Below are 57355 nucleotides of genomic sequence, written 5' to 3'. Positions count from 1 at the left end.
CTGTCCGCCCGGCGGAGCTCGGCGGTACGCGGTCTTGTGGTCTAGGTAATGGGCATGTCAAATTCCTTCTCGGTACGTCCCCACACGTCACCCCAGAAGGAGCTCCCCCATGAGACGCAACTCCCGCGCGCGCCTGGGCGTTTCCCTGCTGCTCGTCGCCGGCGCCCTCGGCCTCGGCGCCGCCCCTTCCACCGCCGCCGACACCCCCGCCGCCGCCCCCTCGGCGATCCCCGCCCCGTCCGCGTACGCGCTCGACGCCGCCGTCGAACGCGAACTCGGGGCCGCCACCGCCGGCAGCTACCTGGACCGGGCGACCGGCGACCTCGTCGTCACCGTCACCACCGACCGGGCCGAGGAGCAGGCCCGCGCCGCCGGCGCCACGGTGCGCCGGGTGGCCCGCAGCGCCGCCCAGCTCGACGCCGTGATGGCGACCCTGGAGGCCGAGGCGAAGATCACCGGTACCTCCTGGGGTGTCGACCCGCGCACCAACCGGGTCGCCGTCGAGGCCGACTCCTCCGTCTCCGCGCGGGACCTGGCCCGCCTCGAAGCCGTCGCCGAACGGCTCGACGGCGCGGTCGACATCAAGCGCGTCCCCGGCGTCTTCCACCGCGAGGTGCTGGGCGGCGGAGCGATCTACGGCGGCGGCAGCCGCTGTTCGGCCGCCTTCAACGTCACCAAGGGCGGCGCCCGCTACTTCGTGACCGCCGGACACTGCACCAACATCTCCGCCAACTGGTCCGCCAGCTCGGGCGGTTCGGTCATCGGCGTCCGGGAGGGCACCAGCTTCCCGACCAACGACTACGGCATCGTCCGCTACACCGACGGCTCGTCGCCCGCCGGAACCGTCGACCTCTACAACGGCTCCAGCCGGGACATCACCTCGGCCGCCAACGCCGTCGTCGGCCAGGCGATCCAGAAGAGCGGATCCACGACGAAGGTGACCTCCGGCACGGTGACCGCCGTCAACGTCACCGTCAACTACGGCGACGGGCCCGTCTACAACATGGTCCGCACCACCGCCTGCTCGGCCGGCGGCGACAGCGGCGGCGCGCACTTCGCCGGCTCCGTCGCCCTCGGCATCCACTCCGGCAGCTCCGGCTGCTCGGGCACCGCGGGCTCGGCCATCCACCAGCCGGTCACCGAGGCGCTCTCCGCGTACGGCGTGACGGTGTACTGACCCGCTCCCACCGGCCCCGCCGCGAGCACCGCGCCCGCCCCGACCACCCGGTCCGGGCGGGCCTTCGCGTTCGGGCGGTAAAAACGGGGGAGGGGTGGGGAGGTGCCGGGGACGGGCCGCAGGCGGACCGCGTGCGGGCGGCCGTCTCAGATAGTAGGAAGTCCGAGTAACTGTGGAGACAGGACGGCTCGACTGTCCTAACTTGGTGGGAGCCGAACGAATCGCTCGATCGAGCGACTGTGGCGGTCGTGGGTGCACGCCCCGAAGCAGGTAACCCCCTGCGGCGTACGCTCCCCGCTCCTTCCGGCACCTCGAAATCCGATCCCGGCCCGGCCTCGGCGCCGCACCACGCTGTGCGGCCTGCCCCCGGCATCCATGCGATCTCAAGGAGTCGATCCATCATGGCCACCACCACCGCCCGTCGCGTCCGTCACGCTCCCCGCCAGTCCGAGTCGGACCGCAAGAACGCCGCCGCCGCTCTCCAGCGCGCCCTGGACCGCCGCGACAACGGCGGCTCGACCGGCCACTGAGCCGTCCGCGTACCACTCGACCCCACCCCGAACGCCCGAACACCCTTGCGTCCCGTCCGTATGGTGGACGCCGGATGTCATGGGGTGGGACGCACCGTTAGGCTTCCGGCATGTCTCGCAGCATCGATCTCGCAGTGATCCCCGGTGACGGAATCGGCCAGGAAGTCGTGGCCCAGGGCCTCAAGGTCCTCAACGCTGTCCTCCCGCAGGATGTGAAGCTGGAGACCAAGGAGTACGACCTCGGCGCCCAGCGCTGGCACCGCACCGGTGACACCCTCCCGGACGCGGAGCTGGAAGCCCTCAAGAACCACGACGCCATCCTCCTCGGCGCGATCGGTGACCCGTCCGTGCCGTCCGGCGTCCTGGAGCGCGGGCTGCTGCTGAAGCTGCGTTTCGCCTTCGACCACTTCATCAACCTGCGGCCCTCCAAGCTCTTCCCGAACACCGCGACCCCGCTCGCGGGCCGCCCCGACATCGACTTCGTCGTCGTCCGCGAGGGCACCGAGGGCCCGTACACCGGCAACGGCGGCTCGCTGCGCACCGGAACCCCCGCCGAGGTCGCCACCGAGGTCAGCCTCAACACGGCGTACGGCGTCGAGCGCGTGGTCCGGGACGCCTTCGAGCGTGCGGCCGCCCGCCCGCGCAAGAAGCTGACGCTGGTCCACAAGAACAACGTCCTCGTCTACGCCGGCCACCTCTGGAAGAACACCTTCGACCGGGTCGCCGCCGAATACCCGCAGGTCAGCACCGACTACCTGCACGTCGACGCCGCGACGATCTTCTTCGTCACCCAGCCGGAGCGCTTCGACGTCATCGTCACCGACAACCTCTTCGGCGACATCCTCACCGACCTCGCCGCCGCCGTCTCCGGCGGCATCGGCCTGGCCGCCTCCGGCAACATCAACCCGACGGGCACGTTCCCGTCGATGTTCGAGCCGGTCCACGGCTCCGCCCCCGACATCGCGGGGCAGGGCAAGGCCGACCCGACCGCCACGGTCCTCTCCGTCGCCCTCCTGCTGCGTCACCTCGGCTACGAGACCGAGGCCGCACGCATCGAGGACGCCGTCTCCGCCGACCTCGCGGAGCGCGACGGAGCCGCCACGCGGACGACCGACGAGATCGGCGACGCCCTCGCGGTACGCGTAGCGAGCTGACCCGACGACTCCACTTCGAAGCCGCCGGATCGCACTCAGCGCCCGGCGGCTTCACCTGTGCGGCCCCCGGGTGCCACTATCGACCTCTGGACCGCATTCACACCATTTCGTGCACGGCCCCCCGCAAGTGATAATCGAACGCGGGGCCGTGGCTTGCGGTAAAGCTCGGACGTCCTAGGACCTGACCGGAGAACGTCGGGCGGAGACGGTCGTGAGCGCGGTCCATCACACACAAGACCGGTGAAGGACACGCACTCATGACGACGCCCACGATCGAGCTCAAGCCCTCCTCGAACCCGCTGTCCGACGCGGAGCGCGAGGCGATCCTGGTCAGCCCCGGATTCGGCCGCCACTTCACCGACCACATGGTGACGATCCGCTGGACCGAGGGCCGGGGCTGGCACGACGCCGAGCTGGTCCCCTACGGCCCGCTGTCGCTGGACCCGGCCAATATGACCCTGCACTACGCGCAGGAGATCTTCGAGGGGCTGAAGGCCTACCGCCAGCCCGACGGCACGGTCGCCTCCTTCCGCCCCGACGCCAACGCCCGGCGCTTCCAGCGCTCGGCCGCCCGCCTCGCCATGCCCGAGCTGCCGGTCGAGACGTTCATCGCGGCCTGCGACGCGCTGGTGCAGCAGGACAAGGACTGGGTCCCGGCGCACGGCGGCGAGGAGTCGCTCTACCTGCGCCCGTTCATGATCGCCACCGAGGTCGGCCTCGGCGTGAAGCCGGCCAACGAGTACCTCTTCCTGGTCATCGCCTCGCCCGCCGGCGCCTACTTCCCCGGCGGCGTGAAGCCGGTCTCCATCTGGCTCTCCGAGAACCGCGTCCGCGCCGTCCCCGGCGGCATGGGCGACGCCAAGACCGGCGGCAACTACGCCGCCTCCCTCCTCGCCCAGGCCGAGGCCGCCGAGCACGGCTGCGCCCAGGTCGCCTACCTCGACGCGGTCGAGCACAAGTGGGTCGAGGAGCTCGGCGGCATGAACCTCTACTTCGTGTACGCCCAGGAGGACGGCTCGAAGAAGATCGTCACCCCGTCCCTCACCGGCTCGCTCCTGGCCGGCGTCACCCGTGACTCCCTCCTCAAGGTCGCCCGCGACCTCGGTTACGGCTCCGAGGAGGGGCGCGTCTCGATCGACCAGTGGCGCGAGGACACCGCCAAGGGCACCCTCGTCGAGGTCTTCGCCTGCGGCACCGCCGCCGTCATCACCCCCGTCGGCCTGGTGAAGTCCGAGGGCGGCGAGTGGACCCAGAGCGAGGGCGGGCCCGGCGAGGTCACCATGAAGCTGCGGGAGCGCCTTCTCGACATCCAGCGCGGTGTCGTCGAGGACACCCACGGCTGGATGCACCCGCTCGGCTAGGCGACGCCCCGCAGCGCCTTCCGGCTCCCGGATCAGGCCGCACCCCCCTCGCCGGTGCGGCCTTTTCCGTGCCCGGCAGTTGGAGCGCCGCTCGAAAGGAGCACGTACCGGAGTCGGGAGAGCTGTCCCCACCGCAGCCTCCCGGTTAGAGTGACGCTCTAAACGCCTCACCCAGGAGCCCCCATGTCAGCCACCCTCGCCCCCACCGCCTTCCGGATGCCCCCCGAGTGGGCCCCGCACGAGCGCACCTGGATGGCTTGGCCGGGGCCCAACCCCACCTTCGCCTCCGACGCCGAGCTGGCCGGGGCCCGCCGCGCCTGGGCCGCCGTCGCCCGGACCGTACGCCGCTTCGAGCCGGTCACCATGGTCGTCGGACCCGGTCAGCAGGAGGGGGCGGCGGCGCTGCTCGGGCCGGACGTCGAGCTGGTCGTGCGGCCGCTCGACGACGCCTGGATGCGGGACATCGGACCCACCTTCGTCACCGACGGCCGGACGCTCGCCGCCGTCGACTGGACGTTCAACGGCTGGGGCGCCCAGGGATGGGCCCGCTGGGAGCACGACCAGCACATCGCCCGAGCCGTCGCCGAGGTGACCGGCGTCCCCGTCCACAGCTCCCCGCTCGTCAACGAGGGCGGCGCGATCCACGTGGACGGCGAAGGCACCGTCCTGCTCACCGAGACCGTCCAGCTCGGCCGGGAGCGCAACCCCGGCTGGACCCGGGAGCGGGTCGAGGCGGAGATCCACGCCCGCCTCGGCACCGAGAAGGCCATCTGGCTGCCGCGCGGGCTGAGCGGCGACTACGGGACGTACGGCACGCTCGGCCATGTCGACATCGTCGCCGCCTTCGCCCGCCCGGGGACCGTCCTCGCCCACGTCCAGCCGGACCCGGCCCACCCCGACCACGAGGTCACCCGGGAGATCCTGGCGATCCTGCGGGCCGCCACCGACGCCCGGGGCCGTGCCCTGGAGGTCGTCGAGGTGCCCGCGCCCACCGTGCTGCGCGACGAGGACGGCGCGTGGGTCGACTACTCCTACATCAACCACTACCTCTGCAACGACGCCGTGATCCTCTGCGCCTTCGACGACCCGCGCGACGAGGCGGCCGCGGCGGTCTTCCGGGGCCTGTTCCCCGACCGTACGGTGAGCCTCGTCGACGCCCGTACGATCTTCGCCGGCGGTGGAGGCATCCACTGCATCACCCAGCAGCAGCCGAGGGTCTGAGCCACCGGCCCAGGACCCCCTTCCGAAAGTCCGGTCCCATGACCCCCGCCCCCCGCCGCACCCACCACGCCGCCCCGCCCCGCGAGGACGTCCTCGCCGCCGCCATGGCCACCGTCGCCGAGCGCGGGCTCGACGGGCTGACCATGGCCGGGCTCGGGCGGGAGGTGGGGATGAGCAGCGGGCACCTGCTCTACTACTTCCGCACCAAGGACGAACTGCTCCTCCAGACCCTGGAGTGGAGCGAGCGGCGGCTCGGGGCCGAGCGCGGCGCCCTGCTCGCCCGGCCGGGGACGGCCCGAGAGCGGCTGGAGGCGTACATCGACCTCTACCTGCCCGCCGGGCACCGGGACCCCCACTGGACGCTCTGGCTGGAGGTCTGGGGCCGCTCGCAGAACGCCGACGACGACGCCCGCGCCCGGCAGGCCGCCATCGAGGGGGTCTGGCACCGCGATCTGGTGGCGCTGCTCGCCGAGGGGATCTCGCGCGGCGAGTTCCGGCCGGTGGACGCCGACCGGTTCGCCGCCCGGCTGCGGGCGCTGCTCGACGGGTTCAGCGTCCATGTGACGGTGGGGATCCCGGGGACGGGCCGGGACCAGGTGCTGGACCAGGCGGCGGAATTCCTCGACGAGACGCTGACGCCGGGGACCCGGGGGAGCGATGCGACCAGCGTCACGACCGCATCCTGAGACGCCGGCGTCACGGGCGCGTCACTGTGCGAGACTTCTGCCGTGTCCTCGTTCGTCATGATTATTGGCAGCAGGCGCGCCGGTCCGCAGTGACCGCCCCGTACCACCCCGTACGGCGCGGCCATCGTGCCCCAGACCCGCGCGCAGACCTCTCGCACCCGCGAGGGGTTTTTTCGTTTTCCGGCCCTCACCAGGACCGGGGCGGCGCGCGCGAGATGATGGGGGCAAGTGGAAGCCGATCGTCCGGATCCACTCATCCGACAGGAGTCAGATCAGCATGACCACCAAGGCCAACGCCACCGACGACAGTTTCCATGTCTTCGACACCACACTGCGCGACGGTGCTCAGCGTGAGGGCATCAACCTGACGGTCGCCGACAAGCTGACCATCGCCCGTCATCTGGACACCTTCGGTGTGGGGTACATCGAGGGCGGCTGGCCGGGGGCCAACCCGCGCGACACGGAGTTCTTCGCCCGCGCCCAGCAGGAGATCACGTTCGAGAACGCCCAGCTCGTGGCGTTCGGCGCGACCCGCAGAGCCGGCGGCAGCGCGGCCGAGGACCCCCAGGTGAAGGCGCTCCTGAACTCCGGGGCCCCGGTGATCACGCTGGTCGCCAAGGCGCACGACCGCCATGTCGAGCTGGCGCTGCGCACCACCCTGGAGGAGAACCTGGAGATGGTCCGCGACACCGTCTCCCACCTGCGCGAACAGGGCCGCCGGGTCTTCGTGGACTGCGAGCACTTCTTCGACGGATACCGCGCCAACGCCGAGTACGCCAAGTCCGTGGTCCGCGCCGCGTACGAGGCGGGCGCCGAGGTCGTCGTCCTCTGCGACACCAACGGCGGCATGCTCCCCGCCCAGATCCAGGCCGTCGTCGCCACGGTCATCGCGGACACCGGCGCCCGGCTCGGCATCCACGCCCAGGACGACACCGGCTGCGCCGTCGCCAACACCCTGGCCGCCGTGGACGCCGGCGCCACCCACGTCCAGTGCACGGCCAACGGCTACGGCGAGCGGGTCGGCAACGCCAACCTCTTCCCCGTGGTCGCCGCCCTGGAGCTGAAGTACGGCATGAAGGTGCTGCCCGAGGGCGCGCTCGCCGAGATGACCCGGATCTCGCACGCCATCGCCGAGGTCGTCAACCTCACCCCCTCCACCCACCAGCCGTACGTGGGCGTCTCGGCCTTCGCCCACAAGGCCGGGCTGCACGCCTCCGCCATCAAGGTCGACCCCGACCTGTACCAGCACATCGACCCGGAGCTGGTCGGCAACACCATGCGGATGCTGGTCTCCGACATGGCGGGCCGCGCCTCCATCGAGCTGAAGGGCAAGGAGCTCGGCGTCGACCTCGGCGACGACCGCGCCCTGGTCGGCCGGGTCGTGGAGCGGGTCAAGGAGCGCGAACTCCAGGGCTACACCTACGAGGCGGCCGACGCCTCCTTCGAGCTGCTGCTGCGCGGCGAGGTCGAGGGCCGGGCCCGGCGCTACTTCCGCACGGAGTCCTGGCGGGCCATCGTCGAGGACCGCCCCGACGGCACCCACGCCAACGAGGCCACCGTGAAGCTCTGGGCCAAGGGCGAGCGGATCGTCGCCACCGCCGAGGGCAACGGCCCGGTCAACGCGCTGGACCGGGCCCTGCGCGTCGCCCTGGAGAGGATCTACCCGCAGCTCGCCAAGCTGGAGCTGGTCGACTACAAGGTCCGCATCCTGGAGGGCCGCACCGGTACCGAGTCCACCACCCGGGTGCTGATCACCACCGGCGACGGCACCGGCGACTGGGCGACCGTGGGGGTCGCCGAGAACGTCATCGCCGCCTCCTGGCAGGCGCTGGAGGACGCGTACACCTACGGACTGCTGCGCGCGGGCGTCGAGCCCACGGAGTAGTCCGGCCGGACCGCATCGCGCGAGAGCCGCCGCCCGTCACCGGGTGGCGGCTCTCGCGCGTTCAAGAGGTGAAGACACAACCCTCCCTGCCTGATGGGCGAATGGGTCCGGACCAATCTCGACGTGAAGTATTGACGGCCCCGTATCGGCGCGGTTAACTCCAGCCGCAACGCCGGTACCGGTTCCGGAACCGGTACCGAACGCGTCGGTCGACGTGTCACCGTTCTGCCCGCCGCACCGTCCCACCCTGCTCCCACCTGCTCGTCCTCGCCCCTGCCTGGTCCAACGGAGGCCCAGATGCGTGTCACCATCGCGGACGTCGCCCGTGAGGCCGGCGTCAGCAAGACGACCGTGTCGCGGGTCATCAACACCAAGGGCGAGGTGGACCGTTCCACGGCCGCCCGTGTTCGTGAAGTGATCGCACAGCTCGGCTATGTGCCCAGCTCCGGGGCGGTCGGCCTCGCCCGCGGATCCAGCCGTACGGTCGGCATGCTCGTGCCCTCGCTGACCTGGCCGTGGATGGGCGAACTGCTCCAGGGCGTCGTCGACACGGTCGAGGCCGCCGACTACGGGCTGCTGCTCTTCACCTGCAACCGCGGGGCCGAGTCCGTCCAGCGCTTCACCAGCCAGGTGTCCGCGCGCGCCTTCGACGGGCTCGTCGTCGTGGAGCCCGAGAACACCCTCGGCCACCTCACCGCACTGCACCGCGACGGCCTGCCGATCGTGCTCATCGACGATCGCGGCCACCACCCCGAATTCCCCTCCGTCGTGACCACCAACCACGAGGGAGGCGCATCCGCGGCCCGCCACCTGCAGGCCGCCGGACGCTCCCGGCCCCTGGTCCTCACCGGCCCCCAGAACTTCGGCTGCGTACGGGACCGGCTGAACGGCTTCCGTTCCGTCCTGCCCACTGATCTGGTCCTCGCGGGAGACTTCACCGAACGCGGCGGCCGGCTCGCCGTCGAGGAACTCCTCGCGCGAGGCGTGGCGTTCGACTCCGTCTTCGCCCACAACGACATCAGCGCCGCGGGCGTGCTCCGCGCCCTGCGGGCCGCCGGGCGCCGGGTCCCGGACGACATCGCCGTCGTCGGCTTCGACGACATCCCGATGGCCGAACACACCGAACCGCCCCTGACCACCGTGCGCCAGCCCACCCGCCGGATGGGCGAGACGGCGGCCCGGATGCTGCTCTCCCACCTCGGCGGCACGCCCGTACCGGACGGCCCGGCCGTGCTGCCCACCGAACTGGTCGTGCGCCACTCGGCGCCGTAACGGACCCGGCCGCACGGCCGCGCCCGCTCCCTTCCGCCCGCCGGATCGCCCCGAACCGGTAGCCCTTTCCTGGAGTCGCCATGTCCGCACGCCGTCGCACCACCCTCAGAGCGGTCGCCGCAGCCACCGTCGTGGTAGCGCTTGCCGCCGGTTGCTCGAACGCCAACTCGGGCGCCAACAAGGGGGGCGGCGCCGCCGGCGGCGTACTGACCCTGGGCAAGCCGGACGGGCCGCAGACGAACAACAGCAACCCGTTCCTCAACACCTCGGCGGGCGCGGTCCTCGGCTACCGCTACATGATCTACGAGCCGCTGGCCATGACGAACATGATCAAGCCCACCGAGAAGGCCGACCCCTGGCTCGCCACCGGATGGGAGTGGGAGGGCAACTTCACCAAGGTCACCTTCACGCTGGACGACCGGGCCAAGTGGGCCGACGGCAAGCCCCTGACGGCCGCCGACGTGGAGTTCACCTTCAAACTCCTGAAGAAGCACTCGGCGCTCAACGGGAACGGCATCCCCTTCGACGGGATCGCGGTCGAGGACGGCAAGGTCGTGCTGACCTTCAAGGAGTCCCAGTTCGTCAACCAGAACAAGATCATCCAGACCTTCATCGTGCCCAAGCACATCTGGGAGAAGATCGAGAACCCGGAGACCTGGCCCAACCGGACCCCGGTCGGCTCCGGCCCGTACAAGCTCAAGACGTTCACCCCGCAGACCACCACCCTGACCGCCACACCGAGCTACTGGAACGGCACCACCAAGGTCAAGGAGCTGCGCTACACCGCGTACAACGACAACAGCGCCGCCACCACCGCGCTGGCCACCGGCAAGGTCGAGTGGTCCTTCGTCTTCATGCCGAACCACAAGCAGCTGTTCATCGACAAGGACCCCAAGAACCACCAGCTCTGGTTCCCCTCCGGCCTCGGCATCCACGGCCTGTGGTTCAACACCGCCCGCAAGCCCTTCGACAACCCGGCGCTGCGCAAGGCGATGGCGATGGTCGTCGACCGCAAGGCCATCCACATCCAGGCCCAGGCCACGCTCTACCCGGAGATCACCAACCCGACCGGTATCCCGCTGCCCGCCGGTGAGCCCTTCCTCGCCCCCGAGTACCAGAACGCCACCACCAAGCCCGATGTCGCCGGAGCCAAGAAGGTGCTCGACGAGGCCGGGTTCACGCTCAGCGGCGGGGTGCTCAAGGACCCGTCCGGCAAGCCGGTGAAGCTGACCTTCACCGACCCGGCCGGCTGGAACGACTACATCACCGGGCTCGCGATCATCAAGGACAACATCAAGGAGCTCGGCATCGAGGCGAAGGTCAAGACGCAGACCGCCGAGGCCTGGGGCGCGGACGTCGCCAACGGCAACTTCGACGCCACCCTGCACTGGACCAACAGCGGCGCGACGCCCTACGACATGTACCAGAACATCATGGACGGGGCGATCCTCCAGCCCATCGGCAAGAGCTCCCAGACGGGCAACTTCGGGCGCTTCAAGAGCCCCGAGGCCACCGAGGCACTCAAGCAGTACGCCAACGCCTCCACGGACGCCGCCCGCACCGAGGCCCTGAACACCATCCAGAAGATCTTCGTCGAGGAGGCGCCCGTCATCCCGACGGCCGCCGCGCCCATCGGCGCCGAGTACTCCACGAAGAACTGGATCGGCTGGCCCACCGAGGCCAACCCCTACGCCCCGCCGCAGCACACCCAGCCCTCCGCGCTGGAGATCGTGCTCAACCTCAAGCCCTCCTCCAAGTAGGCCCGAGGAAGACGGGAAGAACCGGCCATGACCAGCGACCAGCCCGAGAGCGCGCGAACCGGCACCGAGGACGTGCGGACCGGCACCGAGCACGAGCCGACCGGCACCGACGTGGTGCTCGAAGCCCGCGGCGTCACCAAGCACTTCCTCCTGCGCCGCACCGCCCGCGACCTGCTCGCCCGCGACCGCCGTCGCGTCCACGCCGTCGACGACGTCTCGCTGCGGCTCAGACGCGGGACCGTCACGGCCCTGGTGGGGGAGTCCGGCTCGGGCAAGTCCACCGTCGCCCGCCTGCTGGCCCAGCTCTATCCGCTCACCTCGGGCGAGATACGGCTGGGCGGCACGCCGGTGGTGGCCGGTCGTGGCCGTTCCTTCCGCCGTTACGTACGCCGGGTCCAGCTGATCTTCCAGGACCCCTTCGCCTCGCTGAACCCGGTGCACACCGTGCGCTACCACCTGACCCGCGCCCTGAAGATCCACGGCCGGGCGGGCAGCGGTGAGGCGGAGCTGGAACAGAACCTGGCCGCTCTGCTGAACCGGGTCCAGCTCACGCCTCCCCACCAGTTCCTGGACAAGTTCCCGCACGAGCTGTCCGGCGGGCAGCGCCAGCGCGTCGCGATCGCGCGGGCGCTCGGCGCCGACCCGCAGGTCCTCCTCGCCGACGAACCCGTCTCGATGCTCGACGTGTCGATCCGGCTCGGCGTCCTCAACCTGCTGCGCGACCTCAAGGAACGCCTCCATCTGGCGATCCTCTACATCACCCACGACATCGCCTCGGCCCGCTACTTCGCCGACACCACCCTCGTGATGTACGCGGGCCGGATCGTCGAGGGCGGCGACAGCGAGCGCGTCACCCAGCACCCCGCCCACCCCTACACCCAGCTCCTGATCGCCTCGGCGCCCGACCCGGACCGGATCGTCGCCGAGGAGGAACAGGAGGAGACCGGCACCGGCGAGCCGCCCTCGCTGATCACCCCGCCCGCCGGCTGCCGCTTCCACCCCCGCTGCCCCAAGGCGATGGAGCGCTGCCGCACCGAACTGCCGCCGCGCTTCGACCTGCCCGAGGGCCAGTGGGCGGCCTGCTGGCTCTACGACGGCACGGCGACGAACGACGCGGCGGCGACCGGCACGGCGGCGACCGGCACGGCGGCGAACGACTCGGTCGCGAACGGCGCGGTCGCCGTATCGGGCCACACGGCCGCGAAGGAGAGCACCCGGTGAAGTACGTCCTCCAGCGCCTCGCCTTCTACGCCGTCACCGCGTGGGCCGCGATCACCATCAACTTCCTCATCCCCCGGCTCATGCCGGGCGACCCCGTCCAGGCCCTGCTCAGCCGCTATCAGGGGCAGCTCGACACCAAGGCCATCGACTCCCTCAAAGCCCTGTTCGGCCTCGACGAGCAGCAGTCGATGTGGCAGCAGTACACCGACTACTGGGCGCACCTCCTGGACGGCGACCTCGGTCTCTCCTTCACCTTCTTCCCCACCCCGGTCAGCGAGGTCATCGGCCAGTCGCTGCCCTGGACGCTCGCCCTGGTCGGCATGACCACCCTGATCAGCTTCGTGCTGGGCACCGGCATCGGCGTCTACAGCGGCTGGAAGCGCGGCTCCTGGCTGGACGGGCTGCTGCCGGTCACCACCTTCATCTCCTCCATCCCGTACTTCTGGCTGGGCCTCGTCGCCATCGCCCTGTTCGGCGAGAAGTGGTCGCTGTTCCCGAGCTCCGGCGGCTACGACAACGCGCTGGTCCCCGCCTTCGACTGGCCGTTCATCTCCAGCGCCCTCTACCACGCGGTCCTGCCCGGCGTGACGATCATCCTCAGCGCGGTGGCCGGCTGGATCCTCGGCATGCGGAACATGATGGTCACCGTCTCCTCCGAGGACTACGTGATGGTGGCGCAGGCCAAGGGCCTGTCCGAGCGGCGCGTGATGTTCGGCTACGCGGCCCGCAACGCGGTGCTCCCCAACATCTCCGGCTTCGCCCTCTCCCTCGGCTTCATCGTCGGCGGCACCCTGCTCGTCGAGATGGTCTTCACCTACCCGGGCATCGGCTTCCAGCTGCTCCAGGCGGTCGGCGGCAAGGACTACCCCCTGATGCAGGGCGTCTTCCTGGTCATCACGCTCTCCGTCCTCGCCGCGAACCTGCTGGCCGACCTCGTCTACGCCGCCCTGGACCCCCGCACCCGGAAGGAGGCGTAGACCGTGCCCGCCCCCGCAGTCCGCGCCGCCCGACCCCGCATCCGGAAGGCCTGAGGCCCCATGTCCGTCACCGCCACCGATGTCTCCGTCCTCGACGGCGCACCCCCGCCCGTGGCCCCCGCCCGCCGGGCCCGGCTCCGGTTCCTGCGCGGCGGGAAGACCCGTACGGGCCTGATCCTGCTGGCGTTCTTCGTCCTGCTGGCCATCGCGGGACCGTGGCTCGCCCCGTACGACCCCGACGCGATGAGCGACCAGCTGCTCCAGCCGCCCTCCGGCGACCACTGGTTCGGCACCACGCACACCGGGCAGGACGTCTTCTCGCAGATCCTCATCGGCACCCGGGGCGTCCTCGTCGTCGGACTCCTCGCCGCCGTCATCGCGACCGTCCTGTCCGTCCTGATCGGGGTCAGCGCCGGATTCATCGGCGGGGCCGTCGACGAGGTCCTCTCCGCGCTCTCCAACATCTTCCTGGTGCTGCCCGGACTCCCGCTGATCATCATCGTCGCGAGCTTCGTCCCCGACACCGGCGACATCGTCATCGCCGTCGCCATCGCCCTGACCTCCTGGGCCTGGGGATCGAGGATCCTGCGCGCCCAGACCCTGTCGCTGCGCCGCCGCGACTACGTGGAGGCCGCCCGCGCCACCGGCGAGTCGACCCCGCGCATCATCCTCTTCGAGATCCTGCCGAACCTCACCGCCGTCATCGCCTCCGGATTCGTCGGCACGGTCATCTTCGCGGTCCTCACCGAGATCACCCTCGCCTTCATCGGCGTCGCCGACATCTCCCACTGGAACTGGGGCACCGTGCTCTTCTGGGCCCAGTCCAACCAGGCCCTCGCCCAGGGAGCCTGGTGGTGGTTCGTCCCGGCCGGCCTCTGCATCGCCCTGCTGGGCACCGCGCTCGCCCTCATCAACTTCGGCATCGACGAGTTCGTCAACCCCCGCCTGCGCACCGCCACCGGATCCTCCCGGAAGGTCAAGATGCGCGTCGGCTTCACCCCCGTGGCACGCAAGCCCTCGGGCGACGGTCACCGCGAGCACAGCAGCAAGGAGCCGCGCACATGAGCGCCGAGCCGGTCCTGACCATCAGCGGACTCAACGTCGACTACGGCACCGACAAGGACGCCGTCCACGCCCTGCGCGACATCGACCTCACTCTCCACCGGGGTGAAGTCCTCGGCCTCGCGGGCGAGTCGGGCTCGGGCAAGTCCACCCTGGCCTACGCGGTGACCCGGCTGCTGTCCCCGCCCGGCGTCATCACCGGGGGAGAGGTCCACTACCACCGGCCCGGCGGCGACCGGGTCGACATCCTCTCCCTCGCCCCGCACCAGCTGCGCGCCTTCCGCTGGCAGGAGCTGTCCATCGTCTTCCAGGGGGCGATGAACTCCCTCAACCCGGTGCACACCGTCCACAGCCAGCTCACCGACGTCCTCGCCGCCCACCGCCCCGAGCTGAAGAAGCGCCAACGCACGGAGCGGGCCGAGGAGTTGCTCGGCCTGGTCGGCATCTCCGTCGACCGGCTCGCCGCCTACCCGCACCAGCTCTCCGGTGGGATGCGCCAGCGCGTGATGATCGCCATGGCGCTCGCCCTGGAACCCGAGATCGTCATCATGGACGAGCCGACCACCGCGCTCGACGTCGTCATGCAGCGGCAGATCCTGCGACGGCTCGTCCAGTTGAGGGAACGGCTGAACTTCTCGGTCGTGTTCATCACCCACGACATCTCCCTCCTGATCGAATTCTCGGACCGGATCGCGATCATGTACGGGGGCAGGATCGTGGAGGAGGCGGGCGCGGCGGAGATCTACCGCGACCCCCGCCACCCCTACAGCGACGGGCTCCTGCACTCCTTCCCCGCCCTGCACGGCCCCCGCCGCGAACTGACCGGCATCCCCGGCTCCCCGCCCCACCTGTCCGCGATGCCCACCGGCTGCGCCTTCCACCCGCGCTGCGGCAAGGCCTTCGAACCCTGCGCCGGGCAGGTCCCGGTGCTCGCCCCGCCCACCGACGGGCCGGGCCGCGCGGTCGCCTGCCACCTGCACACCGCCGGAGACGGAACGCCGCCACCGCGACAGCCGCCCGCCACCGCCCCCGGAGCGCCCCTGCCCGACCCGGCCCGCTGACCGCCCGCCGCGCCACGCACGCCCCCGCCCCGTGCCCACGTACGCCTCTACGCCTACGGAGACCGATGAACCTCGCCACCACCCCGCAGCGACTCCTCCGCCCGGCCCCGGTGCGAGGACTGCCGGCCGACTTCCGCTGGGGCGTCGCCACCTCCTCGTACCAGATCGAGGGAGCCGCGGCCGAGGACGGCCGCACCCCGTCCATCTGGGACACCTTCTGCCGGGTGCCCGGGGCCGTCGAGGGCGGCGAGCACGGCGATGTGGCCTGTGACCACTACCACCGGATGCCCCAGGACGTGGAGCTGATCGCGGGCCTCGGCGTCGACACGTACCGCTTCTCGCTCGCCTGGCCCCGCATCCAGCCGGGAGGCAGGGGCCCCGCCAACAGCAAGGGCCTCGACTTCTACAAGCGGCTGACCGACGAGCTCCGGGGCCGCGGCGTCACCCCGTGGATCACGCTCTACCACTGGGACCTGCCACAGGAGTTGGAGGACGCGGGCGGCTGGCCCGCGCGGGACACCGCCCTGCGCTTCGCGGAGTACGCGGCCCTCGCCTACGAGGCGCTGGGCGACCGGGTCGAGCACTGGACCACCCTGAACGAGCCCTGGTGCTCGGCGATGCTCGGCTACGCCTACGGGCTGCACGCCCCCGGCCGCCGCGACCTCGGCGACGCCATGGGCGCCGTCCACCATCTGCTCCTGGGCCACGGTCTGGCCGCCGGCGCGCTCCGCGACGCGGCCGGGAGCAACCCGCTGGAGCTCGGCATCACCCTCAACCTGGGCACCGCCACCCCGGAGACCGGCAGCGAGGCCGACCGCGAGGCGTGCCGCCGCGCCGACGGCATGGGCACCCGGCTCTACCTCGACCCGCTCGTCCACGGCCGCTACCCCGAGGACGTCGTCGCGGACCTGGCCGCCCAGCACATCGAACTCCCGGTCAGGGACGGCGACCTGGCCGCCATCGCCGCCCCGCTCGACGTCCTCGGCGTCAACTTCTACCGGGGCATGCAGTTCTCCGGCGTCACCGAGGACGGATCGCCGACCGACGCCGAGGGCCTGCCCGTCACCCGCGTGGTGGAGCGGGACCTGCCCCGTACCGCGATGGACTGGGAGATCACCCCGACCGCGCTGACGGACCTGCTGGTGCGGCTGGACCGTGACTACGGGCTGCCGACCGTCATCACGGAGAACGGCGCGGCCTTCGACGACACCGTCGCCGCGGACGGCTCCGTCCCCGACGCCGACCGCACGGCCTACCTCGCCGACCACCTGGCCGCCGTCGTCGCCGCCCGCGCCCAAGGGGCCGACGTCCGGGGCTACTTCGCCTGGTCCCTGATGGACAACTTCGAGTGGGCCTACGGCTACGACAAGCGGTTCGGCATCGTCCGGGTCGACTACGACACCCAGGTCCGCACGCTCAAGGACAGCGCCAAGTGGTACCGCGACACGATCCGCCTCACCCGCGACGACACCGCCTAGAAGAGAGCGCTCCCATGCCCCGCACACCGCACCCCCGCACCCGGCCCCGGAAGAGCGGAGCCAGACCCGTGACGGCCACCTTCGCCGCCGCGGCCGTGCTGGCCACCCTGCTCGCCGGCTCGGCCACCGGCCCCGCGGCGGCCGCCGACGAACCGGCCCCCGTCCTCGTCGACCGCTTCGAGGGCGAGGTGCCCCTCGGCAACAACCCGCCCGCCGACGCGATCTTCACCTGGGGCGGCGACGCGGACGACCACCCGCGGCTGAAGCTGGCCGAGCGCGCGGACGCCCCCGAGGGCGGACAGGTCCTCGAAGGCGCCTACGACATCAGCGCGTACGGCGGGTTCAGCCACGAGTTCGCCGTGGACGCCCCGCCGCGGAACTGGACCGCCCACCAGGGCATCCGCTTCTGGTGGTACGGCCAGAACACCGCGCCCCTGCCGCCCGGCTCCGGCAAGAAGGTCAACTTCGAGATCAAGGACGGCGGCGCGAACGGCGGCGCGTCCGAGCTGTGGACCACCTCCTTCACCGACGACTGGGAGGGCTGGCACCTGGTCGAGATCCCGTTCGCGGACTTCGTCTACCGTGCCGACTACCAGCCCGTCGGCGGCATCGACCAGGTCCTCGGCCTGAACGAGATGTGGGGCTACGCCCTCACCCTGCCCGGCGGCGGCCCCGGTGAATTCGCCCTGGACGCCGTCGAGCTGTACGGCAAGGCGGACCCCGCCCTCACCGCGAGCGTGGTCACCGACACGGCCGTCCGCCCGGTGAAGAACGGTGAGACGGCCCGGTTGGCGCTCTCGGTCGCCACCACCGGCTCCGTCCCGACCGAGGAGCCCGTCACCGTCACCTACGCCACGAAGGGGGGCAGCGCGGAGGCCGGCCAGGACTACACCCCGGTCACCGGCAGCCACACCTTCCCCGCGGGCACCGCCTCCGGCACCACCCACCAGGTCACCGTCCGCACGGCGAAGGCGTCGAAACCCGCCGGGGCGAAGACGATTCCCGTCGAGCTGACCGTCACCGGAGCGAAGGCCCCCCGGGAGAACCCGCAGGTCGTCATCGACGCCCACGGACTCCCGTACCAGAACGCCGGGTTGCCGGTGAAGCAGCGGGTCGCGGACCTGCTGGCCCGCCTCTCGCCCGCCGAGAAGGCCGGCCAGATGACCCAGGCCGAGCGCAACGCGCTCCGCACCCCGGGCGACATCGCCGCCTACGACCTCGGCTCGCTGCTCTCCGGCGGCGGCTCGGTCCCCACCCCCAACACGGCGGCCGCCTGGGCCAAGATGGTCGACGCCTACCAACTCCGCGCGCAGGCCACCCGCTTCCAGATCCCGCTGATCTACGGCGTGGACGCGGTGCACGGCCACAACAACGTCGTCGGCGCGACGATCATGCCGCACAACATCGGCATCGGCGCCGGCCGCGACCCGAAGAGCGCCGAGAGGACCGGCGCGATCACCGCGAAGGAAGTGCGCGCCACCGGCGTCCCGTGGGACTTCGCCCCCTGCGTCTGCGTCACCCGCGACGAACGCTGGGGCCGCTCGTACGAGGCCTTCGGCGAGGACCCGGCCCTGGTCGAGGCCATGGAGACGGTCATCCAGGGCATGCAGGGCAGCCCGTCCGGCAAGGACCTGCACCGCAACGACAAGGTCCTCGGCAGCGCCAAGCACTTCGTCGGCGACGGCGGCACCGAGTACGGCTCCTCCACCACCGGCTCGTACACGGTCGACCAGGGCGTCACCAAGGTCACCCGCGAGGAGCTGGAAGCGGTCCACCTCTCCCCGTTCGAGGAGTCGGTCAGGCGCGGGGTCGGCACGGTCATGCCCTCGTACTCCTCGCTGGACATCCTGGGCGACGACCAGGGCCCGGTGAAGATGCACGCCAACGCCGAGATGATCAACGGCGTCCTCAAGGACCGGATGGGCTTCGAGGGCTTCGTCATCAGCGACTGGCAGGCCATCGACCAGATCCCCGGCGACTACCCGAGCGACGTCCGTACGTCGATCAACGCCGGACTCGACATGATCATGGTCCCGACCGCGTACCAGGACTTCACCAAGACGCTGAAGGACGAGGTCGAGGCGGGCCGGATCAGCGAGGCCCGCATCGACGACGCGGTCGCCCGCATCCTCACCCAGAAGTTCCGCCTGGGCCTCTTCGAGAAGCCGTACGCCGACACCACCCATCTCGACAAGGTCGGCTCGGCCGAGCACCGCGCGGTGGCCCGCGAGGCGGCGGCCAAGTCCCAGGTGCTCCTGAAGAACGACGGGGCCGTCCTGCCGCTCGAGCCGGACCAGAAGGTGTACGTCGCCGGGTCCAACGCCGACGACATCGGCAACCAGGCCGGCGGCTGGACCATCAGCTGGCAGGGCTCCTCCGGGAAGACCACCACGGGCACGACGATCCTGGAGGGCATGAGGAAGGCGGCGAAGAGCCCGGACTCGGTGACCTACTCGCGCGACGCCTCCGCCGCCACGGACGGCTACGACGTCGGTGTGGTGGTCGTCGGCGAGACCCCGTACGCCGAAGGCATCGGCGACGTCGGCAACGGCCACGACCTGGAGCTGACGGCCGCCGACCAGGCAGCGGTCGACACCGTCTGCGCCGCCATGAAGTGCGCGGTCCTGATCGTCTCCGGCCGCCCCCAGCTCATCGGCGACCAGCTCGGGAAGATCAACGCGCTGGTGGCCTCCTGGCTGCCGGGCTCCGAGGGCGACGGCGTGGCCGACGTCCTCTACGGCAAGCGCGCCTTCACCGGGCAGCTCCCGGTGACCTGGCCGAAGTCGCAGGCCGAGCTCCCGATCAACGTGGGGGACGCGACGTACGACCCGCAGTTCCCCTACGGCTGGGGCCTGACCACCCTGAAGAAGCCCCCGGCCGGCGGTGAGCTCACCCTCGCGGCCCTCGCGCTCGCCGCCCAGGTCGCCGAGAAGGCGCACCTCGGCAGGACCCCGGCGGGCAAGGCGATCGTGGACCAGGCCCGGCTGCTGGTCCAGCGGAAGATCGGCGGGAGGTTCACCGAGGCGGTCTCCAAGCCCTTCGCGGAGGCGGACCATCTGCTGCTCACCGGTGACCTGACCGGAGCGGTGGCCAAGCTGCGCACGGCCTACCGCGCCGCGTAGGAACGCGGGCTCCGGACGGGCGACGGCGTTCGTCGCCCGTCTGGAGTAGCGTTAAGTATGAGGAAACGGCTCTTTCCCGCGCTGCTGGCGGGCCTGCTGCTCATCTTCGCAGCGGCGGCCCTCGCCCTGACCTCCCCCGCGTCGGCCGCGCCCGCCGCGACCATCCAGGACGCTGCCCAGGCCCTGCGCGAGGACCCGGTCCACGTGGACCCGGCTGCTCGCGATCAGCTCTCCGTCGCTGACGAGAAGGCCCTGGAGAACAAGATCACGGACGCCGACAAGCCGGTGTTCGTGGCCGTCCTCCCCGATACCCCGGCCTTCCCCGAGGAAGGCCTCCTCCAGACCCTGCGCAGTGACACCGGGATCACCGGCGTCTACGCGATCCGCCTCGGCGACGGTTTCGACGCGGGCGCGGACCCGCAGTTCATGCCCACCCGAGCGGTCGAGAACCTCACGGCCTCCGTCGAGAACCCCGCCACCGCCGGGGACGCGAACACCCAGCTCAACGCCTTCGTGGACCGCGCCGTGGAGCAGGCCCGGGGCAGCGCCCCCGCGTCCTGGTCCGGCGGCGGCGCGGCGGACGGGTCCGGGGCCCCGGTCGGCGGCCTGATCACGCTCGGCGCGCTGGTCGCGGCCGGCGGCGCGGGCGCGTACGCGATCTCCCGCCGCACCAAGCGCCGCAAGGAGGAAGAGGAGCGCGCCGCGCTCGACAAGCTCCGGGTCGTCGTCGACGAGGACATCACCGCGTACGGCGAAACGCTGGAGCGCCTGGACTTCCACCCCGCCGAACCGGGCGCGGACGACACCATGCGCGCCGACTACGAACGGGCGCTGGACTCCTACGAGAGCGCCAAGTCGAAGATGGACCGGGCCGGACACCCCTCGGACGTCCGCGGCGTCACCCAGTCCCTCGAGGACGGCCGCTACTCCCTCGCGGTCCTGGAGGCCCGCCGCACCGGCGGGGCGATCCCGGCCCGCCGCCCACCGTGCTTCTTCGACCCGCGCCACGGCCCCTCGGTCGCCGACGTGCTCTGGACCCCCTCCGGCGGCGCGTCCCGCGAGGTCCCGGTCTGCGGCGCGGACGAGGTCCGGCTCAGCCAGGGCGAGGACCCGATGGGCCGTACGGTCGACGTCGGCGACGGCAACCGCCGCCCGTACTGGGAAGCGGGCCCGGCGTACGGCCCCTGGGCCGGCGGCTACTTCGGCGGCGGCCTGCTCCCCGGCCTGCTGGTCGGCACCATGCTCGGCTCGATGCTCGCCACCCCGGCGTACGCCTCCGAGTACGGCGGCGGTGACTTCGGCGGCGGCGCGGGCGGCGACTGGGGCGGCGGCGACTTCTCCGGCTCCGACTTCGACTCCTCCGGCTTCGGCGGGGGCGGCTTCGGCGACGGCGGAGGCTTCGGGGGCGGCGGGTTCGACGGAGGCGGCTTCTGAGGGCCGTCGCGACCGAGCCCCCTATCCGAAGCCGACGGTCCACCAGGCGGCGACCCCGCCGAGAACGATCAGCACGCACATCACCGCGTTGCTCCGCCGGTAGTCCAGGAGCACCGCGGTGAACTCACGGATCGTCGCGTTCGGCCAGAAGTACGCGGCCGTGGGCGAGCCCACCACCTGCCCCCGGATCCGGACCCGCCGGGCGGTGAGGGCGGCGCGGAAGGCGTGGTAGTTGTTCGTGACGACGACGCACCGGTAGCCGGGTTCGGCCGCCTCCATGATCGCCTTGCTGAACCGCAGGTTCTCCTCCGTGTTCGTCGACCGGTCCTCCCGCTCGATGAGGTGGGCCGGAAAGCCCTCGGCCACCAGGTGGTCGGCCATCGCGTGGGACTCCGGCAGATCCTCGTCGGGCCCCTGCCCGCCCGAGGTGATGAGCACGGGGGACCCGCCGCGCCGGGAGAGCCGGGCGTGCACCTCCCGCCCGCGCTTCAGCCGGCTCGCGAGCAGCGGCGGCACGGTGGAGCCGCCGACGAGCCCCGAGCCCAGCACCACCACGAAGTCGGCCCTGCGGCGCACCCGCAGCCGCCCGTAGAGGAACGCGTAGCAGACGAAGCACAGGAACAGGAACGAGAAGTAGAGCGCGAGACCACCGGCCGCCGTCGCCGCCCCGATCAGCACCGGAGTCCGCAGCACGGCGGCGGTCACCAGCAGCGCGACGACGGCGAGGATCGCCAGGGCGGCCACCAGCGACAGCAGGTTGGACGGGCTCCTGCCCTCCTTGCGCAGCATGCGTACGCCGTTGAGGAACAGGAAGCACGTCAGCAGAAGGACCGCCACCGCCCCCAGGACCAGCAGCGACCACACCACGACCGGAGCCGAAGCGGAACGGGACTCGATCAGCCGGTACAGCAGTCCCGCCAGCCCGCAGAGCACGGCGAGGCCGAGGACCACGGCGTTGCTGAACTTCCGGCGCTCGCGCAGGACGCTCGCACAGAAGACGAGGAAGAGGAGCGCCGCCGGGGCGTAGACCACCATGCGCACAGCGTAGGCAGCGGACCCGGGGCGGTCGACGGCGAGGTGGGGGTCAGGACGACCGGCGGCGGAGTGCCACGACGATCCCGCATCGGTGCGTGCCCTTTGCGGGGTCCGAGCCGTTGAACCCGGCATGAAGAAGCGAAGCGTACTCGCCGCCGTCACCCTCGCCACCGGAGCGGTCATCGCCGCCATCTCCCCGCCCCCGGGAGGCGGGGACACCGCGCACGCCGCCGAGCCGCCCGTCAGCCTGGGCGCGCTGGACAACGTCGGCGAGCTCGGCACGCTGGTCGACGGCGCGGCGGGGGCCACCACCTCCACCGCCGGCACGGTCACCAGCACCGTGGAAGGCGCCCAGCTCAGCTGAACCGGCTGGGAACGGGGTTGGGGGCGGCCTTTCGGCCGCCCCCAACCCCGTTCCCGTTCCCGGCCGGCCGTGCGGCCCCCGGTCAGGCCAGAAAGTCGATCCGTGGACCGGAGCCCGCTCCGGCGGCGGCCCGGTAGACGGGCCAGGCCAGGGCGAGGTCCTGCCAGGGCAGACCGACGGGGGCGTAGACGGTGATCTGGTCGCTGCTCTCGCGCCCGGACCGCTCACCCCGGAGCACCTGCCCGAGCGAGCCGTGCGCGGCGCCCGCGTCCAGCCCGCTGTTGCCGAGAGCCCCCATGGCGACGGCGAGTTCGAGGTCGTCGACCACGGTCAGGGCGCGCAGCAGCGCGTCGGCGGCGAGTTCGACCTTCCCGGGCTCGTCGGCGCCGAGCGTGGTGACGTGCATGCCGGGGCGCAGATCGGAGGCGTCGAGCAGCGGGCTGCGGGACCAGGTCGCCAGGACGACGATGTCCCCGCGTGAAGCGGCGCGCCGTGGTTCGGCGACCGTCTCGACCGGGATGCCCAGCAGGCGTTCGTGTTCCGCGGCGAACGCGGCCGCCCGTGCGGGGTCGGTGTCGCACACGGTCAGCCCGGTCAGTCCACGCAGTCGGGCGAGACCCCGCAGCACCATCCGGGCCTGGGCGCCCGCACCGACGACGCTCACCGACCCGGCGTGATCGGCGGCGAGCGCGTGCGTCGCCAGCGCCGCGGCCAGCCCGGTGCGCCAGGCCGTGACCGTCGCCGAGTCGAGCACGGCCAGCAGTTCCCCGTCCGCCAGGTCGTGCAGACAGACGAGCCCGCGCAGCGCGGGAGTCGCGTCGGGGAACTTCGCGTTGACCTTCACCGTGTAGGCCGGAATCCCGTCGATCACGCCGGGCAGCAGCGCTGTCGCCGTGCCCGGCCCGGGAAGATCCGTCCGCACCCGCAACGGCCGGACGTCCGGATCGGCCGCGAGGAAGCCCGCGTGCAGTCCGGTCATCACGGTGTCGGGGTCGAGCAGCTCGGTGATCCGGGAACGCGTCAGCAGCAAGGTCACCCGGCCACCCTCGCCGGTCGACCGCGGACCTGGCAACTCCGCGGAAACCGCCGTACTCCGAGCCCGCGACGCAGGCCCTGGCGGCCGGCATCCGGCCGAACGCCGGAAGCAGCCGGCCGTCCGTGCCCGGACCGACCGATCCGGGCACGGACGGTCGGGTCCGGCAGGATGACCCTTCCCTACGGTGAACGAGCAAGGGAAGGAGCCAGGGTTGCTGGAACGACTGAACGACGCGATGGAGCACATCGAGGCACACCTCGGTGAGCGCATCGAGGCGGCGGAGCTCGCGCGTATCGCGATGACGTCGGAGTACCACTTCCGCCGGATGTTCTCCGCGCTCGCGGGGCTCCCGCTGTCGGAGTACATCCGTCGCCGTCGCATGACGGTCGCGGGGGCCGAGGTGCTCGGCGACCCCGACCGGACGCTGCTGGAGGTGGCGGTGCGGTACGGCTACGACACAGGGGAGGGCTTCGCCCGCGCCTTCCGGGCCGTGCACGGCATCGGCCCCGGCGAGGCCCGCCGAGGCGGCGCGGTTCTGCGGTCCCAGCAACGGCTGACCTTCCGGCTCGTCGTCGAAGGGAGTGGTGACATGCAGTACAAGCTGGTGGAGAAGGACGCATTCCGGGTGGTGGGGAAGCGAGCCCGTGTGCCCCTGATCCACGAGGGGCCGAATCAAGCCATCGCGGAGTTCATCCGGGGGATCGGCCGGCAGGAGCTGGACCGTATCGCGGCCCTCTCCGACCAGGACCCGGCCGGGCTCGTCGGGGTGAGCGACCAGCTCGACCCGAGCCGCGCGGAGGGCACCGAACTCGACTACTACCACGGTGTGGTGAGCGGCGCGGAACCTCCGGAGGACCTGGACGCCCTGGACGTGCCTGCGGGGACCTGGGCGGTCTTCGAGAGCGAGGGGGAGTTCCCGCAGACCCTCCAGTACCTCTGGCGGGACGTGTTCACCCAGTGGTTCCCGTCGAACCCATACGCCTCCCGGCCCGGCCCGGAGATCCTGCGGGTGCGGCTGTCGGATGAGGGGAAGCGGGCGGAGGCGGAGCTCTGGATCCCGGTGGAGTGGACCGCCGGGGGCTGAGCGAGCCGCGACCTCCTGCGCTGACAACGCTCTCTTTTCGTGTACGGGTACGGCTCAGGTGGCCGTGCTGCCGTGGACGAAGGCGCTCCAGGCGGCGGGCTCGACGGTGAGGACGGGGCCGCCGGTCACCTTGGAGTCGCGGACGTGGACGGCGGCGGGGTGGGCGGCGACTTCGACGCAGTTGCCGCCCTGGTCGCTGCTGTAGCTCGACTTGAACCAGTGGTAGGCGACCTCGATGCAGTCTCCGCCGTCACCGTTGCTGTAGCTGGACTTGAACCAGTGGAGGTCGATGGGGCCGGGGGAGGTGTGTGCTGCGCGGGACATGTCTCTCCAAGCAGTGCGTCAAGTAGCCGGGCGCTCTCCGCGACGGTAAGCGCCTGGGAACGCAGCATCCCATACCTCTGCATAAGTGCGCTGACGTCAGCCGGCTCGTCGTACAGCTCCCCGCGCAGCTGGCCGTCGATGTAGGCGAGCCCGTCGTGGTCGGGGGGCTCCAGCAGGACGAGTGGGCCCGCGAGCCCGGCGTGCCGAAGGGTGTTGCGAGGCATGATCTGAAGGGTGACGAACGGGAGATCCATGCAGCGCCGCAGGTGGAGAAGCTGCTCCCGCATCACTTCCGGGTCGCCCAGCTGGGCGTGCAGGATGCTCTCCTCCAGGATGAAGTGGAGGATCGGCCGGGGCCTGCGCTCCAAGATCTTCTGGCGGCCGAGACGCTCCGCTACCCGCTTCTCGATCTCCTCGTCTTCGAGCGGTGGGTAGTTGCAGCCGAAGATGAAGCGCGCGTACGCCTCGGTCTGGAGCAGACCGGGGATGAGCTGCGACTGGTACGAGAACAGGCTCACCGCGTTCTGCTCGTACTGCACGAAGTCCTTCACCAGCGCCTGGTAGCGCTCCTTCCGCGGAATCCGCTCCACCGCGACCCGCAACGCACCCTTGGTTTGCAGTAGTTCATCGAGCTGGATGGCCAGGTCCAGCTGAAGAGCCCGACGCCCCTGCTCGATCGAAGCGATCGTGTCCTCACCCACCCCGAGCTGCTCGGCGAGGGCGGCCTGTGTCAGCCGGGTGAGTTTGCGGAAGTGGCGCAACTGCGCCCCGACCAGCTGCCATGAAGTGACTCGCCTGATGCCGCTCTGCTTTCCCGGTTGCATGACCTGCCTCTCCCCGTTCCGGTCCCGCTGTCAACCCGTCAGAACCCGTACAAAACCTTTTGTACGTCCCTGGGCTCTGCTGAAGCCTAGTTACAGCGTGTGAGCGTGGAAGCATGAACGAAACAACCCAACTCCCGTACTACCGCGCCGCCTTCTACTGCCGTGAGCGCAGGTCGATCCCGGTCGTACGCAAGTTCGCCCGTAAGGCTCTGGTCGAGTGGGAGTGCGAGAAGCGCGCGGACGATGTGCTGCTCTGCGTGACCGAACTGGCGACCAACGCCCTCCGCCACGGCGTACCGCCGGGGCGTGGCTTCAAGGTCCACATCTACCTGGAGCGGATCGAGAACGTGCTCCGCGTGGAGCTGCACGACAGCGGTGACGGCGAGGTGCGCCCGGCGGGCGAGCTGCCGGGGCCCGACGACGAGGGCGGGCGCGGGCTGCTGCTGGTCGCGGCGGTGGCGGACGCGTGGGGGGTGGGGGAACGGAACCCCGGCAAGGTCGTGTGGTGCGAGTTCGGCCTCGCGTGACTTGCTGTTTCGGCAAGTATATTTGTCGTTTCGGCCTCGTCGGCGCACGCTCGTCATCAACCGGAGGTGGTCCGCATGGCGAAGAGGAGTGACGACATGAAGCAGCAGCGGTACGACGTGGTGATCGTGGGCGGCGGGGCCGCCGGCCTGAGCGGGGCGCTGACCCTGGCGCGGGCCCGGCGGTCGGTCCTGGTGATCGACGCGGGGGAGCCCCGGAACGCGCCCGCGTCCCATGTGCACAACTACCTGGGCCGCGAATCGACCCCGCCCGGCGAGCTGCTGGCGATCGGCCGGGGCGAGGCCGCCGGGTACGGGGCGGAGATCGTCGAGGGCCGGGTGGCCTCGGCCGAGCGGCTGCCGGGGGAGCGGGGCTTCCGGGTGGTGACGGAGGACGGCCGGAGCGTCGAGGCGCGCAGGCTGCTGGTGACGACGGGGCTCGTCGACGAGCTGCCGCCCCTGCCCGGTCTGGCGGAGCGCTGGGGGCGCGAGGTGCTGCACTGCCCGTACTGCCACGGCCGCGAGGTGGCGGACCGCCCGATCGGCGTGCTCGCCACCGGGGCCCTCGCCGTGCACCAGGCGCTGATGTGGCGGCAGTGGAGCGAGGACGTCACCCTCTTCCGCCACACGGGCCCGGAGCCGACGGAGGAGGAGTACGAGCAGTTGGCGGCCCGGGGCGTGGCGGTGGTGGACGGCGAGGTGACGGGCCTGGAGGTCGCGGACGACCGGTTCACCGGCGTACGGCTGGCCGGCGGCCGGGTGGTTCCGCGTGAGGCGCTGGTGGTCCAGGCCCGCTTCGTCGCGCGGTCGGCCGTACTGGAATCGCTGGGGCTGGTCCCGGTCGCACAGGAGATGGGCGGTGAGGTGATCGGTACGTACATCTCCACCGACCCGACCGGTGCGACCGAGATCCCCGGAGTCTGGGCGGCGGGCAATGTCACCCGGCTCACCGAGCAGGTCATCGGCGCCGCCGCGGCCGGCCTCATGGCGGCAGGGGCGGTCAACGGCGACCTGATCGCCGAGGACACCCGCGACGCGGTGGCGGCGCGGCGGCGGGGCTGAGCGGGAGCCGTCAGGAGAACAGGGCGGCGAGGAGGTCCCGCGCCCACCCGAAGAACGTGTGCACCAGCACCGCGAGCAGTACCAGAACCCCGAGGATCACGACGGTGACCCAGGAGCAGCTGCCCCCGGGGCCCGCCGATGGCTCGTCCCGCCCGCCCAGCTCCGCATCGAACAGATCCACGACTGCTCCTGACCCCGCCCCATCACCCAAGACCGGTGACCGGAGCCCCCCGGCTCCGTGGGGTGAAGACTCGCACGGTCGGGGCCGGCGGGCGGAGGCGGTGCCGTACTCAAAGGGGGGAGGGAAGGTACTCAGTCGACTCGGCCCGGCTTGTCCCGGCCCGGCCGGTGGTGGTGCTGGCCCGCTCGCCCGTTCCCGTCCGGCGTAACGCGGGCAGGCGGATGACGGCACCCCGGGTGCGGGTCGGCGACGGGGCGGCGATCCGGCCGGCGCGGCGCGGAGGTCCGTCGGGACGCCTCCTCGACGAGTCGATTCGTCCATGTTTGCCTACATTGGCAGAGGGCCGGCAGGGCAGCCGTCGCCGGAGCCATCGCCGACACGTCTGCGGAAGACGAACAAGAGGAAACGACGACATGACCGACACCTCGCGCAAGCCGACCACCTCCGACTCCGGCGCCCCGGTGGAGAGCGACGAGCATTCGCTCACCGTCGGCCCGGGTGGGCCGATCCTGCTCCAGGACTCCTACCTGATCGAGCAGATGGCCCAGTTCAACCGCGAACGCATCCCCGAACGCCAGCCGCACGCCAAGGGCAGCGGAGCCTTCGGGAAGTTCGAGGTGACCGCGGACGTCTCCGCGTACACGAAGGCCGCACTCTTCCAGCCGGGCACCACGACCGAGCTGGTCGCCAGGTTCTCCACCGTCGCCGGGGAGCGGGGCAGCCCGGACACCTGGCGGGACCCGCGCGGCTTCGCGGTGAAGTTCTACACCAGCGAAGGCAACTACGACATGGTGGGCAACAACACCCCCGTGTTCTTCGTGAAGGACCCGATGAAGTTCCAGCACTTCATCCGGTCCCAGAAACGCCGGGCGGACAACAACCTCCGCGACCACGACATGCAGTGGGACTTCTGGACCCTCTCGCCCGAATCGGCCCACCAGGTCACCTGGTTGATGGGCGACCGCGGCATCCCGCGCAGCTGGCGCCACATGAACGGCTACACCTCGCACACGTACATGTGGATCAACGCGCAGGGGCAGCGGTTCTGGGTGAAGTACCACTTCAAGACCGACCAGGGCGTCGAGACGTTCACGCAGCACGAGGCCGACCAGATGGCCGCCGCGGACACGGATTACCACACGCGTGATCTGTTCGAGCACATCCGTGACGGGGAGCACCCGAGCTGGACGCTGAAGGTCCAGGTCATGCCGTACGAGGACGCGAAGGACTACCGGTTCAACCCGTTCGACCTGACCAAGGTGTGGCCGCACGGCGACTACCCGCTGATCGAGGTCGGCAAGATGACGCTGAACCGCAACCCCACGGACAACCACGCCGAGATCGAGCAGGCGGCCTTCCAGCCGAACAACTTCGTCCCCGGTATCGGCCCGAGCCCGGACCGCATGCTGCTGGGCCGGCTGTTCAGCTACGCCGACGCGCACCGCTACCGCATCGGCGGCAACTACCAGCAGCTCCCCGTCAACGCCCCCGTCGCCCCGGTGCACACGTACTCCAAGGACGGGGCGATGGCGTACCGGAAGACCGCCGACCCGGTCTACGCGCCGAACTCCAAGGGCGGCCCGGAGGCCGACACCGAGCGCTACGGCACCCCGCCGAGCTGGTACGCCGACGGCGACATCACCCGGGCGGCCTACGTCGACCACGCCGAGGACGACGACTGGGGCCAGGCGGGCACGATGGTCCGCGAGGTCCTGGACGACGCGGCGCGGGACCGGCTGGTGGACAACATCGTCGGCCACCTCCTCAACGGGGTGAGCGAGCCGATCCTCCAGCGGGCGTTCCAGTACTGGTCGAACGTCGACGCCTCGCTCGGCGGGCGCATCGAGCAGGGCGTGCGCGCCAAGGCGGGGGAGAAGGACCCGAAGGCGGCGGAGCAGGGCAACCCGGCCCGCTCGTCGATGCAGCGAAAGGCCTGAGGTCGCGGCACCGTACCCCGGGCAGGCGCCGATACGGCGCGTGTGACAGGCCCCCTCCCCGTCATCGACGGGGAGGGGGCCTGTCGTCGTGCAGCTGAGGGCCACGCCGAGCAGACGCTCGACCATCGGATGCACTTCTCCGATCGTGGTTACACGACCGGAGTGGCGCAAAGATAGTTCCGTGACGTCGCCCGTGCTAATTTTTCGCCGCCGGAAGGAGAATTTCCGGTTTCGAGAACACGCCACCAGACACGGGGGATTCTATGGGGAAATCACAGAGACAGTTGATGCTGTTTCTTTCCGCGGTGCTGGCCATGGTCATCACCGCGGTCGCGGTCACACCCGCGAGTGCGGCACCGTCCCGGTCTACCGGGTCCAGTAACAGGGTCATCTTCGTCCACGGGTTCGCTCCGCTCGGAAAGCATGACTGCACCGACTACTTCTCTGCCGCCCGTGCACACTTCAAGGCAAAGAAGTGGAAGGGGAAGCTGCTCACCTTCGGCTACTACAAGGGCAACAAAAGGTGCTCGTACAATGCCAACGGCAGTCGTGGCACAGCCCTGAAGACCGTGGCCAAGGCGTTCGCGAACTACGCCTACAAGAACTACTCGAAAAAGAACATCAAGCTCGATGTCGTCGCCCACTCCATGGGCGGTCTCGTCGTCCGTGCCGCGCTGTACCACACAGCCAAGGGGACCAAGGACTTCCCGCCGCGCCTCTACATCGAGGACGTTGTCACCCTGGGCGCCCCGCACGGCGGAACCGGCTGGGGCTCCGCCTGCAAGAAGCGGTGGAAGCAGTGCGAGGACATGAAGCAGGGCAGCGCGTTCCTCAAGAGCCTCCCGAACACCATGCCGAATTCCCGCATGGGCACCGACTGGACCACGATTTCGTCCTACGACGACGCAATCGTCTCGGAGACATCGGGCATCGCGGGCATCGCGGAGCATGAAGTCCAGTACAAAGCCAGGATCGGCCACAACCAGCTCATCGAGATCCGCGCCGGAAAGCGCTACGGCCGGATCAAGCACTCCAAGTGGAGCAAGTGGTACAAGCGCGTCTCCCCCGTGGAGCAGGCGCGCATGGCGGTGTACTACTCGTCCGCGATGTAGATCCCGCTTCTCTCCTGCGAAGCTCCTGGTGGGGCCTCTTCCCGCGAAGGGTCGAGGCCCCACGCTGTTGCCCGGGTGGCGCGATCGGGACTCTCACTCCCCGCCGAGGAGGCCCGCCGCCCCCGTCCACGTCTCGGGCGCCCAGACCCCCGAGCGCTTCAGCGACGCCGGGCAGTGGCGGAAGATCTCGTCGATCTCGACGACCAGGGCCAGCTTCGGGCGCTGGCCCTTCACGGTCATCGTGTCGAAGAACGGGGCGTCCGTGAGGATGCGGGCCCGGCCGTTGATGCGCAGGACGTCCATCGCGCCGGGGATCAGGTAGAGCAGGCCCACGTGCGGGTTGGCCAGGATGTTGTGGAAGCTGTCCGCGCGGCGGTTTCCCGGGCGGTCGGGCAGGGCGATGGTGCCCGGGTCCAGGACGTGGGTGAAGCCGGGGGCGTCGCCGCGCGGGGTGGCGTCGCAGTTGCCGGCCGCGTCGGACGTGGCCAGGGTGCACAGCGGGGAGCGGGCCAGCAGGGCCCGGTCGTCGTCGGTGAGCCGGTCGTGGACCTTGTCGATGACGATCGGGTGCGGGGGGCCCAGGAGCTCGCGCAGTTCGTCCGCCGAGCCCAGGGGCACGGCCCCGGCCAGCGGACCGGTGGCGGGGGCGGTGGTCTCGGCGGCGTACGACAAGGAAGGGCTCCGGAGCTCGTGGGGTGCAGCAGCGCACCGTCGAACGGGCGCTGTTAGGGTGACCTTACTTTGGGCCCCCGCGTACTCCCCGTCCGGGGTGGACCGGGTGCGGCAGGCCGCGCACGGCCCGGCCGGACCGGTCGACGAGGGCGGCCCCGACACGAGGGTGCCCGCGGGCGGGAGACCCCACGCGCGCACGCGTCGACGAGTCAAAGGGTGAGGAACGAACAGTGCACCACCGCATGCCGGCCGCCCCGGTGGCCGGGTCGTGAGCGGCCCGGCGCTCCTGGAGAAGGAGAAGCCGCCGGGCGGCGGCAAGGAAGCGCGGCGCAAGCGCAGCCGGCCCGTGCTCGCCCTCGGGCTCCTGGCCGCCCTCGCCGTGCTCTTCCTCACCGTGGTCGCCAGTCTCGCCGTCGGCTCGGGCGACGTGCCCTTCCGGGACGTCGTCGACGGGGTCCTCGACCCGGACGTCTCCGTCAAGGGCCAGCTCATCGTCCAGGAGGTCCGCATCCCGCGCACCGTCGCCGGACTGCTGGCCGGTGTCGCGCTCGGCCTCGCGGGCACGGTGATGCAGGGCGTCGCGCGCAACCCGCTCGCCGACCCCCAGCTCCTCGGCATCAACGCGGGCGCGTCCGTGGCCGTCGTCTGCTCGATCACCCTGCTCGGGTTCACGGTCGCCACCCAGTTCATCTGGTTCGGCTTCCTCGGCGCGCTGCTCGCCGCCCTCCTCGTGTACGGGGTCGGCTCGCTCGGGCGCGAAGGCGCCACGCCGGTGAAGCTGGCGCTGGCGGGGGCCGCGACCAGCGCCGTACTCACCTCGGTGACCAGCGCGATCCTGCTCCAGGACCGGGGCAGCTACGACCAGTTCCGGTTCTGGCAGCTCGGCGCGCTGACCGCGCGGAGCTCCGAGGTGCTGTGGCAGGTCGCGCCGTTCATCCTGGTCGGTGTCGTCCTCGCGCTGGCCCTCGGGCCGCAGCTCAACGCCCTCTCCCTCGGCGACGACCTGGCCCGGGGCCTGGGCCAGCGGGTCGGGACCATCCGGCTGGTTTCCGCCCTCGCCGTGGTGATCCTCTGCGGGGCGGCCACCGTCGTCGCCGGGCCCATCGGCTTCGTCGGGCTCGCCGTACCGCACGCCGCCCGCCTCATCACCGGCCCCGACTACCGCTGGGTGCTCCCGTACAGCATGGTCCTCGCCCCCGTCATGCTGCTCGTCGCCGACATCGTCGGCCGGGTGATCACCCGGCCCGGCGAGGTCCAGGTCGGCGTGATCACCGCCGCGATCGGCTGCGTTCCCTTCATCTGGCTCGTCCGGCGCCGGAAGCTGGTGGAACTGTGACCGCGCCCCGCTCCGGCACCCCGGTGACCGGGTCCCGCCGCAAGGAGACCGCGTCCGCGTCCGACGCGCGGCTCGCCGACGCCATGCGCCGGGTCTCCGCCGTACGCGGCCGGAGCCTGCGCCGCTCCCTCCTCGTGGGCACCGGCCTGCTGGCCGCCGTGCTCGTCATGTTCGGCGTCTCGCTCAGCTTCGGCGACATGGTGATGCCGATCGACAAGGTCGTCGCCACCCTGTTCGGGGGCGGCGACGGGGGATCGCAGTTCGTCGTGCTGGAGCTGCGCCTGCCCCGGGCCCTGCTCGCGATTCTCGTCGGCACCGCCTTCGGCCTCTCCGGAGCCGTCTTCCAGACCGTGCTGCGCAACCCGCTCGCCAGCCCCGACCTCATCGGCATCAGCGCCGGGGCCAGCGCGGTCGCCGTCACCGCCGCTCTGCTCTTCCAGGTCAGCGGGCTCGCCCTCTCCGCGAGCGCCCTCGCCGGTTCGCTGGCCGCCGGAGCCGCCATCTATCTGCTCGCCTGGCGGCAGGGCATCGCCGGGCAGCGTCTGGTGCTGATCGGCATCGGCGTCGGCATGGGACTGTCCAGCATCGTCTGGTACGTGATGGCCCGCTCCGAAGTCACCGACGCGCAGGAGGCGTTCCGCTGGCTGGCGGGCAGCCTCAACGGCCGCTCCTGGAACCAGGTGTGGCCGCTGCTCACCGCGCTGGGCCTGCTCGTCCCGCTCACCGTCCTCGCCGCGCACGCGCTGCGCCCCCTCCAGCTCGGGGACGACGCCGCCGCCGGGCTGGGCGCCAAGGTCGAGAGCGGCCGGCTCGCGCTGCTGGGCTGCGCGACCGCGCTCGCCGGGATCGCGACCGCCGCCGCCGGGCCCGTCGGGTTCGTGGCGTTCGTCGCCGCGCCGATCGCCCGCCGGCTGGTGCCGGGCCGGGGAGCGGCCCTGCCGCAGGCCGCCCTGACCGGGGCGCTGCTGGTCCTGGTCGCCGACTTCGCGGCGCAGCACCTGTTCCCGGTGCAGCTGCCGGTGGGCGTGGTCACCAGCATCATCGGCGCCCCCTATCTGCTCCTGCTCCTGGCCCGCGCCAACCGCGTGGGCAGCGGGGGCTGACATGGCGGTTCATCGAGACGACGACAACGAAAGGCGTGGCCCTGTCGTGGCCGATCACACTCTGGAAGCCCGGGACGTCCGGCTCGGCTACGGCGAACGCGAGATCGTCCCCGGTCTGAGCGTGACCGTGCCGCCCGGCCGGATCACCGTCATCGTGGGCCCCAACGCCTGCGGGAAGTCGACCCTGTTGCGGGCGATGGCCCGCCTGCTGGCCCCCTCCGCCGGGGCGGTGCTGCTGAACGGCCGGTCCATCCAGGAGATGCCGACCAAGGAGGTCGCCGCCGTGCTCGGCATCCTTCCGCAGAGCCCCACGGCCCCCGAGGGCATCACCGTCTCCGACCTGGTCGGCCGGGGCCGCTACCCGCACCAGGGCTGGTTCCGCCGCTGGGGTGCCGAGGACGACGAGGCGGTCGCGCAGGCGCTGTTGTCGACCGACGTCCTCGAACTCGCCGACCGTTCCGTGGACGAGCTGTCGGGCGGTCAGCGCCAGCGGGTGTGGATCGCGATGGCGCTGGCCCAGCGCACGGACATCCTGCTGCTCGACGAGCCGACGACCTTCCTGGACGCCAGTCACCAGCTGGACGTCCTGGACCTGCTCACCGACCTCAACCGCGAGCAGGGCGTGACCATGGTGGCCGTGCTGCACGACCTGAACCTGGCCTGCCGGTACGCGGACCACATGATCGCGATGAAGGCGGGGCGGATCGTCGCGGAGGGCCGGCCGGTCGACATCGTGACGGAGGAACTGGTCGGCGAGGTCTTCGGCATGCGCTGCTCGGTGATCGAGGACCCGGCGTCGGCCACTCCGATGGTCGTGCCGCTGGGCCGCCATCACGTGAAGGATCCGGCTGCCTGACCCCGTACGGCCGACGGGGCCCACCCGATGGCACCGTTGTCATTAGGTGAGGCTAACCTAAAGGGCATGAACGCTTCCGCTCTCCGCGCCCGGCGCCCCCGCCGCACCCCCGTCCTCGCGGCCGGTGCCGTCGCCGCCCTGCTCGTCGGCCTCTCGGCCTGTGGCTCGTCGGACGACTCCGACAGTTCCGCGTCCTCCGCCGCATCCGGTGGTGCGTCCGAAGGCGCCTTCCCGGCCAAGGTGACGACGAAGTTCGGCGAGGTCTCCGTCGACAAGCAGCCCCAGCGCATCGTCGCGCTCGGCTGGGGCGACGCGGAGACCGTGCTCGCGCTCGGCGGCCAGCCGGTCGGGGCCAGTGACTGGCTGCCGTTCGGCGGCGAGGGCGTCGGCCCGTGGGCCAAGGGCATGTACGACAAGAAGCCTGAGCTCATCGGCACGATGGAGCCGGAGTTCGAGAAGATCGCCTCCCTCCAGCCGGACCTGATCCTGGACACCAAGTCCAGCGGCGACCGGACCCGCTACGACACCCTGAAGAAGATCGCCCCGACCGTGGGCGTGCCCAAGGGCGGCGACCAGTACAAGATCTCGTGGGAGCAGCAGACCACGATGATCGCCGCCGCCATGGGGGTGCCGGACAAGGGCGAGAAGCTGATCGCGGAGACCGGGAAGAAGTTCGAGGCCGCCGCGAAGGCCCACCCCGAGTTCAAGGACAAGACGATCACCGTGGGCTCGCGCACCTCGGAGGGCTTCGGCATCTACGTCGGCGGCACCGGACGCGTCGACTTCGTCGAACGGCTCGGCTTCAAGAACAACCCGAAGGCCGAGGCCGAGGCCGGCGAGGGCTTCTCCGTCCCGGTCTCCAAGGAGAACCTGGACATGCTCGACGCCGACCTCACGGTGATGGCCCCGATCGGTATCCCGGCCACCGACATCGGCAACGACCCGCTGTACAAGGCGGTCCCGTCGGTGAAGGCGGGACACGACCTCGTCTTCGACGACCAGGACATCTCGCAGGCGTTCGCCACGGACTCGATCCTGTCCGTCTCGTACGCGCTGGACAAGGTCGTCCCGCTCTTCGCGGAGAAGGTCGCGAAGTAGTTCCGAACGCACCGCGCGCCCCGTCCCGGGAGAACCGGGTGCGGGGCGCTGCTGGTCGACGGGCGGCCGCGCTCGGCGGCCGGGGGCGTCAGGCCGCCGGGACCGCGGCCTTGATCGCGGAGATGTCGAAGGTCAGCTTGACCTTGTCGCTGACCATCACGCCGCCGGTCTCCAGCGCCGCGTTCCAGGTCAGGCCCCAGTCGGAGCGCAGGATGTCCGCGCTGCCCTCGAAGCCGACGCGCTCGTTGCCGTAGACGTCGGTGGCGGAGCCGTTGAACTCCAGGTCGATGGCGAGCGGACGCGTGACGTCCTTGATGGTCAGGTCGCCGGTGATCCGGTACGCCTCGCCGCCCAGCTGCTCGGCCTTCGTCGAGCGGAACGTCATCAGGGGGAACTTCTCGGCGTCGAAGAAGTCGCCGCTGACCAGGTGGCCGTCGCGGTCGGCGATGCCGGTGTCGACACTGGCGATCTTCACGTCGATGGAGGCGGAGGAGTTCGCCGGGTCCGTGCCGTCGACGACCAGGGTGCCCTCGTGCTCGCCGAAGGAGCCGCGCACGTTGGTGACCATGGCGTGGCGCACCGTGAAGCCGATGCTGCTGTGGGCCGGGTCCAGGGTGTAGGTGCCGGTCAGGGCGGCCAGCGCCGGGTCCACCGAGGGGGCCTCGGTGACGGTGGGGGCGGCGGTCGACTTGCGGGTGAACAGAGCCATGGCTCCTCCTCGGGGATGCGCTGCGGGGGACGGGGTCGAGCGGCGTCGAAAGCATTGTTTAACCTTCAACGAGTTCGACTGTAACGCTATCTAGTTCAAAGTTCAACATCTAGCGTCCGGGTTCCCCCGATCGGCTGCGCGGCGAGGCGGGCTGCGCGGTGCGGGACTCGCCGTTTCCGCGCGTGTCGCCCTCTGGCGGACGCGCGTAGAACTCGGGCACTATCTCCCTGCCCGGTGTGTGCGGCCCCGTGCCCGCGCACCCTCTGATTTGTCATGAGCAGGAGGAATCCCCCCATGGTGACCCGTCCACGACTCCGCTCCGCCCTCACCGCCCTGGCCCTCGTCCTCGGCGCCCTCTTCGTGCCCGGCATCGGCGCCCTCGGCGGCGGCGCCACCGAGGCGCACGCCGTGACCAAACTGACCCACGCGCAGGCGACCTCCCGGTTCAGCTCGTCCGGGGTGACCTGGTCGTCCTCCGGCGGCTGCTCCAACCGGAACGTGCCCACCTGCACCTCGTTCGACCAGCTCAACCTGGCGAGCGCCCAGGGCGCGCAGACCCTCAAGAGCGCCACCGGCTGCGCGCTCAGGATCACCGGAGGAACGGAGACCGGGCACGCCGGCGGCACGTACTCCCACTGGAACGGCTACAAGCTCGACTTCGCCAAGAGCACCTGTGTGAACAACTACGTCACCGGCGTCTTCACCTACATCGGCGTACGGGGCGACGGCGCGCGCCAGTACCAGTCCGGCTCCGGCAACATCTACGCGGACGAGGGCAACCACTGGGACGTGACGTTCTACAACTGCGGCGGCTGCTGACAGCGGAAGCCGGGGGCCGCCCCGCAGGGGGCGGCCCCACAGCCTCACGGAACCGGGTCGGCGTCCGGGCCCTCCTGCTCCAGCAGGTCCCGGGCGAAGTCCTCCCACTGCGCGTACCGGTCCGGGTACGCGGACCGCTGGACCGCCTGGCACACGTCGCCCGGGTCCATCGACTCCCAGCCGTCGATCTGGAGCAGCCCCGGGTTGGCGCTGGGCGAGGGCAGCCCGTAGAAGGACTTGGCCGCGGTCGGGACATGGGTGATCTGCGCCGGCGTACCCCAGCCCATGCTGGGGCGCTGCTGGAAGACGCCGAGCGAGTCGTGGTCGACCGCCGTCGTGTAGTTGACGAACTTCGACTCCTGCATCGCCGTCATCAGGGCGATGATCTGCGCCTCCTCGGAGAGATCCGCTCCCTTTCCGACGCCGATGACCGTCCGGGCGTGGGTCAGCTGCTCCGGGCCGAGGTCGGACGGGGCGGCGAAGAACGCCCGCAGCTCGCTGTCCGGGGCGGTCTTGAGCAGCTGGGCGGTGGCGGTGTCCACGCGGCCGGTCGGGGACAGGCCGTAGCTCGCCTGGAAGGCGGGCAGACCGTGCGCGCCGGCGGCCTCCGGGGCGGGTGACGGGGGTGGGGCGGGGTCCGCGTGCGCCGGAGCCGCCGCGGTGAGCAGGAATCCGGCGGCGACCGCCGCGAGCAGGCGGCGGGGAAGTCGGTTCATTCGCATACGGAGGAACCGTCCCGGCATGCCGGGACGAAGTCAAGAACGCCACACACCGTGTCAATTGATGAGGTATCGGCTGCCGGGTCCCCGCGGCCGCCCCGACATGCGTGTGCCCCCGCCGGACGGGCGGGGGCACACGCATGTCGGGCGATGGGGCGTCAGGAGCCCACGCTCACCGTGAAGCGACGCGGGTTCCCGTCGTGCGCCGCACCCGAGACGTCCGGCTCACCGTCGGGTCGCACGTCGTCGTACGGGAACGCGTAACCGATCGGGCTGTTCGCGTGCACCACCCGGGACCAGTGGTTGGTGACCGATCCCTGGTAGTAGTCCGCCGTCGAGGTGCCGTTCGGCTGGCTCGGGTGGCTCAGCATGATGGAGCGGTTGAAGCCCGCCGCCAGCCGGGCCAGGATCGCCTTCTTGTCGTCGGAGTCGCCCGGGTTGTTGGTGAACGGGCCGTGGTTGCAGGTGAAGATGTCCTTCGTCTCGGGCTTGACGAAGGTGTGGCCGCCCTCGAAGGTCAGCGTGTCCCCGCTGACCCGGCCGGCCAGCGTGCCCCGGCCGCCCTGGAGGTCGATGCGCAGGTCCTCGGAGCGGTACTTCTCCCAGACCTCGTCGATCTGGGCGGTGAACAGGTCCCGGAACGGCATCTCCGCGGGCCGGTCGAAGTACGGGGCCATGATGTTCTGCGGCGAGACGACCCGCAGGACGCTGCCGTCGTCGCCCCGGGTGATCAGCTTGTCCCACGGCTGCCCGTCGGCGGCGGCCTGGGCGGTGAGGTCGTCCGCGATCCGCTGCACCGCGCCCTCGGGGTGCGGGGCCACGACGTGGGTGCCGTCCCCCTCCAGCGTGATGCCGATCGGGAGCGCGGTGATCAGGTCCACGTAGCTGATGTTGGAGTACAGCTGCTCGGTGTTGAAGGTGAACTCGGCGAACGCCCAGGTCCGCCCGTAGTTCGGGTCCGTCGGCGTCGCGAAGGCGGGCTCCACCAGGGACGGGCCCGGGTTGAGGAAGAAGTCCAGCTTGTCGTCGCGGACGAAGTAGACCCGTGCCCCGTACATCTGCGGCAGGGTCAGCACGACCGGGCCCGCGCCCGCGCCCTTGAGCGGGATCGCGCAGTCGACGGGCAGCGGGGTCTGCGGAGCGCCGGGGGAGTCGGGGCGGTAGACGCCGCCGTCCGGCTTGAGCAGCACCCAGCGGTCGGTGCCCAGCTCGTGGCCGGTCACATACGCGTGGACCGTGCCCGGCAACGACTTGTTCTCCAGGGCCAGTTCGCAGGTCGCGGGGGCCGCCGAGGCGCGGGGGCTCAGAGCGGTGCCCCAGGCGGGGTACGTGAGCGCCGCGGCCGAGGCGGCGGCGCCGGTCAGGAACATTCGGCGTGAAATCACGAGGGGACTCCCGAGGTGGTGGGGGGCCGCAGGCGAGGGGGTGGGGGGTGGCGCGGGGAGGGACAGGAACTGTGGGGGTGCCTGCGGTGCGCACCACTCTCGCGAGGCCCGGCACGAGCGTCAATACTTGTGACTGAGAGCGCTCTCAAAAACTCCGAGTCTTCACAACCCGACGCCCCGAAGCGGTACTTGCCGGAACCGAGTGGGTGCGAACCGTGACCGCGCGGGGGCGTGGCCGACCAAGAGATGAACAGGCGCGCGACCCGGCCCGCGCACGCCTGACTTGGACTAACGCACCGGGGTTGTTGGACGGAGTCCGCCCCCGGAGCCGAAGTTCGTTGACGGTGTCCGGACACGGCGACTACTCAGGGGCCATGTCGCCAAGATTCCCTCTCCCCGGCCTGGTCGCCGCGGCCTCAGCAGCCGCCCTGGCGCTCGTGGGGACCGCCCTCCCCGCCGCAGCCGCCGATCCGTCCCCCACCCCGGCCGGGGCGGCGGAGTCAGCAGGATCCGCCGTCATCGGATCCGACCGGCTCGCCGTCGCCGTCGCCGACGACTTCCCGCGCGTCCTGTCGTACACCGACCGGGCGAGCGGGAAGCAGTTGCTCGGCAGCACCCGGCCCGTCACCGCCGTCACCCTCAACGGGACCGCCCACCCGGTGAAACTGAAGGGCGCACCGAAGACCACCCGCTCCGCCGCCCGCTACACCCTCGCCTTCGACTCCCTGCCGGGCGTCGAGATCGACGCCTCGCTCACCGTCTCCGGGCGGGCCACCACGTTCAAGGTGACCGCCGTCCGCGACACCGCCGCGTTCCGGGTCGGCACGATCGACATCCCGGGCCACGACCTGATCTCCGTCGGCTCCGCCGAGGCCGGGGCCGCCACCGCGTTCACGAAACTGGATCCGGACTCCACCCGCACCGCCGACGTGTTCGCGAAGATCACCGACGGGACGAAGCCCGACGCCGCGCCCGTCGGGGCCAGCTACGCGATCCTCAACACCGGCTCCCTCGCCGCCGCGATCGAGTCCAACTCCTCGTACGACAAGCCCGCCGGGGCCACCGGCGGCGACGACGCCCGCTTCTGGCACCAGGCGCGCACCGAGGACGGCGGCGTCCGGGTCGGCGTCTGGTCCGGCCAGTGGACCTACCGGGGCGAGGGCGCGCCGAAGCCCGAAAGCGGCGAGAACCTGCCGTGGGCCAAGGTCGTCGTCACCCCGGACGCCAACGGCGACCGGGCCGTCGACTGGCAGGACGGGGCCCTGGCCTTCCGCTCGATCGGCGTCACCGCGCCGGGCAGCGAGGACACCGCGAAGCGGGTCGTCACCCACATCCCGTTCAACTTCGCCAGCCAGGCCACCCACCCGTTCCTGCGCACCCTGGACGACGTCAAGCGGATCTCGAAGGCCACCGACGGCCTCGGCCAGCTCGCCGTCCTCAAGGGGTACGGCTCCGAGGGCCACGACTCCGCCCACCCGGACTACGGCGGCAACTACAACAAGCGGGCCGGCGGGCTGAAGGACCTCAACACCCTGCTCGAGGACGGCAAGAAGTGGGGCGCCGACTTCGGCGTCCACGTCAACGCCACCGAGTCCTACCCGGAGGCCAACGCCTTCGACGAGCAGCTCGTCGACAAGACCAAGCCGGGCTGGAACTGGCTCAACCAGAGCTACTACATCGACCAGCGCCGCGACATCAACAGCGGCGACCTGGCGCAGCGCTTCCAGCAACTGCGCGACGAGACCCACGAGAACCTCGACTTCCTCTACATCGACGTCTACTACAGCCACGGCTGGATCGCCGACAAGACGATCCAGGCCGTCCAGAAGCAGGGCTGGACCGTCGGCACCGAGTGGGCCGACAAGTTCGAGCGCGCCTCGCTCTGGTCGCACTGGGCCAACGACCTGAACTACGGGGGAGCCACCAACAAGGGGCTGAACTCGCAGATCATCCGGTTCATCCGCAACGGCGAGAAGGACATCTGGAACGACGACCCGGTCCTCGGCCAGAGCGCCCTGGAGGACTTCGAGGGCTGGACCGGCGAGACCGACTGGAACGCCTTCACCGCCAACATCTGGCAGAAGAACCTGCCCGCGAAGTACCTCCAGCAGCAGCGGATCACCCGCTGGGACGGCGATGACATCACCTTCACCGGCGGGGTGCGCGGCACGGTCGAGAACGGCAGGCGGACCTTCTACGACCAGGGCCGCAAGGTCCTCAGCGGCACCGACTACCTGCTGCCGTGGGACGGCGGCAAGAAGCTGTACCACTACAGCGAGACCGGCGGCGCCAGCAGCTGGGAGGTGCCCGGCAAGGGCGCGTACACCCTCTACAAGCTGACCGACAACGGCCGGGAGAAGGTCTCCACCGTCCGCCCGGCCGACGGGCGGATCACGCTGACCGCCACCGCCGGACAGCCCTACGTCCTCTACCCCGACCGCGCGCCGAAGGAGACCGGGGCCGACTGGGGGAAGGGGAGCAGGCTGAAGGACCCCGGCTTCAACGACCGTGACCTCAAGGGCTGGACGACGAGCGGCACCGCCGTCCGCGACACCGACGAGCAGGGCCGCAACAGCGCCGAACTCTCCGGCTCCGGCAAGGCCGCGCTCGCGCAGACCGTCACCGGCCTCGAGCCCGGCAAGCGCTACACCGCCTCCGCCCTCGTCGAGGTGGAGCCCGGCAAGAGCCGCCGCACCACGCTGAGCGCCGGTGGGAAGTCGGTGGCCGTCGAGCGCTCCACGGCCGAGGACTTCGTCGCCGCGTCCGACTGGCACGGCACCTCCTTCCAGCGCGCCAAGGTCAACTTCACCGCCCCCGCGAACGGCCGCACCACCCTGCGGATCGAGGCGGCCGCGGGCTCCACGGCCAAGGTGCGCACCGATGACGCGCGGATCGTCGAGAACGCCCCCGCGACCCGCCCCGGCACGGTGGCCCACGAGGACTTCGAGGCCGTCGACCAGGGCTGGGGCCCCTTCCTCAAGGGCAACGCGGGCGGCTCCACCGACCCCCGCACCAGCATTTCGCAGCTCCACGCCCCGTACACCCAGGCGGGCTGGAACGGAAAGCTGATCGACGACGTGCTCGGCGGGAAGGAGTCCCTGAAGTCCCACGAGGAGAACACCGGCCTCGTCTACCGCACCGCACCCTGGACCGTCCCGATGAAGGACGGCCACCGCTACACGGTCGCGTTCGACTACCGGTCCAGCCACGCCGGCGCCTACAGCTGGGTCGAGGGCTACGACAGGGTCGCCGACGGCAAGGCCACCTCGACCGAGACCCGGGCCACCCCGATCGGTCAGCAGCGCACCGACGGGCACTTCAGCCGGACGCTCACCGCGGGCTGCGGCGACACCTGGACCGGGCTGCGCAAGCTGTCGGGAGCACCCGAGGGCGCGGACTTCGTGCTCGACGACTTCACCGTGACCGACCTCGGCCCGGCCCCCGCCGGACAGGAGGCCGTCTGCGGGACGCTCGACGTGGCCGCCGACGCCGAGACCCTGGAGCCCGGCGCCCCGAACACGGTGAAGGCGACCTTCGGCAACGACGAGGCGGCCCCCGCCACCGGCGTGAAGCTCGCGCTGACCGTGCCCGAGGGATGGCAGGCCGAGCCGGTGGGCGCGGTCGCCTTCGACACGGTCGCCCCGGGCGCCAAGGTCACCGGCAGCTGGCGGGTCACCCCGCCGGTCGACGCCCCCTACGACACGTACGCACTGGGCGCGGAGGCCACGTACGCCGTCGGGGGAGCCGGTCGCACGCTCGGCGCGGATACCTCCGTCCGCACCCTCCCGCCGCCGCCCACCGAGGACAGCTGGGCCGGCGACATCGACTGGACCGCCTCGGAGAACGGCTGGGGCCCGGTCGAGCGCGACCAGTCCAACGGGGAGGCGGGAGCCGGCGACGGCGGCCCCCTGAAGATCGGCGGCGTCGGCTACGCCCAGGGCCTGGGCACGCATGCCCCGGCGAAGATCCGCTACTACCTGGGCGGGAAGTGCACCGCCTTCACCGCCGAGGTGGGCGTGGACGACGTCCAGACCACCCGGGGCAGTGTGCGGTTCTCGGTCACCGCCGACGGCGCGGAGCAGGTGGCGTCACCGGTGCTGGGGGCCGCCGATCCGGCCTGGAAGCTGACCGCCGATGTCACCGGCGCGCAGTACGTCGAGCTGGTCGTCCAGGACGGCGGCGACGGCAATGGCAACGACCACGCCGACTGGGGCAACGCCCGCTTCCACTGCGGGAGTTGATGGGCTCCATCGGTGCGGGGGAGGGGCGGATCCGGAACCGGAACCGCCCCTTCGGCCCGTCGCCCCGCAACGCTGGGCCATACTGAGGGGGCCTTCTTCGGCCCCCTCCGTGGCGTGTGGCCCACAGCACACCGATTCTTTGTGGGGTTTCCACAAGCCGAGGCGGCGTTTCGCTGGTGGATCGCCTGCACGGCCCAACGGTTCTGTTCACTCCCACCACGAAACCGGGCAGGAGACTGTACGGAGTCGACGGCGCGATTTCTGGGTCGGGGTTCGTAGGGTCGGTACATGACCGTTGTGGACGAAATCCAGGGTGAGCCGAACGACGCCCGAGGCCGGGTGGCCGAGCTGCTGGCCCTGCGCGAGCAGGCGCGGCGCGGACCGAGTGTGCGGGCGACCGAGGCGCAGCACGCCAAGGGGAAGCTGACCGCACGGGAGCGGATCGAGCTGCTGCTGGACCCGGATTCGTTCAAGGAGGTCGAGCAGCTCCGCCGGCACCGGGCCACCGGGTTCGGCCTGGAGGCCAAGAAGCCCTACACCGACGGTGTCATCACCGGCTGGGGCACGGTCGAGGGCCGCACGGTCTTCGTCTACGCGCACGACTTCCGGATCTTCGGCGGTGCGCTGGGCGAGGCCCACGCCACGAAGATCCACAAGATCATGGACATGGCCATCTCGGCCGGTGCCCCGCTGGTGTCGCTGAACGACGGCGCCGGAGCCCGTATCCAGGAGGGCGTCTCGGCGCTCGCCGGCTACGGCGGCATCTTCCAGCGCAACACGCGCGCCTCCGGCGTCATCCCGCAGATCAGCGTGATGCTCGGCCCGTGCGCGGGCGGCGCGGCCTACAGCCCGGCGCTCACCGACTTCGTCTTCATGGTCCGTGAGACCTCGCAGATGTTCATCACCGGACCGGACGTCGTGAAGGCGGTCACCGGCGAGGAGATCACCCAGAACGGCCTCGGCGGCGCGGATGTGCACGCCGAGACCTCCGGCGTCGCGCACTTCGCGTACGACGACGAGGAGACCTGCATCGCCGAGGTCCGCTACCTCCTCGGGATGCTGCCCTCCAACAACCGCGAGAACCCGCCGACGGCTCCGAGCGACGACCCGGCCGACCGGCGCGGCGACGTCCTGCTGGACCTGGTCCCGGCCGACGGCAACCGCCCCTACGACATGCACAAGGTGATCGAGGAGCTCGTCGACGAGGGCGACTACCTGGAGATCCACGAGCGCTGGGCCCGCAACATCATCTGCGCGATGGCCCGTCTGGACGGCCAGGTCGTCGGCATCGTCGCCAACCAGCCGCAGGCGCTGGCCGGGGTGCTGGACATCGAAGCCTCCGAGAAGGCCGCACGCTTCGTTCAGATGTGCGACGCTTTCAATATCCCGATCATCACTCTTCTGGACGTCCCCGGCTTCCTCCCCGGCGTCGACCAGGAGCACGGTGGGATCATCCGGCACGGTGCGAAGCTGCTGTACGCCTACTGCAACGCCACCGTGCCGCGGATCTCGCTGATCCTGCGGAAGGCATACGGAGGCGCGTACATCGTCATGGACAGCCAGTCCATCGGGGCCGACCTCACCTACGCCTGGCCGACCAACGAGATCGCCGTGATGGGCGCCGAAGGCGCCGCCAACGTCATCTTCCGCCGGCAGATCGCCGACGCCGAGGACCCCGAGGCCATGCGCACCCGCATGGTCAAGGAGTACAAGGCCGAGCTGATGCACCCGTACTACGCGGCCGAGCGCGGCCTCGTCGACGACGTCATCGACCCCGCCGAGACCCGCGAGGTGCTCATCGCCTCGCTCGCCATGCTCCGCAACAAGCACGCCGACCTGCCGTCCCGCAAGCACGGCAACCCCCCGCAGTAGTCCTCCTCCGCAGCGGCGCGATCCGCCGCGCGGTCCACGACAGCCTGCCGAGAAGACGGAGACACCGCACCATGAGCCTGACTTCCGCCGAGTCCGTTCTGCGCGTCGAGAAGGGGCACGCCGACCCCGAGGAGCTGGCGGCCATCACCGCCGTCCTGATGGCCCGCGCCGCCGCCCAGCCGCCCGCCGCCGTGTTCGGCGGCCGTGACACCGCCGGCTGGCGCCGCCTGGAGCGCACGCCGGGCTTCCGCGCCCCGCACAGCTGGCAGGGCTGACCGCTCACCCGGCACGACGAGAAGGGCCCCGCTCCTCCCGAGGGAGGAGCGGGGCCCTTCTCGTGTCTCCCGGACGCCTCAGCGCAGGCGTGCCATCAGGGCGTGCTCGACCAGCGTGATGAGCGCGCTCTTGGCGTCCGCGCGGTGGCGGGCGTCCGTTGTCAGGATCGGGGTGTCCGGCCCGATCTGGAGTGCTTCGCGTACTTCGTCGGGGGTGTAGGGCTGGTGTCCGTCGAAGCCGTTGAGGGCGATGACGAAGGGGAGGCCGCTGTTTTCGAAGTAGTCGACTGCGGGGAAGCAGTCGGCGAGGCGGCGGGTGTCGACGAGGACGACGGCGCCGATGGCGCCGCGGACCAGGTCGTCCCACATGAACCAGAAGCGGTCCTGTCCGGGTGTACCGAAGAGGTACAGGATCAGGTCCTGGTCCAGGGTGATGCGTCCGAAGTCCATGGCCACCGTCGTGGTGGTCTTGTCCCCGGTGTGGGTCAGGTCGTCGATGCCCGCGGATGCGGACGTCATCACGGCTTCGGTGCGCAGCGGATTGATCTCCGAAACGGCACCGACAAACGTGGTCTTACCCACGCCGAAGCCCCCTGCCACCACGATCTTCGCCGAGGTAGTGGAGCGGGCTGCTCCGCCGCTAGAGCTTGCGAAGTCCACTGAGCACCCTTTCGAGCAGTGTCACATCTGGCTGGCCGCCGGCGGTCTCGTCGCCGCCGGGCTGATGGATAGCGACGAGCCCGGCCTCGGCCAGATCGGCGACGAGGATCCGGGCAACGCCGAGGGGGATCGAGAGAAGGGCCGAGATCTCGGCGACCGACTTGATCTCGACGCAGAGCCGGCAGATCCGCTGGTGCTCGGGCAACTGCCCTTGCAGCCGGGACGGATCGGCCGTGGTGCTGACCAGCGCCTCGATGGCGAGCTGGTACCGCGGCCGGGTCCGGCCGCCGGTCATGGCGTACGGACGGACCAACGGGTTGTGCGCGGCGGGCTGGTCAGGTGCCGGAGGCCGCTGCTGCTGCACCGGCTGAATGCGCGGCTGCCGGGGCGCGTCGTACCGCTGGGGCTGCTGCTGCGGCCACCCCGCGCCCGGCTGCTGCGGAGGCCACTCGGACCCCTGACCGCCGTGAGCACTCTGGGGCGGCTGTTGCTGGTGTGGCTGCTGGTATGGCTGATACTGCCCCGGTCCCTGACCGCCGGGTGCGGCAGGGAAGCCGAAACGGTTGTCACCGTGCTCACCCGGAACCCTCTGGTCACCGTTGTATGGGTGCCCATCTGTGGGTGCTGCCACGTCTCCTCCTCCGACTGCCGATCGCCGATCCCAGTGGGGCCGCGCCACCGCACTTTATGGCGCGGTGGCGAGAAACGCACTGTCTGCCTACTAGTTAAGAAGACTTCCCTGAAGCTCGGCGCGGAGGTCCGGAGTCAGAACACCGCCCGCGCGGTCGACCAGAAGGGCCATTTCGTACCCAACCAGACCGATATCGGCGTCCGGGTGGGCCAGAACGGCGAGCGAAGATCCGTCGGAAATGGACATGAGGAAGAGAAATCCCCGCTCCATCTCCACAACGGTCTGATTCACGGCGCCGCCCTCGAAGATCCGCGAGGCGCCCGCGGTCAGCGACGTCAGACCGGAGGCGACGGCCGCCAGCTGGTCGGCGCGGTCGCGCGGGAAACCTTCGGACATCGCCAGCAGGAGTCCGTCGGCGGAGACCACCACCGTGTGCGACACCCCGGGGGTGTTGTCCACGAAATTGGTGATCAACCAGTTGAGATTCTGCGCCGCCTGGCTCATCGGGCTCACACTAACGCTCCTGGTTGTAGGTGGTACTGGTGTCCGACCCCGCGCTGCGTCCCCGCTGGATCCCCCGCCGCAGGTTGCTCAACCTGCCGCGGACGTCCTCGGGTGCGCGGGAGACCTGTGGGCCGCCCTGCTGGGTCTGCTCCGCCGTGCCCTCGACCAGGTTGGCCTTGGGCACGCGCCGGGGGAGACCGGAGAGGGTGATTCCGCCCGCCTTCGGCTCACGGAGCTTCTCGGCCCGCTCCCAGCGCTCGTCGTTCGTCGAGCGCCAGTCGTCGGTGCCGTCCTTGTCCGTCTGCGGGTCCTGCCGCTGTTCCTGCTGCGGCTGCCGCTGCGGAACCGCAGTGGGCTGGTCGTTCCCGCGGCCGCCGGGGCCGGGCTGCCAGTGCTGCTGACCGCCGCGGCGCGGCAGACCGGCTTCGGTCAGCTCGTGGCCGACGTTCGGGGTGGGCCCCGGACGATCGAAGCCTACGCGCTCCGATGACTCCGCGGGCGTGCTCGGAACAGATTCCGATGCGTCGGGAGCAATCGGCTCATAAGTGTTCTGGAAACCGCTCTGAACAGGCCAGTCATCCTGGTGGGACTGGTCCGCCGGAGCCGTGTACGCGTCGGCGTACTGCCCTTGCCGGTCATCCGGAACGGGATACGCCGATTCCGGGTAACCGTCCCCCGGGTGCTGCTGATCCTGCTGCTGCGGATAACCGTTCTCGGCGCCGTACTGCTGCTGCTCGTACGACCCCTGGTACTGCTCCTGCTGCGGCTGCTGCGACTGCTGGCCGTACTGGTCCTGGCCGTAGCGCTCATCGGCGTAGCCCTGCTGCTGCGGCTGCTGCTGCCCGCCGTACGGGTCGCCCGCGTACGGCTCCGGTGCGTAGCCCTGCTGCTCCTGGGAGTTGTCCCCGAACGGGCCGCCCACGCCCGTCTGGGCCTCCAGGGCCGCCCTGCGCTCCTCGCGCATCAGCGAGCGGCCGACCGGGTCCAGCTGGGTCGGGTCCGCCGGGACGTCGTAGCGCGAGTCGTCGAAGCCGAGTTCGGCCGCCGTGCGCATCGGGGCCTGCTGCGGCGCCGGCTCGAAGGCCTGCTGCTGCTCGGGGATGATCGAGGAGACGGTGAAGTCGTCCTGACCGCCGTTCGGTTGGCCACCGCCACCGTGGGTGATGGCGTCCGGCAGCATGACCAGCGAGGTGGTCCCGGCCTGCTCGCCCGAGGGGCGCAGCTGGACCCGGATCCCGTGCCGGTCGGCCAGCCGGCCGACCACGAACAGGCCCATGCGCTGGGACACCGCGGCGTCCACGGTCGGCGGGTTGGCCAGCTTGTGGTTGATGTCGGCGAAGTCCTCGGCGGTGAGGCCGATGCCCTTGTCGTGGATCTCGACCATCACCCGGCCGTCGGGCAGCCGGGTCGCGGTGACCTTGACCTTGGTCTGCGGCGAGGAGAACGTAGTGGCGTTCTCCAGCAGCTCGGCCAGCAGGTGCACGAGGTCGGTGACGGCCTGGCCGTGGATCTCGCTCTCCGGCACCCCGGTCAGCTGGATGCGCTCGTAGGACTCCACCTCGGAGGAGGCGGCCCGCAACACGTCGACCAGCGGAACCGGCTGGTTCCAGCGGCGGCCGGGCTCCTCGCCCGCGAGGACGAGGAGGTTCTCGCCGTTGCGGCGCATCCGGGTCGCCAGGTGGTCCAGCTTGAAGAGGCTCTCCAGCTGGTCCGGGTCGGCCTCGTTGTTCTCCAGGTCGGTGATGAGGGTCAGCTGGCCCTCGATGAGCGACTGGTTGCGGCGCGAGAGGTTGGTGAAGATCGCGTTGACGTTGCCCCGCAGCATGGCCTGCTCGGCGGCGAGCCGGACGGCCTCGCGGTGCACCTGGTCGAAGGCGCGCGCGACCTCGCCGATCTCGTCCTGTGTGGTGATCGGGATCGGCTGCACCCGGGTGTTGACCCGGCCCGGGTCGGTGCGCGAGAGCTGGTCGACGAGGGAGGGCAGCCGCTGCTCGGCGATGGAGAAGGCGGCGGTACGCAGCTGGCGCATCGAGCGGCTCATCTGGCGGGCCATGAGCCCGGCCAGGATGAACGCGGCCAGCAGCGCGATGACGACGATGAGGCCGTTGACGATGGCGTCGGTCTTGGCGTCGGAGGAGATCTTCGCGGCTTCGTCCACCGCCTTGGTGACCAGCTCGTCCTCGACGGTGGCGTACCCCTCGAACTTCGCGGTCGCCGCCGCCATCCAGGTCTCGGGCGTGATGCCCTTGGCCGCCAGGTCCTTCGGGTCCTGGCCCTTGCCGATCTCCTGGGCCATGCCGTCGAAGACCGAGCCGTCGATGCTCGGCGGGGCCACGAAGGGCTTGCCCGCGGCCTCGGCCTGCTCCTTGGCCGCCTTGAGCTGCTTGGCGCCCTCGGCCGCCTTGCCGCTCATGACCTGCTTGAGGCGGTCGACGTCGGCCTGGGTGCCACCGGAGTTGAACTCGCCCAGCGCGATCTGCTCCAGGTAGTTGTACGAGCCGAAGGCCTTGACCTGGTCGTTGTACGTGCCGGGCTTCTGGCTCGGGCGCACCAGCAGGTGCATGCCGATCGAGCGCTGAAGCGATTCTGCAGCTTTGGACAGCTCGATCGCGTAGACGGTACGGCCGTAGCTGGTGATGTTGCCGGTGCCGAGGCCGAGCTCGTTGGAGAACTCCATCAGCGAGTGCTGGACCTGGGTGTAACCCTCTTCGGTCTTCACCGGGTCCAGGGCCTGCGAGTAGGCGGCCTTGCGCAGCTCGGGAAGCTTGGGCTCCTCGCCCTTGAACAGCTTCAGCCGGCGCTCCAGGCCCGGCTTCGCCGGCATCTCCTGCACCGCGGAGTCGAACTTCCGGGCCGCCTCGTCGGTGGTGGCCCGGGTCTGCTCGACCACGTCGGCGTCCCGGTCGCCCGAGAGCAGCGGGTCGGCGGTGAGGTCCCGCTCGTTCAGCAGCGCCTGTCCGTAGTCGGACGCGGCACGCACGACGACCGCGATCTTCTCGGCCTCCTGCGCCTCGCTCCAGGTGTCGATGGACCCCTTCACCTGGAAGCCGCCCATGACCAGGCCGACCAGCACCGGGATCAGGAGGATCGCGTTCAGCCGGGTGGCCACCCGCCAGTTGCGCGGGGACAGCCGACTGGTGCTGCCGCCCTCGGCGGGCTCCGTGCCGGACACCTCCGCAGGGGACGCCACAGCGCGCGACGGCGGGGTGAAGTTGCCCCGCTCGGGCTGTGCCGCGGAGCCCTCGTTGCTTCGCCTCACTCGACCAACAACCTCTCGGCGTCGGCACCTACGCTGTGCCGGATTATTCGTTCAGGGCCGTACTACTGGGGAGTTCGTCGAATTGCAGCACGGGGACCGGCCCCGTTCCAAACACTCGGAATCAACGATTCCGAGTGGTCCAGACCTCAGATAAAACGGGCATAAAGAGCGAGCCCCGTCAAAAGGCGGGGCTCATGTGAGCGCAGTGGTACCGAATGGATGCATCGGGTGGCGGCGTGGACTCAATTCTCTGTCGAAACGTTATGAACACGGGGGCGGATCGTGTCAAACGACACAGGCCGCCCCCGCGTGACTACTGCACCTTCCGTACGCCGATATCGGCTTACGCCTGGTGGGAGAACTACTTCAAGCGTGCCATCAGCGCATGCTCGACCAGCGTGATCAGACCGCTCTTGGCGTCCGCGCGGTGGCGGGCGTCCGTCGTGATGATCGGGGCGTCGGGCCCGATCTGGAGTGCTTCGCGTACTTCGTCGGGGGTGTAGGGCTGGTGTCCGTCGAAGCCGTTGAGGGCGATGACGAAGGGGAGGCCGCTGTTCTCGAAGTAGTCGACTGCGGGGAAGCAGTCGGCGAGGCGGCGGGTGTCGACGAGGACGACGGCGCCGATGGCGCCGCGGACCAGGTCGTCCCACATGAACCAGAAGCGGTCCTGTCCGGGTGTACCGAAGAGGTACAGGATCAGGTCCTGGTCCAGGGTGATGCGTCCGAAGTCCATGGCCACCGTCGTGGTGGTCTTGTCCCCGGTGTGGGTCAGGTCGTCGATGCCCGCGGATGCGGACGTCATCACGGCTTCGGTGCGCAGCGGATTGATCTCCGAAACGGCACCGACAAACGTGGTCTTACCCACGCCGAAGCCCCCTGCCACCACGATCTTCGCCGAAGTGGTGGAGCGGGCCGTACCGCCACTAGAGCTTGCGAAGTCCACTGAGCACCCTTTCGAGCAGTGTCACATCCGGCGCGCCGCCGGCCTCTCCGTTGCCCGGCTGGTGGATGGCCACCATGCCGGCTTCCGCCAGGTCCGCCACCAGGATCCGGGCGACCCCGAGCGGCATCGACAGCAGTGCCGACACCTCCGCCACCGATTTGACCTCACGGCAGAGGTGGCAGATCCGCTGGTGCTCGGGGAGCAGGGTCCCCAGATGCGCCGGGTCTGCCGTGGTGCTGACCAGTGCCTCTATCGCGAGCTGGTAGCGCGGCCGGGTCCGGCCGCCGGTCATGGCGTAAGGACGAACCAGCGGCTGGTCGCCTTCCCCGTCGTACGACGCGTGGTGCAGTGCGCCGTACGGATCGGGTGAGGCGGGTGGCGGGGTCATGAATCCTCCGGGCGTGACAGCAGGTTCTCGGCTTGCCGTCTGCAAGGGGCCGGTGAGGGGACTAAAGCGGCCTGACGGGTGAGGGTTGTGGGCATTACCTGAGGGGATCGTGTCGTGGATCGGCTGGACGGCCGCCTAGTGGAGCAGACTGCCTTGGAGTTCGGCGCGGAGGTCGGGCGTGAGGACGGTGCCGGCACGGTCGACCAGGAGGGCCATCTCGTACCCGACCAGACCGATGTCGGCGTCCGGGTGGGCCAGAACGGCCAGTGACGAACCGTCGGAGATGGACATGAGGAAGAGAAATCCCCGCTCCATCTCCACGACCGTCTGACTGACGGCGCCGCCCTCGAAGATCCGGGACGCACCCGCGGTCAGCGAGGTCAGCCCCGACGCGACAGCGGCGAGCTGGTCCGCGCGGTCGCGCGGGAAACCTTCGGACATCGCCAGCAGCAGGCCATCCGCGGAGACCACCACCGTGTGGGACACCCCCGGGGTGTTGTCCACGAAATTGGTGATCAGCCAGTTCAGATTCTGCGCGGCCTGACTCATGGGGCTCAACTAACGCTCCTGCTGGTGAGTGGGGCCGAGATGGATACTGCCGGTCTGCGAGCCGTTGTTGGCCTGCCGACCCTGCTGGATGCCCCGGCGGAGATTGGTCAGACGCCCGCGCACGTCATCGGGCGCGCGCGAAACCTGAGGTCCGGACTGGTGATTCTGCTGCTGTGCGGTCCCCGGCACCAAATTGGCGCGGGGTACACGGCGGGGCAGCCCGGATGTGGTGACCCCACCGGCGGCGGGCTTCTTGACCCGCTCGGCCTGGCGTACGAGTTCGTCGTTGGGCGAGGCCCGCCAGGAACTGGTGACCGGGGCGTCGGCCGCACCACGCTGAGGCAGGGGCGGGACGGGCGCTCCGGAGGGCTCCGGAGCGGCCGGCGCCTGCGGTTCGGCGGGCGGCTGCTGGCCGCCCTGGCCCGGACCGTGGAACCAGTTCGTCTCCAGGGTGTCGTACAGCGGCGTACGGCCGTCCCCGGGACCGGCCGGCGGCAGGGCCTCCGGCTGCTGGGGCTGGGCCGGCAGCGCCGGACGCGGCGCACCGAAGTCGCTGCCGTCCAGGCCGCGCTGACGCGGCGCGGGCAGCTGCTCGCCCTGGTTCTGCCGGCCCTGGCCGTAACCGCCCTGGTCCTGCTGGTTCGGCTGCTGCGGGACACCGAAGTCGGGCTGGGCGAACTGCGCGGTGCTCGCCGGGTCCTGGCCCAGCGGAGGCTGCTGCTGGTACGACCGGTCCTGGGGCGCCGAGAAGTCGGGCCGGGCGAACTCGGAGGTCGCGCCGGGACCCTGGCGGTCGTCCGAAGGCCGCTGGTTCAGCGGGGCGTTGAACGACGGGTCCTGGCCGGGGCCCGTCGGCCGGGCGAACTGCCCGGTCGCGTCGTGCTCCTCGTGACCGCGCGGGGTGTCGGCGCCCCAGCTGGTGGCCGCCGGCCGCTGCGGCTGGGGGTTGCCCCCGGGCAGCTCGGCACGCGGTCCACCGGGCGGCGGCAGCTGACGGCCGGGGCCGCCACCGGGCTGCGGGAAACCGCCCTGGCCGCTCTGTCCCTGGCGCCCCTGGGGCTGCTGCGCTCCGGGACCCTGCTGGTTCTGCTGGTTCTGCTGGTTCGACTGGTTCTGCCAGCCGGACGGGCCCTGCTGGCTCGGCGGTGCGACCGGGCCCGGACGGCCGTTCTGCCCGGGGGAGGGCGGAGCGCTGTGCCCGAAGAGGTTGGGCTGCACCGCGTCGCCGCGACCCGGAGCATCGCCCTGGGGGCCGCCCTGGGCGCCGCGGGCGCCGAGCCGGGCGCTGTTGCCGAAGGCGCCGGAGAGACCGCCGCCGCCCTGACGCTGGGGAGCCGGACCCTGAGCCGGGAAGTCCTGACCCGGACCGCCGTTGTTCGGCAGGCCACCGGTGCCCGGTCCCTGCGGACGGCCCGCTCCGCTGTCCCGGGAGGGCAGAGCCGCCCGGGGACCCGCGCCCGCGCCGACCTGGCCGCGCTGTGCGCCGGGTCCACCGCCGAGGCTCTTGGCGCCCGGTCCGCCGCCGAGACCCGCGCGCTGGCCGCTGCCCGCGCCGTTCCCGTTGCCCGCGAGCAGACCGCCCGGGGCGCCGGACTGCTGACCGGGGCCCTGCTTGGACGGCGGCTGCTTGCCGCCGTGCGCGACGTCGACGGGCAGCATGACCAGCGCGGTCGTACCGCCGGAGTCGGAGGGACGCAGCTGGATCCGGATGCCGTGACGCAGCGACAGCCGGCCGACCACGAACAGACCCATGCGGCGGGAGACGGAGACGTCCACGGTGGGCGGCTGCGCGAGCCGCTCGTTGATCGCGGCGAGGTCCTCGGGGGAGAGGCCGATGCCGGTGTCGTGGATCTCGACGAGCACCCGCCCGTCGGGCAGCGCGTGACCGGTGACCCGGACCTTCGTCTGCGGCGAGGAGAACGACGTCGCGTTCTCCAGCAGCTCGGCGAGCAGGTGGACGAGGTCGTTGACGACCCGGCCGGCGACCTCGGTGGCGGGCACCGCGGACAGCTCGATGCGCTCGTACTGCTCCACCTCGGAGGCGGCGGCACGGAGCACGTCCACCAGCGGGACGGGGCGGGTCCACCGGCGGCCCGGCTCCTCGCCCGCGAGGACGAGGAGGTTCTCGCCGTTACGGCGCATACGGGTCGCGAGGTGGTCGAGCTTGAAGAGCGAGGACAGCTGGTCCGGGTCGGCCTCGCGGGACTCCAGCTCGGAGATGAGCGAGAGCTGGCGCTGGATGAGGCCCTGCGAGCGGCGCGAGAGGTTGGTGAACATCGCGTTGACGTTGCCCCGGAGCAGAGCCTGCTCGGCGGCGAGGCGGACGGCCTCGCGGTGCACGTCGTCGAAGGCCGCGGCCACCTGGCCGATCTCGTCCCGGGAGTGCACGCCGACCGACTCGACGGAGGTGTCGACGTCCTGCGGGTCGGTCTCGGAGAGCTGCTTGACGAGCTCGGGCAGCCGGTCCTGGGCGACCCGGGTGGCGGTGTCCTGGAGGCGTCGCAGCGAACGGATCATGGAGCGGGCCACCACGAAGGCGCCGACGAGCGAGACGCCGAGCACGATGAGGATGACCGCACCGTTGACGATCGCCTCGCGCTGGGAGGCCTGGCGCAGCTCGCGGGCCTTGGCCTCCATGTCGCTGAGGAGGGTGGCCTCGATCGTCTCCATGGCCTTGATCTTGATGGTGCTCTGGTCGTACCAGTCCAGGTACGACCGGACCTGCTTGCCCTCGATCCCGTTCGTGGTGTCCAGGATCCGCTTGGCGTACATGTTGCCGGCGTTGATCTCCGGGTTGCCGTTGTCCAGGGGAGCCATGAGCTCCTCGGCGCTCTCCCCGGTCGTCCCGTAGATCGTCTTGAACGAGATGAGGGCCCGGGACTCCTTGGCGAGCGCGTTGGAGCCGAACTGCCGGTCGTTCGGGTTGAGGTGCGGCTCCTTGACCGAACCGCCGGGCAGCGCCGCGGCGATGATCGCGCGCTGGACCGAGGCGTACTCCTTGGCGGAGGAGAACGCCGCCAGGGCCCGGGTCCGCTTGATCATGTCCGGGTTGCTGGTCGCCTGCGCCATGTCCTGCGAGAGGCTCAGCAGCGAGGTGATCAGCTGGTTGTACTGGTCGATCGTGTTGAGACTCGGTGCGCCCTCTTCGTACGCCGTCTTGCGGATCGTACGGATGTTGCCGAGCTGGGAGGCGATCTGCGAGATGCTCGCGTGGATGCTGTCGAGCGCCTCGTCGCCCTCGGAGTCGCCGATCGAGTCGGTCTCGTCGAGGAAGGCGTCCTTGGCCCGGTCGGTCTTGTCCCGGGGCCCGGTGACCTTGTAGTCGGTGGGCTTGGACTTGTTCGACAGCGGGCCGGCCGACTGGTCGCGCTCCGACTGGAGCGCCTGGGCGAGCGAGGTCGCCTGCTTGGTCATCTTCGTCAGCAGCTGCATGTGCTCGAGCTGCTGCATGTCGGTCATGGACTCGTTGATCCGCAGACCGCCCAGGCTGGTCGCGGCGACCACGGGGAGGGCGAGGAGCGAGACCAGTCGCGTGCTGATGCGCCAGTTACGGAGCGCTATTCGCGAACCCGTGTCGACCGGGCCGCGCGGCTGGGCGGCCGTGTTCGGCTCCGCACCGCCGCTCGTCGTGGAGCCCGTGCGCTGGGCGCGGTCGCTGTTGTCGCCGGCGCCGGCCGGCCCGGGGTTCTGGGCGTGCTGGGGCGAGGAACCGCGGTCGGTCCCGCCGCGCGGCTCCTGTTCCGCCGGAGCGCTGCCATCCCTCTTGAAACGTCCCTGCACTAGCGTCGCAACCTCTGGACCAGGCGTCCCGCCCGCGTGTGCGGACAAGACGGTGTCGGCTTCGTGGGGCACTGGACGCGCCCCATGGTGGTCGTGTGAGTGACCGGCGAACTTCCCCCTCCCGCCGCCACTCGGCGCTGCGTTGCGCCCCGGCGCGCCGGACCTGAAACCCGCGGCGGTGCGTGGAATTCCAGCACAGTGCAGGATCTCCAACAAGGCCCCTGTACCGGGCTGTGACCTGGGTGACACGTTGTGATGGGCGAGTAACAAGCAGTGGGGAGTGATCGTGGGTAAACCGGACTATTAAGGATGAGTCACCTAGGGGTGGGGGGTGTCCCAGTCGCGATGATCAGCAGCGGAATGGTGGATTCAGTGATGCAATGTCCGTTTTCTGGACCGAGATCAGCTGTCCGGAATCGGTCAATTGTCCATAAGTTCGTGAGCAAACTCACATGATGATCGTCGCCTCATCCCGGCTCCGCCGGGGAATCGGATGTTTAGCCTGACGCTTTACAGGGATGGCGAATCCGACAAGCCGGCGCCGCGACGAGCGACGCCCTTCACCGAACAGGGTCCTGACGGCAGATGAAGACGACGACGATGTTCCGCAACATTGCCAACCCCCGGCGCACCACGCTGGCGCACCTCCAGGACGCCGAAGCGCTGGCGACG

Annotated in this window: 47 protein-coding genes and 1 pseudogene (1 of these 48 only partly in view); 31 read left to right on the top strand and 17 right to left on the bottom strand. The window is 70.8% G+C overall.

Annotated elements, in window-relative coordinates; translation table 11 throughout:
• Positions 1-109 precede the first annotated feature (109 nt).
• The 16 genes from ACH4UK_RS07890 (at position 110) to ACH4UK_RS07815 (ending at position 21401) form a co-directional block, all read left to right on the top strand.
• Positions 110-1177 carry a S1 family peptidase gene (locus tag ACH4UK_RS07890; protein WP_398355132.1) on the top strand — a complete coding sequence of 356 codons (1068 nt, stop codon included), beginning with the start codon at positions 110-112 and terminating at the stop codon, positions 1175-1177.
• A 401-nt stretch (positions 1178-1578) separates the two neighbouring features.
• Positions 1579-1707: a hypothetical protein gene (locus ACH4UK_RS07885; RefSeq protein ID WP_097965575.1), complete on the top strand. Its 129-nt coding sequence runs from the start codon at positions 1579-1581 to the stop codon at positions 1705-1707.
• Between the two features lie 110 nt (positions 1708-1817).
• On the top strand, positions 1818-2861 hold the full coding sequence (locus ACH4UK_RS07880; protein ID WP_398355130.1) for a 3-isopropylmalate dehydrogenase: 1044 nt from the start codon (positions 1818-1820) through the stop codon (positions 2859-2861).
• 257 nt (positions 2862-3118) lie between these two features.
• The gene (locus ACH4UK_RS07875) at positions 3119-4222 is read left to right on the top strand and encodes a branched-chain amino acid aminotransferase (protein ID WP_398355129.1); all 1104 of its coding nucleotides are present in this window, start codon (positions 3119-3121) and stop codon (positions 4220-4222) included.
• A 183-nt stretch (positions 4223-4405) separates the two neighbouring features.
• A complete protein-coding gene (locus ACH4UK_RS07870) occupies positions 4406-5443 on the top strand; it encodes an agmatine/peptidylarginine deiminase (RefSeq protein ID WP_398355127.1) in 1038 nt (345 codons plus the stop codon).
• Between the two features lie 38 nt (positions 5444-5481).
• Positions 5482-6129, top strand: coding sequence for a TetR/AcrR family transcriptional regulator (locus ACH4UK_RS07865; protein ID WP_398355126.1), 648 nt, complete (start codon positions 5482-5484; stop codon positions 6127-6129).
• A 277-nt stretch (positions 6130-6406) separates the two neighbouring features.
• Positions 6407-8014, top strand: a complete 1608-nt coding sequence (cimA, locus tag ACH4UK_RS07860) for a citramalate synthase (RefSeq protein ID WP_398355125.1) — start codon at positions 6407-6409, stop codon at positions 8012-8014.
• A 297-nt stretch (positions 8015-8311) separates the two neighbouring features.
• Entirely contained in the window at positions 8312-9286 is a 975-nt protein-coding gene (locus ACH4UK_RS07855) for a LacI family DNA-binding transcriptional regulator (protein WP_398355124.1), read from the top strand.
• Positions 9287-9366: 80 nt separating this feature from the next.
• Positions 9367-11046, top strand: a complete 1680-nt coding sequence (locus tag ACH4UK_RS07850; RefSeq protein ID WP_398355123.1) for an ABC transporter substrate-binding protein — start codon at positions 9367-9369, stop codon at positions 11044-11046.
• A 27-nt stretch (positions 11047-11073) separates the two neighbouring features.
• Positions 11074-12267 (top strand): ABC transporter ATP-binding protein, encoded by a 1194-nt coding sequence (locus ACH4UK_RS07845; protein WP_398355122.1) that lies wholly within the window; start codon positions 11074-11076, stop codon positions 12265-12267.
• Positions 12264-13244, top strand: coding sequence for an ABC transporter permease (locus ACH4UK_RS07840; RefSeq protein WP_398355121.1), 981 nt, complete (start codon positions 12264-12266; stop codon positions 13242-13244). The genes ACH4UK_RS07845 and ACH4UK_RS07840 overlap by 4 nt, the downstream gene beginning before the upstream one ends.
• Before the next feature lie 60 nt (positions 13245-13304).
• Entirely contained in the window at positions 13305-14309 is a 1005-nt protein-coding gene (locus tag ACH4UK_RS07835; protein ID WP_398355120.1) for an ABC transporter permease, read from the top strand.
• Positions 14306-15367 (top strand): ABC transporter ATP-binding protein, encoded by a 1062-nt coding sequence (locus tag ACH4UK_RS07830; RefSeq protein ID WP_398355119.1) that lies wholly within the window; start codon positions 14306-14308, stop codon positions 15365-15367. Before ACH4UK_RS07835 ends, ACH4UK_RS07830 begins: the two co-directional genes overlap by 4 nt.
• A 65-nt stretch (positions 15368-15432) precedes the next feature.
• Positions 15433-16845: a GH1 family beta-glucosidase gene (locus tag ACH4UK_RS07825; protein ID WP_398355118.1), complete on the top strand. Its 1413-nt coding sequence runs from the start codon at positions 15433-15435 to the stop codon at positions 16843-16845.
• Between the two features lie 14 nt (positions 16846-16859).
• The gene (locus ACH4UK_RS07820; protein ID WP_398355117.1) at positions 16860-19967 is read left to right on the top strand and encodes a glycoside hydrolase family 3 N-terminal domain-containing protein; all 3108 of its coding nucleotides are present in this window, start codon (positions 16860-16862) and stop codon (positions 19965-19967) included.
• 57 nt (positions 19968-20024) lie between these two features.
• Complete coding sequence (locus tag ACH4UK_RS07815) at positions 20025-21401, top strand: hypothetical protein (protein WP_398355115.1); 1377 nt, start codon at positions 20025-20027, stop codon at positions 21399-21401.
• A 21-nt stretch (positions 21402-21422) separates the two neighbouring features.
• On the opposite strand, the gene ACH4UK_RS07810 is transcribed toward ACH4UK_RS07815, so the two are convergent.
• Positions 21423-22436 (bottom strand): YdcF family protein, encoded by a 1014-nt coding sequence (locus ACH4UK_RS07810; protein ID WP_398355114.1) that lies wholly within the window; start codon positions 22434-22436, stop codon positions 21423-21425.
• A gap of 130 nt (positions 22437-22566) precedes the next feature.
• Here ACH4UK_RS07810 and ACH4UK_RS07805 point away from each other — a divergent pair, with 130 nt between their 5' ends.
• Entirely contained in the window at positions 22567-22800 is a 234-nt protein-coding gene (locus ACH4UK_RS07805; RefSeq protein WP_274033628.1) for a hypothetical protein, read from the top strand.
• 82 nt (positions 22801-22882) lie between these two features.
• Here the strand turns inward: ACH4UK_RS07805 and ACH4UK_RS07800 are convergent, their stop codons facing one another.
• Complete coding sequence (locus tag ACH4UK_RS07800) at positions 22883-23836, bottom strand: ornithine cyclodeaminase family protein (protein ID WP_398355113.1); 954 nt, start codon at positions 23834-23836, stop codon at positions 22883-22885.
• Positions 23837-24047: 211 nt separating this feature from the next.
• Between ACH4UK_RS07800 and ACH4UK_RS07795 the strand changes: the two genes are divergently transcribed.
• The gene (locus ACH4UK_RS07795; RefSeq protein WP_398355112.1) at positions 24048-24920 is read left to right on the top strand and encodes a GyrI-like domain-containing protein; all 873 of its coding nucleotides are present in this window, start codon (positions 24048-24050) and stop codon (positions 24918-24920) included.
• 54 nt (positions 24921-24974) lie between these two features.
• On the opposite strand, the gene ACH4UK_RS07790 is transcribed toward ACH4UK_RS07795, so the two are convergent.
• Both ACH4UK_RS07790 and ACH4UK_RS07785 read right to left on the bottom strand, forming a co-directional pair.
• Positions 24975-25244, bottom strand: a complete 270-nt coding sequence (locus ACH4UK_RS07790; RefSeq protein WP_398355111.1) for a DUF397 domain-containing protein — start codon at positions 25242-25244, stop codon at positions 24975-24977.
• 77 nt (positions 25245-25321) lie between these two features.
• Positions 25322-26068, bottom strand: a pseudogene (locus ACH4UK_RS07785) (Scr1 family TA system antitoxin-like transcriptional regulator); the annotation flags it as partial.
• Between the two features lie 113 nt (positions 26069-26181).
• On the opposite strand from ACH4UK_RS07785, the gene ACH4UK_RS07780 reads away from it, so the two are divergent.
• Positions 26182-26595 (top strand): ATP-binding protein, encoded by a 414-nt coding sequence (locus ACH4UK_RS07780; protein ID WP_398355110.1) that lies wholly within the window; start codon positions 26182-26184, stop codon positions 26593-26595.
• 75 nt (positions 26596-26670) lie between these two features.
• Entirely contained in the window at positions 26671-27654 is a 984-nt protein-coding gene (locus ACH4UK_RS07775; RefSeq protein ID WP_398355109.1) for an NAD(P)/FAD-dependent oxidoreductase, read from the top strand.
• A 10-nt stretch (positions 27655-27664) separates the two neighbouring features.
• Here ACH4UK_RS07775 and ACH4UK_RS07770 read toward each other — a convergent pair whose 3' ends face one another.
• Positions 27665-27835: a hypothetical protein gene (locus ACH4UK_RS07770; RefSeq protein WP_398355108.1), complete on the bottom strand. Its 171-nt coding sequence runs from the start codon at positions 27833-27835 to the stop codon at positions 27665-27667.
• A 413-nt stretch (positions 27836-28248) separates the two neighbouring features.
• On the opposite strand from ACH4UK_RS07770, the gene ACH4UK_RS07765 reads away from it, so the two are divergent.
• Positions 28249-29772 carry a catalase gene (locus ACH4UK_RS07765; RefSeq protein WP_398355106.1) on the top strand — a complete coding sequence of 508 codons (1524 nt, stop codon included), beginning with the start codon at positions 28249-28251 and terminating at the stop codon, positions 29770-29772.
• Positions 29773-30059: 287 nt separating this feature from the next.
• Positions 30060-30884, top strand: coding sequence for an esterase/lipase family protein (locus ACH4UK_RS07760; RefSeq protein ID WP_398355105.1), 825 nt, complete (start codon positions 30060-30062; stop codon positions 30882-30884).
• 93 nt (positions 30885-30977) lie between these two features.
• Here the strand turns inward: ACH4UK_RS07760 and ACH4UK_RS07755 are convergent, their stop codons facing one another.
• Positions 30978-31556 carry an MSMEG_1061 family FMN-dependent PPOX-type flavoprotein gene (locus tag ACH4UK_RS07755; RefSeq protein ID WP_398355103.1) on the bottom strand — a complete coding sequence of 193 codons (579 nt, stop codon included), beginning with the start codon at positions 31554-31556 and terminating at the stop codon, positions 30978-30980.
• Positions 31557-31824: 268 nt separating this feature from the next.
• On the opposite strand from ACH4UK_RS07755, the gene ACH4UK_RS07750 reads away from it, so the two are divergent.
• The 4 genes from ACH4UK_RS07750 (at position 31825) to ACH4UK_RS07735 (ending at position 35949) form a co-directional block, all read left to right on the top strand.
• Positions 31825-32892 carry a FecCD family ABC transporter permease gene (locus ACH4UK_RS07750; RefSeq protein WP_398355102.1) on the top strand — a complete coding sequence of 356 codons (1068 nt, stop codon included), beginning with the start codon at positions 31825-31827 and terminating at the stop codon, positions 32890-32892.
• Between the two features lie 83 nt (positions 32893-32975).
• Positions 32976-33995, top strand: coding sequence for a FecCD family ABC transporter permease (locus ACH4UK_RS07745; protein WP_398355702.1), 1020 nt, complete (start codon positions 32976-32978; stop codon positions 33993-33995).
• 1 nt (position 33996) lies between these two features.
• Complete coding sequence (locus ACH4UK_RS07740; protein ID WP_398355101.1) at positions 33997-34851, top strand: ABC transporter ATP-binding protein; 855 nt, start codon at positions 33997-33999, stop codon at positions 34849-34851.
• Positions 34852-34917: 66 nt separating this feature from the next.
• Entirely contained in the window at positions 34918-35949 is a 1032-nt protein-coding gene (locus ACH4UK_RS07735) for an iron-siderophore ABC transporter substrate-binding protein (protein ID WP_398355099.1), read from the top strand.
• Between the two features lie 88 nt (positions 35950-36037).
• Here ACH4UK_RS07735 and ACH4UK_RS07730 read toward each other — a convergent pair whose 3' ends face one another.
• Positions 36038-36658: a YceI family protein gene (locus tag ACH4UK_RS07730; RefSeq protein ID WP_398355098.1), complete on the bottom strand. Its 621-nt coding sequence runs from the start codon at positions 36656-36658 to the stop codon at positions 36038-36040.
• 294 nt (positions 36659-36952) lie between these two features.
• Here ACH4UK_RS07730 and ACH4UK_RS07725 point away from each other — a divergent pair, with 294 nt between their 5' ends.
• The gene (locus tag ACH4UK_RS07725; protein WP_398355097.1) at positions 36953-37477 is read left to right on the top strand and encodes a hypothetical protein; all 525 of its coding nucleotides are present in this window, start codon (positions 36953-36955) and stop codon (positions 37475-37477) included.
• 44 nt (positions 37478-37521) lie between these two features.
• On the opposite strand, the gene ACH4UK_RS07720 is transcribed toward ACH4UK_RS07725, so the two are convergent.
• Positions 37522-38199, bottom strand: a complete 678-nt coding sequence (locus ACH4UK_RS07720) for a peptidoglycan-binding protein (RefSeq protein ID WP_398355096.1) — start codon at positions 38197-38199, stop codon at positions 37522-37524.
• A 155-nt stretch (positions 38200-38354) separates the two neighbouring features.
• The gene (locus tag ACH4UK_RS07715) at positions 38355-39566 is read right to left on the bottom strand and encodes a glycoside hydrolase family 64 protein (protein WP_398355701.1); all 1212 of its coding nucleotides are present in this window, start codon (positions 39564-39566) and stop codon (positions 38355-38357) included.
• 389 nt (positions 39567-39955) lie between these two features.
• On the opposite strand from ACH4UK_RS07715, the gene ACH4UK_RS07710 reads away from it, so the two are divergent.
• The 3 genes from ACH4UK_RS07710 to ACH4UK_RS07700 all read left to right on the top strand — a co-directional run bounded on the left by ACH4UK_RS07710 (position 39956) and on the right by ACH4UK_RS07700 (position 45969).
• Positions 39956-43822 (top strand): endo-alpha-N-acetylgalactosaminidase family protein, encoded by a 3867-nt coding sequence (locus tag ACH4UK_RS07710; protein ID WP_398355095.1) that lies wholly within the window; start codon positions 39956-39958, stop codon positions 43820-43822.
• Positions 43823-44110: 288 nt separating this feature from the next.
• Positions 44111-45694, top strand: coding sequence for an acyl-CoA carboxylase subunit beta (locus ACH4UK_RS07705; RefSeq protein ID WP_398355094.1), 1584 nt, complete (start codon positions 44111-44113; stop codon positions 45692-45694).
• Between the two features lie 71 nt (positions 45695-45765).
• A complete protein-coding gene (locus ACH4UK_RS07700) occupies positions 45766-45969 on the top strand; it encodes an acyl-CoA carboxylase subunit epsilon (protein WP_398355093.1) in 204 nt (67 codons plus the stop codon).
• 78 nt (positions 45970-46047) lie between these two features.
• Here the strand turns inward: ACH4UK_RS07700 and ACH4UK_RS07695 are convergent, their stop codons facing one another.
• The 8 genes from ACH4UK_RS07695 to ACH4UK_RS07660 all read right to left on the bottom strand — a co-directional run bounded on the left by ACH4UK_RS07695 (position 46048) and on the right by ACH4UK_RS07660 (position 56683).
• Positions 46048-46629, bottom strand: a complete 582-nt coding sequence (locus tag ACH4UK_RS07695) for an ATP/GTP-binding protein (RefSeq protein WP_014048542.1) — start codon at positions 46627-46629, stop codon at positions 46048-46050.
• Positions 46610-47260, bottom strand: a complete 651-nt coding sequence (locus ACH4UK_RS07690; protein ID WP_398355092.1) for a DUF742 domain-containing protein — start codon at positions 47258-47260, stop codon at positions 46610-46612. Before ACH4UK_RS07690 ends, ACH4UK_RS07695 begins: the two co-directional genes overlap by 20 nt.
• Positions 47261-47350: 90 nt before the next feature.
• Positions 47351-47764 carry a roadblock/LC7 domain-containing protein gene (locus tag ACH4UK_RS07685; RefSeq protein WP_073727376.1) on the bottom strand — a complete coding sequence of 138 codons (414 nt, stop codon included), beginning with the start codon at positions 47762-47764 and terminating at the stop codon, positions 47351-47353.
• A gap of 10 nt (positions 47765-47774) precedes the next feature.
• On the bottom strand, positions 47775-51023 hold the full coding sequence (locus ACH4UK_RS07680) for a nitrate- and nitrite sensing domain-containing protein (RefSeq protein WP_398355091.1): 3249 nt from the start codon (positions 51021-51023) through the stop codon (positions 47775-47777).
• A gap of 361 nt (positions 51024-51384) precedes the next feature.
• The gene (locus ACH4UK_RS07675; protein WP_014153856.1) at positions 51385-51966 is read right to left on the bottom strand and encodes an ATP/GTP-binding protein; all 582 of its coding nucleotides are present in this window, start codon (positions 51964-51966) and stop codon (positions 51385-51387) included.
• Positions 51947-52354 carry a DUF742 domain-containing protein gene (locus tag ACH4UK_RS07670; protein WP_003966010.1) on the bottom strand — a complete coding sequence of 136 codons (408 nt, stop codon included), beginning with the start codon at positions 52352-52354 and terminating at the stop codon, positions 51947-51949. The genes ACH4UK_RS07675 and ACH4UK_RS07670 overlap by 20 nt, the downstream gene beginning before the upstream one ends.
• A gap of 135 nt (positions 52355-52489) precedes the next feature.
• Positions 52490-52903: a roadblock/LC7 domain-containing protein gene (locus tag ACH4UK_RS07665; RefSeq protein WP_006127850.1), complete on the bottom strand. Its 414-nt coding sequence runs from the start codon at positions 52901-52903 to the stop codon at positions 52490-52492.
• A gap of 9 nt (positions 52904-52912) precedes the next feature.
• Complete coding sequence (locus tag ACH4UK_RS07660) at positions 52913-56683, bottom strand: nitrate- and nitrite sensing domain-containing protein (protein WP_398355089.1); 3771 nt, start codon at positions 56681-56683, stop codon at positions 52913-52915.
• Between the two features lie 585 nt (positions 56684-57268).
• Here ACH4UK_RS07660 and ACH4UK_RS07655 point away from each other — a divergent pair.
• Positions 57269-57355 carry the 5' end (the start) of a hypothetical protein gene (locus tag ACH4UK_RS07655; protein ID WP_398355088.1) on the top strand. It continues 96 nt past the right edge of the window, so 87 of the gene's 183 nt are visible here — the first part of the coding sequence; it begins with the start codon at positions 57269-57271; its stop codon lies off the right edge, out of view.

The organism is Streptomyces sp. NPDC020884 (assembly GCF_044333935.1).
Lineage (GTDB): Bacteria > Actinomycetota > Actinomycetes > Streptomycetales > Streptomycetaceae > Streptomyces.
The sequence above is the reverse complement of the archived record's forward strand: the minus strand, read 5'-3'. Positions and strand labels throughout refer to the sequence as shown.

What these genes read in the sequence shown, in the direction of transcription:
- ACH4UK_RS07835 (WP_398355120.1), top strand. Translation starts at nt 13,305, where the DNA reads ATGTCCGTCACCGCCACCGATGTCTCCGTCCTCGACGGCGCACCCCCG.
- ACH4UK_RS07765 (WP_398355106.1), top strand. Translation starts at nt 28,249, where the DNA reads ATGACCGACACCTCGCGCAAGCCGACCACCTCCGACTCCGGCGCCCCG.
- ACH4UK_RS07710 (WP_398355095.1), top strand. Translation starts at nt 39,956, where the DNA reads ATGTCGCCAAGATTCCCTCTCCCCGGCCTGGTCGCCGCGGCCTCAGCA.
- ACH4UK_RS07865 (WP_398355126.1), top strand. Translation starts at nt 5,482, where the DNA reads ATGACCCCCGCCCCCCGCCGCACCCACCACGCCGCCCCGCCCCGCGAG.
- ACH4UK_RS07875 (WP_398355129.1), top strand. Translation starts at nt 3,119, where the DNA reads ATGACGACGCCCACGATCGAGCTCAAGCCCTCCTCGAACCCGCTGTCC.
- ACH4UK_RS07665 (WP_006127850.1), bottom strand. Translation starts at nt 52,903, where the DNA reads ATGAGTCAGGCCGCGCAGAATCTGAACTGGCTGATCACCAATTTCGTG.
- ACH4UK_RS07775 (WP_398355109.1), top strand. Translation starts at nt 26,671, where the DNA reads ATGGCGAAGAGGAGTGACGACATGAAGCAGCAGCGGTACGACGTGGTG.
- ACH4UK_RS07845 (WP_398355122.1), top strand. Translation starts at nt 11,074, where the DNA reads ATGACCAGCGACCAGCCCGAGAGCGCGCGAACCGGCACCGAGGACGTG.
- ACH4UK_RS07820 (WP_398355117.1), top strand. Translation starts at nt 16,860, where the DNA reads ATGCCCCGCACACCGCACCCCCGCACCCGGCCCCGGAAGAGCGGAGCC.
- ACH4UK_RS07760 (WP_398355105.1), top strand. Translation starts at nt 30,060, where the DNA reads ATGCTGTTTCTTTCCGCGGTGCTGGCCATGGTCATCACCGCGGTCGCG.
- ACH4UK_RS07735 (WP_398355099.1), top strand. Translation starts at nt 34,918, where the DNA reads ATGAACGCTTCCGCTCTCCGCGCCCGGCGCCCCCGCCGCACCCCCGTC.
- ACH4UK_RS07780 (WP_398355110.1), top strand. Translation starts at nt 26,182, where the DNA reads ATGAACGAAACAACCCAACTCCCGTACTACCGCGCCGCCTTCTACTGC.
- ACH4UK_RS07810 (WP_398355114.1), bottom strand. Translation starts at nt 22,436, where the DNA reads ATGGTGGTCTACGCCCCGGCGGCGCTCCTCTTCCTCGTCTTCTGTGCG.
- ACH4UK_RS07825 (WP_398355118.1), top strand. Translation starts at nt 15,433, where the DNA reads ATGAACCTCGCCACCACCCCGCAGCGACTCCTCCGCCCGGCCCCGGTG.
- ACH4UK_RS07740 (WP_398355101.1), top strand. Translation starts at nt 33,997, where the DNA reads ATGGCGGTTCATCGAGACGACGACAACGAAAGGCGTGGCCCTGTCGTG.
- ACH4UK_RS07745 (WP_398355702.1), top strand. Translation starts at nt 32,976, where the DNA reads ATGCGCCGGGTCTCCGCCGTACGCGGCCGGAGCCTGCGCCGCTCCCTC.
- cimA (WP_398355125.1), top strand. Translation starts at nt 6,407, where the DNA reads ATGACCACCAAGGCCAACGCCACCGACGACAGTTTCCATGTCTTCGAC.
- ACH4UK_RS07705 (WP_398355094.1), top strand. Translation starts at nt 44,111, where the DNA reads ATGACCGTTGTGGACGAAATCCAGGGTGAGCCGAACGACGCCCGAGGC.
- ACH4UK_RS07730 (WP_398355098.1), bottom strand. Translation starts at nt 36,658, where the DNA reads ATGGCTCTGTTCACCCGCAAGTCGACCGCCGCCCCCACCGTCACCGAG.
- ACH4UK_RS07830 (WP_398355119.1), top strand. Translation starts at nt 14,306, where the DNA reads ATGAGCGCCGAGCCGGTCCTGACCATCAGCGGACTCAACGTCGACTAC.
- ACH4UK_RS07790 (WP_398355111.1), bottom strand. Translation starts at nt 25,244, where the DNA reads ATGTCCCGCGCAGCACACACCTCCCCCGGCCCCATCGACCTCCACTGG.
- ACH4UK_RS07850 (WP_398355123.1), top strand. Translation starts at nt 9,367, where the DNA reads ATGTCCGCACGCCGTCGCACCACCCTCAGAGCGGTCGCCGCAGCCACC.
- ACH4UK_RS07885 (WP_097965575.1), top strand. Translation starts at nt 1,579, where the DNA reads ATGGCCACCACCACCGCCCGTCGCGTCCGTCACGCTCCCCGCCAGTCC.
- ACH4UK_RS07725 (WP_398355097.1), top strand. Translation starts at nt 36,953, where the DNA reads ATGGTGACCCGTCCACGACTCCGCTCCGCCCTCACCGCCCTGGCCCTC.
- ACH4UK_RS07870 (WP_398355127.1), top strand. Translation starts at nt 4,406, where the DNA reads ATGTCAGCCACCCTCGCCCCCACCGCCTTCCGGATGCCCCCCGAGTGG.
- ACH4UK_RS07715 (WP_398355701.1), bottom strand. Translation starts at nt 39,566, where the DNA reads ATGTTCCTGACCGGCGCCGCCGCCTCGGCCGCGGCGCTCACGTACCCC.
- ACH4UK_RS07685 (WP_073727376.1), bottom strand. Translation starts at nt 47,764, where the DNA reads ATGAGCCAGGCGGCGCAGAATCTCAACTGGTTGATCACCAATTTCGTG.
- ACH4UK_RS07670 (WP_003966010.1), bottom strand. Translation starts at nt 52,354, where the DNA reads ATGACCCCGCCACCCGCCTCACCCGATCCGTACGGCGCACTGCACCAC.
- ACH4UK_RS07880 (WP_398355130.1), top strand. Translation starts at nt 1,818, where the DNA reads ATGTCTCGCAGCATCGATCTCGCAGTGATCCCCGGTGACGGAATCGGC.
- ACH4UK_RS07805 (WP_274033628.1), top strand. Translation starts at nt 22,567, where the DNA reads ATGAAGAAGCGAAGCGTACTCGCCGCCGTCACCCTCGCCACCGGAGCG.
- ACH4UK_RS07700 (WP_398355093.1), top strand. Translation starts at nt 45,766, where the DNA reads ATGAGCCTGACTTCCGCCGAGTCCGTTCTGCGCGTCGAGAAGGGGCAC.
- ACH4UK_RS07720 (WP_398355096.1), bottom strand. Translation starts at nt 38,199, where the DNA reads ATGCGAATGAACCGACTTCCCCGCCGCCTGCTCGCGGCGGTCGCCGCC.
- ACH4UK_RS07890 (WP_398355132.1), top strand. Translation starts at nt 110, where the DNA reads ATGAGACGCAACTCCCGCGCGCGCCTGGGCGTTTCCCTGCTGCTCGTC.
- ACH4UK_RS07855 (WP_398355124.1), top strand. Translation starts at nt 8,312, where the DNA reads ATGCGTGTCACCATCGCGGACGTCGCCCGTGAGGCCGGCGTCAGCAAG.
- ACH4UK_RS07815 (WP_398355115.1), top strand. Translation starts at nt 20,025, where the DNA reads ATGAGGAAACGGCTCTTTCCCGCGCTGCTGGCGGGCCTGCTGCTCATC.